This window comes from Rahnella sp. PCH160, from assembly GCF_047784855.1.
GTDB lineage: Bacteria > Pseudomonadota > Gammaproteobacteria > Enterobacterales > Enterobacteriaceae > Rahnella.
In genome coordinates, this window is sequence record NZ_JBLOGT010000002.1 from 230,687 (window position 1) to 283,504 (window position 52,818).

The window sequence follows — 52,818 nt, forward strand, 5'->3', positions numbered from 1 at the left end:
CGCGAAATACCGTTTATCTTCACATTGCTGGACAGGCCCACCCCGATCCCCGTCGCCGGTGAAAATGCGTTATAGGTGGCAATTGCAGTATTGTTCGCGTCGTGAATGCCCAGCGCGTACAGCGCCACCATTTGCCCGTCCTTACTGTCCGGGTCTAAGTAGGCATCAGAGCCGTAAATTTGCTGAAAGTAGCCGGTTAATGTGGTGAGGATGGTCTGGTAATCAGGCGCGCTGATCCCCTGAGCTGTTACCGTTGCCGATAACCCCAGTGTGTCAAGATTGATAGCCATTATGCCCCGCTTGTTACTGTGGCAGTCCCGTAAATGGTGTCTATGGTCGCCGTGAAAGAAACGCGCCGTGTAGCGCTGTCAACGGACGTATCAAAGGAGGTAATTGAACTCACGCCCTGGGTTTGCAGGATGTGCTGGCGAATAGCCAGGTTATAAACATCGGGGCTTTGCTTCCCGAGCACTGACTGGATGTAAGGCGTTCCGGCCGTCGTGTCGAGAAACCATTGACCGCGCCAGAGCAGGAAGCGCGTTTTTACCGCCTGCGCCACCGTCTCCGGCGAATTTATCAGAAACGTGTTATCACCCTTTCCGAACGTGTAATCGCCGTCAGCGTCTTCGCGTCGATATCTCATATCAGTTCACCTTGTCGGTATTCCCGCTGCCCGTCTGAACGCCGCCATGCGTATGCTGGTCGCTGATGTCTTTGCTGTTGGAAGTCAGCGTGCCGATAAATCTGATGGCACCGGTAATCGTTGCCGCTGTGCCGGATGCAATGCTGCCGACCATGCCGCCCATCCACGTTAAAAGGCCATGAATAGTCACGGCCGCCGAGAACGTGGATTGCGGCGCTGTGACGTTGAATCCGCCAGGGGCGACGATATTGATCGTCTGTGTGGCTGGATTAAGTTCGAAATACGTTGAACCGTCGTCACTGCGCATCTGTGCCGTATTGGCGCTGATGCCGCTGATTTTCCGCGCCTGAGACTGTGGGCCGACAATAGCGAAAGCATCAGATAAATCATGCTGCCGAGGATCCACCGGTTCCTGAACGCCGCCGCTCTGCCACCAGAAGTCGATGCAGCTATCGGAAAACATTATCAGGCACTCATCGCCGGGCTCGACCGGGAACGTCATAGTGACCCCGCCGCCGCGCTGGAAAATCACCGGGACGTCGGTCAGCAGAGAAAGCGGGGCAGACTGCTCATTGCCCGCGTCATCAGTTTTAATGCCCATGATTGCGGGTTGGACGACACAGGTAACGGTTTCCGGGTCGAATGACTGGATGATCCCCGGCATATACACCCGCAATCCCGCTGAAATGGCTTTGGACAGTGCGGCATCGAGTTGCTCACGGTTACCGACTTGTGACCCAAGGGATACTGACATGCAATTCTCCAGGCAATAAAAAACCCGCACTTGGCGGGTTTCATTTAAATTTGGTGGCGGTTAAATATCAGTTTTCAATACAATCTCGCAGTCATCAGGCGTCAGTCCTAACACCTCTGCAGCCTCAGGATATTTGCATGAATTCTTGACCCTGCGAAAACCCAAAATGGCAAACTGATCACCCTTAATTTTCATCAACTCATCCTCATCGCCACCTTCGCGGCGAGCAAAGCCAGCAGCCTCAAAATTGGATGTTTTAGATATTGCTGTGTGGATTGCTATATTATTATCTAATTCTGGATGAAGCTTAAAGAAATCACGAATATTTCCAGCCTGCACTATTGCTGGAAATATAATCATTGCAAAAATCAATTTCTTCATCAATTCACCTTTACACAATCATATGTCCAGAACTCGCGTGGTTCGTCCATGTTTACGCGGACAACCTCTACGTTGAGAATGGCTTTTTTGTTACGCTTAACGTAGTCGAAGCCTAACCAGCGGCCAACGTTAGGATCAGGCAGCATCCATTGCATCATGACGTTATCAAAATCATCTTTTTGTTTGAGGAACGTCATTTTTTGTGTCTCAGGGGCTTGACCATTAATATGCATCAGGCCATCACTCTCACCTTTCAAAAAGAAAGGACCACACTGTGTTGCTGAATGTGCGGAGTAAGAAAGCAATGAAGCGAATGCCAATATTAATGTTTTAGTCTTCACTATCCCACCTTATTGATTGTACTAAGTGTCTGCAGTTCTTTCGCATCTTTAGCCAAACACAGCAAATCCATATACCATGCCTGCCCGCGAGTATCGCCAGTATAGTTGATGCTACCCACTTTGTAATCACCATCCATATTGATTGAAGCTAACTGTGAGTCGCCAGGGATACCGTTTACATAGAGGTTCCCATTATCTGCAGTTTCGCCCAGAACGCCAGGCGCAGTCCCAATCTGCTCATTCGACAGGCTGGCGCGGTATACCGATGCCTGATCCAAGCGAATAAGGCCACCCAGCTTGATGTTGGGATTGATTAGGCATTTCACGTTAACGCCCGCCCCCATGGTCTGCTGTGGCATGCCAATGAGACCGGTGTTTGCGTTGAGAACAACGATGGAATCGAGATATTTCGTTTCCGGAAGGATATGAACCTGGTTGTTTTCATACCACCAGTTAGCGCCGCATTTTTCAGCGATTTCGTTTATCACATCGGAGGTGTTTTTAACGATGACTTTTCCGCGAGGGAAAACGGTTTTAGGCATCTCAGGGATTGACCCCGCAGTGATGCCGAATGGCGCATACGTCTTCATCGCCTCATTGAAAAGCGTGTCGTACGACCAGCCCGCAGCAATCGTGGTCCGCATCCCCGCATACATGTGCCCATTCCAGCTATCAACAGACTGAATCAGTATCCATGTGTCGGTGATGTTATCTTTACCCGCCACGGTAAACCGGATTTCACCGTTAAAAATCATACCAATGTTCTGATCGGGGTAATTCCCTGTATCGTCCATATCGCCATCGTATCCGGCGATAACGCGAACGCGCCCGAATTCTTTATTTTGTATCCTGTTTTGCGTTTCCTGCGACAGGTTATAAATTTTGAAATTGCCGACAAAACCGTTAAAGATGGTGGCTGGCATTTTTTGAATATCGAACGTCACTTTTAAGTCAGAAAGCACGATCCCGTTGCCGGAATCATCCAAAAGCTGAACTTCAAAATGGCGCATCCAGTTCTTAGACATTATGACTCCGTAATCGCATAGAGGTGGCTCGTTGTCCCGAGTCCAGTTTGAGTGGGGTATTCGACCCCAGGCTCATCGCACGCGACGGCCAAGCTGAACCCGAGACCGAGATAGGCATACTGCGCCAGCAGGTCAGTGCCAGTCACCAGTGGGATACCGGCAATAAGGTCTTCATCGCTGCTATTTTGCAGATCCATAACCCACCCCATTGAATCGCGCCAGACGATCTGCACCGTCAATACGTTACCGTTTAGCGTGATGCTGAAAGTCTGGTTATCTGCCGTCAGCGGAATTTCTGTAACGACCATTTATCCCCCGAAAAGGCTGCTGAGAATGGACTGGTTTACTGTCTTTGGCGTTTTTACACCGGTGTTCTGCGTAGCGCTTGTGTTAACCCCCTGAGTCATATTTGCTTTGCCAGCGCTGGTGATCACCTGCGTTTGCGTAGTGATCACCTCCCTGAGGGTAAGTGTTGCCATCAGCACGTTCTCACTGGTCCGGTCAGTCGTAACATCCAGAACGCGGATCAGCATATTGGTGTACATCCGCTTACCCGTCACGACATCAAAGGGTTTGCGAGAACGCTGCAGCGCGAGAATAGCCTCATACATTTCCTTCGGGCTTTTCCCAAGCGTCAGGCCGAGCCCGGATGTGTCAGCGAAATCCAGTACCGAACCGCCACCGGAAAAACCTGTTTCCATTACCACTTCTGATGGTCTGCGGAATGCATGTTCGGCGATGAATCCAGCGCCGTCAGCGCTCGCGCCACCCGTTGTGGATGTCGGAACCTCCACAGGATGCTCTGTGATTTCCAGCGCATCGCTGTGTTTTTCCGTAATGACCACATCCGGAATGATTATCCCTATCTGGCGCGAGCGCTGGGAAAAAAGAACAGAGAGAAAATCCATCAGCCGTTAACCCTCTTGAGTTGTTGCGTGTTTCTGGAATTTACGGAATTTTGCTTATCAGCAATAATATTCCCAGCCTCACGCGGATCGCTTACGCCCGAGATGTAAATATTGGTTTCGTTTTGCTGGCTCATGCCATTATTTGGCATATTACTGCGAACCTTTGGAATATAATTTCGCGTCTCTGCTGGCAGTAAACTCATGCCATATTTACGGACGTTACCGATCCCAAAATTGTAGGAGGCTAAAGCCTTATCCAGATCACCACCGTTGAGTTTGAGCAGTTGCGCCAGATATTTAGCGGCTGCCTGTGCTGATTTGACTGGGTCAAAGGCATCATTACCGCGCAGCCCTAAATCTTTGGCCGTTCCGGGCATCAGTTGGAACAACCCCTGCGCTTGCCCGTATTTAGTTTGGGGGCCGACGGCATTGGGATTACCGCTGGATTCGGTGATGGCCACGCTTTTCAGCAACCCCTCAGGCAAATGATAAAGGGATTCCAGCTTATCCAGGGTTGGGTTTAACCAACCAAGCAATGCCGCTCCGCTTTTGGTGGGTTGGGGTTTTTTGACTGTCCCATAAGCATCATAAGACCCGGCCCCGCCGTCAGCGCCCGGAGTAAAGAAGCGATTCACGGCATCATTCGCCTGGAGATATTTATCCAGCAACCAGTTTCTATTTTGGGTCGCTACCGCTGTTACGCCGGGCAGCGCATCCGGCTGATCGCCGCCCTGACTCATCAGCTGTTTGGCGAGGCTTGCCGCGTCTGACCACCGGCCTTCGTTGATGGCATTAAGCAATGCACTGATGGTGTTAAGCATTTTGCTGAGTTCGCCAAACTGTTTAGTGAGGCTGCCAAACTCAAACTTGATGGACCACGTTTTAGGATCGATACCGAAGAGGTCAAGGATTTCATTCTTCAGACGATTAATGCCAGTCCATAATTTGTCTATACCATCCAGTGCAGAGTCTATATCGGGCTTCCATTTACCCCAGTCAATCAGGCTTTTACCGCCTTCCTCCCATGTTTTGTAATCGTCATACAACCCAATGATTGCTAAGCCGAGAGCTGTAATCAGACCGATTGGCGACATAAGAAAAGCACTATTAAGAATACGCCACGCAAGAACTAAGGCACCGAACACTTCAATGAGCTGCTGAGTTCCCTTATCGAGTTTATTCCACCACTCCCGGATATCACCTGCTGCCTGAATTAGCCGGAACACGACTCGTCCGATGGTGTCCGCCAGCCATAGCAGCCCGCGCACGCCGCGTGTAATGGTGTCTTCAATTTTCGGGAAATTATCGAGGATTTGTTTTCGCAGGTTATCGATAGAGCCCGCCAGTCCGTTAGCGAGATTAGAGCCGATTTTATCCCGCGCCATGCCCGCCATTTCCCCCAGCGAACGTAACGAGGTCATAAACCGGTTGGATGCAGCAGCAGCCTGGTCAGGATTAAACCCGATGGCACTTTTCATGGCGTTGTACTGGCCCATGTACTCGCCGATGCCTCGGCGCATTGCCATCAGTGTGTTTTCATCAATGCCCAGCATCTGCGCATATTGGTTTGCGCGCGGATAAGACATTTTGCTGAGCTGCTGGCCAACGCCGGTAAACACGGCTGACATGTCCCGCATATTGCCGCTGGCGTCCCGCGTCTGCACGCCCAGCCGGTTAAGAAAGCCCTCTGCACCAGGATTGTTACGAACAAACCGGGACAGGCTTTCCAGCGAGGAGCGTGCTCCGTCAACGCTCCCGCCCATCTGTGACGCGGCATAACCCAGCGCCCTTATCCCTGCGACGCTGGCGCCAGTGCGCTGCGATGCCCAGTAAAGATCATCCAGACCGGCGGCAATCTTGGTGGTAAACAGCAGTATGGTGCCAGCGGCAGCCTCAACGACAGCACCCATTTTCAGCACGTTGGCCGTTACGCCAGCGACAACCGAATCGAATTTTTTCGCCCCAGCATCATCGACATCGAAGCCCAGGGAGATCAGGAAATCCTTCAATGTTTCAGCGTTCATTATCTGCTCTCCACCTGGCTATCCGCGCCTCGTTATCGTTTTCCATCTGCAGGAAGTCATTCATCATTGCGATATCGCACAGATCAACCGCGCCCGATTTCAGGTCTTTCATATCGAGATGAAAAACCTTAGCCGGGCGCAGAATGTAATCCAGATTTTCAGGCAATGAACTGAGCGTTATTCCTCCGCCTCCTCTGGCGTCGGCGTTGTAGGGAGTCCTCGCAAAAAATTTCCCAACGAGTCGCCTACCACACGACCGACGATTTGGAGCATGTCCATCATATCCATATCATCGAACGCCAGAACATCACCCTGCATCACCGGCGCCCAACTTTTCATGTGCTTTCGCGCGGCCACTGCCAGACAGGGGAAGATCACCGCATTGGCGTCTTCATCACTCAAATCTGAAAGAGACTGAGCAATTTTCGGCAGCACCCTTTCCATGATGCTGGCCGAATCTTTTTTGGCTGCCAGCGCCTTAATAGCCTGAAAATCGGAAAGCATCCCGGAGAGAACCGGCAGCAGCTTGCGGGAGACTTTGAACTGATCGAACACGCTCAGTTTGGCGATACGGTAGGTTTCGCCTTTAATTTCAAATTCCATCGGTTAAAACTCCCCGAGAACTTCATCGATTTTGCCGCAGTCGAATACCCACGTAACGGTATTGCCGACTTTAGCGTTTGAGTGGTCTGGTTGCTTCTGGAACGCCACTGAACGTGCCGTACCCAAATCACCGGACGCTTTGTTACGGACAACAATCACGTTATTGCCCCACGCGGCTGACGACAGGCTTTGAGCGTTGTACACCAACGACAGTTTTTTATTTACTGGAGATGTTTTCAGCAGGACGACGCTGATCGTGCCGCTTTTTCCTGCGTGAAGGCTGTGCATCACTTCGCCATCGGCACCCACCGTCATGGTGTTTTTCGCTTCACCCATCGTGATAGTGATACCTTCATCAGCGTTCGCAGAGCCGTAACCCAGATCCACAATGCCGGTCACGCCGGACAAGGACGCCGAAACGTCCATAAAAGAATAAGTAGACATGCTCTCTCCTTAGCGGACCACAGTGATGGCGACAGATGAGTAATGAACGGCGCCAGCTAACTTGCCCGCCACCTGAATTGGCATAGCCTGGCGTTTTTCACGATCCGCCTGCAGCTGGTTATCAACGCTGTCGGCGTACAGGTAGTACCCCTTGGTCAGATAGTCATTGGTACTGATCTGACCGATCGGACCGCCTGTCCATTTGCCCGGAGCAAAGAGGCCGTTATTCACTGCCTGAGAAAGCGCCAGTTCAATGGCTGCCATGCGGGTGGTGGTACCAGCATCGATTTGAGGGATTTTGGTCGGCGAGGTGTACAGAGTGTTGTAGTCCGCCGTCTGTACGGTGTTTTGCAGCCAGTCGAGGCCATGGCGTTCGTCAAAGAAGTCGCCGTTTGCCATCACACCCTGTTCGAGGATTGCCGTGTCGTTGTCGTATAGAACAAACACATTGCAGTTCTTCGCTTCCAGCGCATCCGCCTGTGACGCCGTGAGCGTTTCATAGGTGATACCGGGCTCCTGTTTAAACTTCAGGGTAATGGTGGTGTTATTACCGGTGAAATCGACAGTGAACGCGCGCCCAAACGCTGACAAAGCGGCGAAACGGCTTGAGGATGAATACTGGACGTATGTACGCCCGTAGCTTGCAGCCTTCAGCAGATAGGCAATATCGGTCGTTGACGCGGCGTCCATAACCTCGGCATCTTGCGTGGTATACGCCAGAATGCGGGAAACGGTCGCAGCCTGCAGCGCCGACGCCACGCTGACCATATCAGCAGTTGCCGGGTCAACAGAGTCAGCCAGATGCAGCCCATACCACGAGTTATAATTCAGCAGCGCATTCACGGCCTGCAACAATGTTTCGACCGTGCCGGACTCGCCAGTTTCGAGAGTTTTCACCCAGCGGCCGACGTAGACCTGAGTCGGTTGCGGTGACTGAGAGAACCAGACCACGGCGGCTTTGTATTCTTCACTGGTAACGCCAAAATCAGTGCCAATATCATCAGCGCTTTCGTACACGCGAAGACGCTCAGAGATTGGAATGACGGTGGAGGTGCCGAGGATCAGCATGGAGCCAAAATTGCGCCCCTGCGCTGCCTTGGCGGATAGGGTCACGGTCACATTTGAAATGCGACTGACGGATAATCCAGGCATGAGAGTTAATCTCCGGTGGTGATTGGGTTGTCTGTTTCGATAACGGTTTTGATGTCGTACGTGCGGATAACTTTTCGGCGTAGCTGCACGCTGAGGTCATACCGGCGTACCCACTGGTTATTAATGAGTTCGGGGAGATTCAGCACGCGGCCACACTGCATAAAGCTCATGCCTGCCCGGTTTAGTTCGTCGTTATTCTGTGAAACGAAAATGCCAGACCTGAACTGTTTTGCGGTCGCCATGCCCTGAGGGCCATAAAAACACGTTAGAATATCAACGGTTTCGTGTGACCACTGTTCAGCGCCGGCATCGGTTTGGACGTAAGCAGGGTTATCATCTTCCGGTATGGTTGTGATACCGAACGCGCACCAGGTTGTTCCGTTTTTTGGTATCTGGATTTGCGGGTCAGTCCAGCGCGGATAGACCAGATTTTTATCCAGCCCGGTCAAACCACGGATCCAACGGCTGATTTCACGTTCAAGCTCTTGGTCGTAAGCCGGCACGTCGCCAACCGGCGTCAGGTATCCCGCAGTAGTGGAGTCGTTACTCAACTGGCGTCCCTCCGTCAAAGTCCATCAGCTCGCAGTGGGCCTGAACAAATCCGGCGCCGTACGCGGTATAGGGATCAACAAATGTCACCCGATATTCACGCCCGCGATAAGTCACGCCATCAGCATCTAAACCAGGTTGCCCCTGCGTTAGCCTGAACTGAGTAATGATGAGAATGGCACCGTTGATATTCTGCCCGGCGGCCATACGTTTGGCTTCGAGAGAGCGGTCAACGGTGACGACCCCAATAAATGGAATATCAGTGGGTGTGTTTATCGGGAAATTATCTTCGTCAGTCGTCTGGGTATTGCGATGACATACCAGCGTGTCATCAGCAAAGTCCGGATCCATGAGCAGTTCAGACACATCAAGATTGGGCATTTTTATCCCTCACGATATAAGTGATGGAACGGAGCAGTTCTCCGGTGTCGTAAAGCGGCTTTTCACCAACGCGCCCGCGCGCGCGCCGATTCCTTTTGGTGGCTTCCGACAGTGGGGTAAGTTTATCGCCGGCCTGAATGATGCCTTTCGCCCCATCAGCCGCAATGATGCCTGCGCGGTTAAGGGAAACATCAGCCGCGTGCGGATCCCCGGAAAGTATTGCGGACGCAGCCTGTTTAAACTGGCTGACAATCTCATTACGCTTTTCATCAATCCCCAAATCCAGAAACGGCCGGGGCGGCAACGTGACCGCGTGCGCCTTGACGGTATGGATAGTGGAAAAATTACTTTTCTTTGCCTTAACAAATTGGCCGTTATTTGCGAATGAGCCATCAGGGTTTACCTTTCGGTTGATCGTGACGCTGTGCTCAGGGATTTCTATCGTGCCGCCGTAAGAATGCAGATAACCCAACTCGGCATTGTTGATGCTTTCGCCGTCGCCTCGCGATGCCCGATCAGATGGAATCCCCACCAGCACATCCTTGTTGCCGATGGTCTTAAGCGCGTCGAGTACTGATTGCGCGTTATCTATTCTGATGGTTAATCCGCTTTTCATCATGGTGCCCCTAACTGAACACCGCCTGCGCCGAACAGCATTAAATACTCCCAAAATTCCGAACCATACCGACTGTTATTCCAGAACCCAGCGTTCGGATCCATGGTCATGCTGGCGTCATAGCTCATGGACACTTTGTCTACTGATTTGGAAGTCAATGCGCCGCTATTGGCACCACCGGCACCGCCAAAAGCCGCAGAACGGTTATCAATGGCATCCAGATATAAATAATGCGCAACGAACAGACCGCAGAAATATGGGAATAAATCTGTGCCAGTTACGTTTTCATTAAGCAATCTGTCTGCTATTGCAAGCCGGGCTGAAATGCGGAGATCGGGGTATTTAGTCGCGTCAGCGAATTGTGGGAAAAGCGTACGGAAATCACTTGGCGTCGGAAGACTTTGATTTACCGCCATTGTTATCACCACCCGATAATGAAGCAACCTGCGCCGCAAGCGTAGCTAACTGACCTTCCAGCTCGGTGATTTTGGTATCACGCTCAGCTAACTGACCTTCCAGCTCGGTGATGCGCGAATCGGTTTGCGTCGCTGGCGCCTTACCGTCTGGAGAAAGGTGCGCTTTTACGAACCAGTGTTCAGCGACATCATCTTCGACTTCATGAAAACCCGGATCAAAAGTCACCGGCTTCCCGGAACCGTCATTGAAAATAAACGTTTTCAAAACATAAATTGTCTTCATCACTGCCTCACAAAGAGCCCCGCGAAGGGGCTTTTAATTAAACGTCAAAACTCACACGTCAAACCCTAAATGCCGTCCATATAAGCAAGAGTTTCGGTGTATACCGGTTCAACAGCACCCAGCTTCCCGTAGTAGGTCACCAGCTGATACAGGCCACGGTATTGAACCGGAACGCTCATCAGTGGAACCATCGGGAAGCGAACGAATTTTTTATCATTCGTATAGGCAACCATGCGATCGGTGCCGCCGGTGCCAATGCCTTTCGCCCATTTTACAGGGCGGATATTCAGCGGACGGCCGTTCTGGTGATATGCGATGGTGTTGGTTTCGAGGTAGGTCAGCAGTGACTGATTACCCGCGGTTGAAACGATGGTGCTCGCCAGCAGCCCATACTGTTCCGGCGGGATCAGCAGGTCAGTCGGAACCATCGAATACGCAGAGTTTGCCCACGCCAGACTTAATACGGTGTTGATTGCTGCGCGCATTTCGTCAGGCGTTGAGGTGGCAAAGGTTTTCGCCGCGTTCGTCGGGGTGATCTGCGTCAGATTGAGCAGCCCTTTGATATTCAGACCGGAATCACCGATATAAACCTGCTCATCAGTGTCCATGTTCCACTTGAGCTGCATGCCCTCGTATTTCTGAGAGTCAATCGGACGGCCAACCTGTGCGGCTGCCTGTAGTTCTGGCAGAGTCCAGCCGAGTTCCATACCCCAGAGCGTCAGCGGGAAGCCCTGTTTGGAGATATCGACGTTTACACCGGCAATCGCGGTTGCCGTTTTGCTCAGCCAGTTTTTACCGTTGGATGCCGGCGAGCCGGACGCGGAGAAACCAGACTGGGTGAATGAACTGATTTCGTCAGCGATTGAAACGTCTTCACGCAACTGAACGTCTCGGCCCCACGTATAGGAGACCAGCGGCATATTCAGCGTTTGATCAAGGCGCTCAAGTTCGTGGATTAAAAAGGTGCCAGTACCGTCTACTGTCGCCTGATCGAAGGTTTGCATTACCATGTCCGCTTTTCCTTAAAGGTTGAAGGCGATTTCGATGTTGCCGCTGGTGTCGCCAGCGCCGGTGAAGTAGGCATTGCTGATCAGCACAGTGTTAGTGCTGTCGGCCGCCGCCACGAAAGTACCGATTGCAGACGTAGCAACACGCATATACACAGCGCCACCCAGAGTAACGCTGCTGGCATCCCCGCCAATATTGACGTTGACATAGCCGCGCTTGAGGTTGTCACCAGTGAAGTTCTTACCGGAGCCAATCTGCTGCACCACATCAGGCTGAGATGCTGTAGGGAACGGGCGAACAAAAATACCCGCCAGCACCGCCGCCGTATCGCCGGAAGCAATTGGGACAAATTTTCCGCCGGAGTATTTACCGCCTACGCCGTAAGCAGCGAAAAGGTTGGTTGAATCCAGAATGACGGGTTCAATCGTGAGATCCTGAGGGCGTGAGATAGCCCCGGCAATGCCCGCAGGCATCCGTTTTAAATATGAAGTCATTGGGGTTTAACCTCGTTTAGCCCAGAAATCCTGGTTGGCTTGGTTCAGGCCAGCGATGGTGGAGCGCGTTGCATCACCCATTGCGCGGGCGCTGTCGTTGGTTTTGGTATTACGGGTTTTGGCAATTTCAGAAACTGCATTGAACGCCATATCCACGGTGCGTTTTGGCAACTTCGAAATATCAGCATCGCCCACAACAGCACGTACGATTTTCTGGTCTGCAGCAGCCAGAACGGTACGTTTGAACGGGGTGATTTTGGCCTTTTCGGGCAACTGAATACCAGGCTGGATGAGGTCGGCACGATAAGCGGCATCGCCGGTGATTTTTTCTTCCTTTTCTTCTTTTTCTTCCTTGTCCTCATCACCCGTTTTTTCTGCAGGGCCAGTCCCTTCCAGCTTATCCAGACGTGCCATGAGTGCTTTCGCCCAGGCTGGCATATCTTCGCCTTCATCAGCAGTAGAGCCAGGTAATTGCGGGCCCGGTAATGGTTGTTGCGGTGCGAGGTGGATATTCACTACCCCGCCCGGAGTGGTTGTATTGGTAACATCGTCATCACCCGTCATGGTGTCTGGCGGGTTGTCGATGAGTTCTGCCATAGTGGCCGCATCATTGGTTTTCTTGGCTTTAACAAGCCGTTCAAACCAGCTTTTCTTTGTAGTTGGCATACTATCTCCGAGTGCACAACGGGATCCGGCCCGCCCGTTAGGGACGAGTGCCAGGTGATTACCGGTGATGTCAAACTGACTGGCAACACCGGGGGAAATTTGCTTATAGTCGGCATCGTAGCCACAACTGACCTCGTCAGAGCCCCGCTGAATTGCTTCAATGCCGGTTTTGTCTTTAACGATGACATCGGCGATCAGAAGGTCGCTTTTATCACCATCGCCGCGCCGGACGTTTTGCAAATGCCCGACCGACAAGGCGCGCCAGTTATCCGGAGAGACGAAAAGGATGTTTCCTGCGAAATCCATCGGGTGACCGATCGTCACTGCCATACCTTCAAACGAAGCAATAGTCTTTTCGCTAAAAACCTCTTCCGGCGTCCGGTGAACGGTGATCAGCCCATCGGTTCCCGCCTCAAGTTCCGGTAACTCTTCGGCGCCATAAACCTGCGTACCGATACGTGCTATGGGGACGTCTTTGCAAAGCAGTGACCCATCGGAAAGCATGAATCGCGTGTTGCCTAAGCGCGTTTTGAAGAAATATTTCATTTTTCACCTGCTGGATCGCGGGCATAAAAAAAGCCGCATAAGCGACTTGTTAATTTTCAGGTATCACGACTTCGGCATAACATCGGCAATTCGGCAGTGCACCGGCATGCCCGGTCATACCGTCGAGCGTTGGCGGTGCATCCCATCGGACGAATTTACCCTCCATCATCTGATGTGAGTGCCTTACGTCGCCATCATCTGCTGTACGCCAGATATACCCATCTGACCCGACATATTGCGCTCTGGCCTGCGTAAGCGCGGAGTTTGCTCGCCCCACTTCCGTTCGTGCGATTAATTTAGCTCGGGATTCAGCGACATCACCGCTACGCATGATTTCCGCCGCCAGTTCGGTAGAACGTCCACCACTGGAAACAAGCTCAATAGCCTTGTTCTGTATGTCGTAAACCCGGTCAGCGGCCTCAAGCGGCAGGCTCTTGATGTACTGGACTTGCTCCCTGACCAGAGACTGCATGACGTGGCCGGTTGGGGTGTTGTTGATGACGTTCCGAAGCTCCTGACTGATGAGCTGGCTACGCTGGCGCCACACCTTCTCATCCTGCCAATTCACCGCCGTCACCATATTGGTGGCAACAGTTTCAGCCCAGCCGTCAATTATCTCGCTGTACTGATCGAGCCGGTCCATGATTTCCAGAACGGAATCATTTGAACCATCGTAACCATCGTGGATTATCTTTCCCACTTCGCGCGCTATCGCCCGTAGGCTTGTCTGGTACCGTCTCTCTATCGTCTTCGGATGCGCCGCCAGTTCCGATGTCTTTTGCTGTTGGCGGCGGGGCGTCTTCGGCATTTTTAATATCCTCATCAGTGATAGAAGCGCCAATGCCTGTCACATCTGCTAGCTCACGGATATCGTTCATCGCAGCTTTTACCGACAATAAATTGCGGTCATTAAGTGTCGCGATGGCCGTCGCCATGTTGGTGGCCACAGTAGACCGGTCAACGTCGCTCATCTGCCACAGCGGGTTGAACTCGAATGTGAAGTCATCAGGAAGTGGCTTACCGAATTGTGAACGGTGGATGATGTCGAACAGCATGCGTACCGGCTGCCGCATTCGGCGCTCCTGCTGAGTTCCGACCGAATCATAATAATTCGATAGTGAGGAATCCCCGTTTGAAAATCCCTTCGGCGATTGCCCGAAGAGTCGCTCTAACGGAATACCAGTTGCCCCTGAGATTTCCTCCTTGAACTCAGACAGCAGATCGGCCAGGCCTGCAAACGAGTACGAATGGGTTTCGAATTCATCTTCACCATCAATCAGCGTCAGTCCCTCATTGGTCTGAAACTGCCGCACCATCTCCATATTTTTGGTGAGAGCTTCAAATGGCTTGCCGCCCATCGCAATGATTTCGCGTAGCTTTTTGATTTTCATTGTGCGCAAATGGGCTTTATACGCTAACTGGGCAGCGCCTACGCTGGTGCTGTCGTAGGAGGTAAGACGGTCAAAAATGCGTTCAACGATGGACATTCCCCAGCCGTTTTCTGTCATCGCCTGCTGATATGGCAGCGTCACGCCATCGAATCTAATCAGGCGACTGTGGTGTACTGTCCACGCAGGTAGACCTTGAGCCGTGGTGACGATGTCGTAAAACTCAGGCTTACCCAAATCGGGGCCGAGTACTTTGATGCGGCGGCCGAAATTTGGGTTGAGCATCCAGCGGTCGAGGACGAGAAGGCCTTTGAAGCTATCCTTCCCGACCTTCTCCATGTTCAGTGGGGTCAATGGAGCCTGTCCGTCAATCAGGATGAGTGCCACCGCGCCGCCGTAGAGCCGCGACCATTTCAGTGTGTCGTTCAGGGAATCCCAGATTCGCAACTCTTCGAATTCAGCCTCGAGTATTCCCCGGTGTTTCGGGTCAATCTCAGACGTAATGCGCACGCCTTTTTTTGTCATATCGTCGGCTATTGCATCCACTGCTGCGCCGATGATCCATGATGAGCGATAAGCCCATTCAATCAGAAGGCGGTTGCGACTGGTAAAGTTGGCGCGGTAAGTTGACGCCGAATGCTGGTTCTGCTGCTGCATCCCCACTTTGGCGATGAAATTGTCATACGAGTCTGCTGTTGCGACCCGTGGTATTTTTTTCGCCACGGTTAACCCCCGAGTTTTTCCCAGACATCCATGGCGGTGTCAGTAGGTGCGAACGCCATAATGAATGCGTCAGCGATGTTTGGTGATGGCACGTCACGCTTGGCTAAGTCTTTTTTGCTCTCCACCTTCACGCGACCGTTGTTGTCGAAGTCACGCTTCGGGGTAGAAAGCTCATATTTAAGCTTGTCCAGAAAAGGGCATTCGCTGTCTATGCTAAGCAACTGGTCAACAGGGTGTTTTTCGCCATTCTTCACGGCGTTATAAGTATTACGAAGCCTGTCAGCCACCAGCCACCATGACTGAGCCTTCAAGTCAGCAAAGAAGTCTTTATTGGTGATGCCTGGCTGATAATCCTCATCAGGCTCATGTACACCGGCACCCGCATTGAATTTCGTGTAGGAGACGGTTTGAGCGTTATGCGGGTTCTCTTTCTGCCTCTCCTCGTTGATCTCGGCAAACTTAGAACCAGATGAAGCACCAACGCCGATTGAGTCGTAAACCACCTCTGCACCACGTTCAATCGCAGCCTGATAGGTGCGTTTACAGCTCTTCATCAACTCGTCTTCTTTTGCTTTCCATTCTTCAGCCCAGAAAGCTACAGAGCCATAACGGTAAACGTTGGCGCACTTATCCGCCCCGCTATCTGCCACATCGAAACCAATGCGTTTTCGTCCGCTTGGGTCGAACCCCAGCTTCTTATGCGCATCAATCGCAGCTTCAACCCATGAGAGCTTAATGATCGCCTGATCATCATCGGTGCGCGGAACGCCAAGATATACGTGCTCGAAAACTTCCGGATCACGCTGTTTCGCCACGGCAATGACGGTTTTCATGGTATTGCTCAGGAATGGGTTTTCTTCGAAATTAATCTTCCTGACGATGGTGTTTTCTGGTGGATTAACGACAAAATTCCGCCAAACAAAGTCCGTAACGAGCGTTGGGTTGAATATGAACCAGCATTCCGATCCTTCTTTACGAATTGTCGGCTCAAGGATTTCCCACTGCGCCTCGGTAATGCTGTGCGCCTCTTCATTCCAGAGCACGTCAATGCTCTCCAGTGACTTAATTTCACTGACGTGTCGCCACAGTCCGTAAAACATGAATTCACTGCCAGTAAAGCGGTTAATAATTTTGTTATCGAGAATGCGGAAGCGATGGCGAAGGCCAAAACGTTCAATCTGTATTTTCAGCAGGGCATAAACAGACTCATCGATTTTATTCTGGATCTGACGAGTGCAGAGGAAACGCAGCCTGTACTTATCTGCGAGATAAATTGCGAATCCGGCGGCATCCCACGACTTACTGGAGGCGCGTCCACCGTAAAGAACCTTATTCCTCGCCTTGGTTGTCCAGAACGGCCTGAGTGCCGGATTCAGGGACGGGCGTTGGGTTGTCAGCATAGAAATCATCCAGACCGCCAGAGGCGTCATTATTCGGATCACCGAGTTCAAGTTTGAGGCGATCGACTTCGAGTCCTACTTTCTCCGCCGCGATGACACGATAATTTGTATCGGCAAATACTTTTTTGATTGTTGCGGTGGTGCCCTCTATCGATTCAATTCTAACGGTATTGCGCATCATGGCTTTGTCAGCTGAGCTGATTTTTTCCAGCAACCCTTTTATCTTGTCGGGCTCCGCGTCTTCCAGCTGAGTTTTCCAGCGTCCGATATTCTCCGCAGCGACCAAGTTGCTGGCGCGCAGGCGAAAGAGTTCGTCGTTGAGTGTCAGCGCCTTTGCATCCTCGGTCACTTCATCGCTCAGCAATAGGCGGCGGGCGTAGCCACCATGCTTTAGCGCGACAGTGTTGCTCTCAGTGAATTGATTAAGTGGCGACGGATTTCCACTCCGGCTGTTCCGTTTCGTATTTTCAAGAGACTGACTTTTCCCCGCTGCGTTCTTTTGCGAGTCGTCAGAAGTGGCGCGCTTTTCCGTGGTACGCACACTTTTTTTTTGCGTACCGTTTTTGCGTACCTGCGTACCTTTTTGCGTACCGTTTTTTTCGCTGCGTACCCATCCGTGTTTTTTGGCGCGCTTTCTTATCGCACCCTCAGTGATGCCGTAAATAGCAGCCAAATCACGAAGGGAAAGTTGTCCGGCGCAGAAATCACGTTCAAGGCCGCTTTCCTCGGGATTTGTCATACCCCCTCCGGAGTTTATTTAACGAACGTCACTTTAGTGGTTATCAGCCGGCGAATAAGTCTCGCAGCATCACGCTCCATATCAGCGATGGTTTCTGACGTTGCCACCTTGCCGCGATATTTGCGCTCAATTTCTGCCAGAACAGCGTTTACGTCAGCGTTGCGGGGTTCAATGATTTGTACGTTGAGACGTGCCATTTAGAATATCCTGCTGGTTGTTTAACTATGATCCCCGGCAAACTCGATAATGCAGGCTGTGGATTCATTACGTTTATTCTGTCAAAGGCACTCAGTGAATGCCTTTTGCAGAATTTTATAAAAGGAATTTATTTTTCAGAGCAACCAGATCGGCTTCTGCGTCTTTACCCAGCACTTCGATACCGTGCTCGATGAATGCAACCACTTTGTCGAAATCAGCCTTCATGGTGGCCAGTGGAGATAGTGCTGATTCATCGGCACTGTCTTGAGGTGAAATTAAAGCGCTGGTGTTCGTCCCAACTGAGGATTGTGCTGCATCAAGAATGGCTGTTGTCGTTGTGAGAACTGCGACAAAATAAACCTGAATGCTTTCCGTGGTGCCGTCGGCTGCCGTTGCTGTCAGTGTTGCTGGACCAACAGTTGAACTGACCAGACTTACTGTGATCTGACCGTTCGCGTCAGTCAGTGCGCTGGTGGGGGTGACGGTGGCGCCATTATCCGCCGTGAAATTCACCACTGCACTCGGCAAGATAGCGCCAGTAGCATCGGTGAGGGTTGCCTGAACTTTATTTGCATATACGCCATTTGCCAGCGCGCTGGTGATGATAGAAACGAGTGCTAATTTCACGGTGTTTTCCTTCGGTTGGGATTCAGTCGCTACGACTGGTGTGTAGAAAAAGGCTTTAATGCTTGCCCATAGGCGCTTAATCATTTCTGTCGAGCCTCTTCGAGGTTACTTTTCATCTGGATTGAATATGCCTCTTCCATAGTCGCGTCTCGCCAGATGTTTAACTCCCTATCGACTGCCGGGCAGCCGGTCGATGGTCGCCGCCAGTGTCGCTGAACGACCTGTACCTGCAATATCGCGACGCCCGTTAATGGCTGCCGTCGGAATTTAAATTTTCCGGAAAGGCTTATTTCATCTATATGCATTGGCATCGGATGTATCATTTCTGCCGGGTCCCCTCAGTCTGTTTAATACCGTCGAGCTGATTATTTAGCTGGTCAATCGCCGTAAGCAAAGGGTCAATCCAGTAAACAGCCTGCCCGTACGTCAATCTGCAGCCGGTGGAAGTGGCGGCGCTACTTTTTGCAGCAGGCTGGCCGGTATCGGTGTGCATTGCGCTGGCACGTAGACTGTTCGTGTACTCGAGCAGGCGGTCAGCAACAGCAGAATCAACACACTTGCCGCTGGCCGGATCACGCTTGATAATTGTTCGGTATTCAATTTCTCTCTCCTGGCTCTTCCCGACGATTTGCACCGCATACAGCTGCGCGGCGCCGGCAATCTGATTTGCACGCTGGAAATTAAGCGCCTGGGTTGAAATGGTTTCAGACTGGAGCGCGTTATCAGACTGAAGCTGACTCACCTGCCCTTTTGCCTCTACGGATTTTCCGTAAAAATGAAATGCCAAAAATATCATCAGCGAGATAAAACCGGCTGCGAATGCAGTCAAGGCAACTCGGAGCCAGTTCATTGTCCGATCCCCCAGCATGTCAGTTCGCTTTCCTGATCACGCCTAATGACCTGACCCGCACAGTTATTCGAGCGAATTCGGCAGTCTTTCCCGCCGTCCCAGATCCAGCGTTTAATCTCTGCACACGCACCGAGGCGATCACCGGCATTAATTTTGCGGTAGAACATCGAGGGGAAGCATTTAGCCGGCCCGATGTTCCATGGGCAGAATGACGCTATACCGACTTTCTGGGGTGTGGTCAGCGGGATATGAATATTTTTCTCAACCCACGCCAGCGCTTTGGCCTGCTCGGCTGTGTCGATGGCATCGCACTGTGCCCGCGTCAATTTCATGCCTTGGAGTACAGGCTTGCCGTTCACGTACGTCACGCCGCCACAGATTGTCCAGACACCGCCCCGATCCTGGTAAGCAATCAGGCTGGTTCCCTCTTTTTCTTTCTGGAACTGAGCCATCATCACCGGAGCTGAGGCGCCAGCGGTAATCAGCGCCAGCACGGCAGCACTGAGTTTTGTTTTCAGGTTTGCCATACTCAGTCCTCGTCGCGACGCACCATGTTGTGTTTTCGATCCCAGATTTTGAATCCGACATTAACCAGACACGTGATTAGGGCGAAGAATAACCCTCCCAATACGCCTATAGCCGTCCACTGCTCGGGGCTGAATGAATTCAACAGGCTATACAACCAGAAGCCTGTATTGGAACCAGCCGCCCCGTAGGCAATTCCGGTCGTGATTTTATCCATTCTCATAGTCTCCACCTCCGGTCGTCCGGTTGGGTGCGTAGTCGTAGAAAATAAAAAAAGGCCACGCAAATGCGCAGCCCTAAAATTTTTGCCACTTTTCGCAGTGGCCGCGCTCATGCCCTTGAGTCACGCATCTGGCTGTAACCGTTTTGCGATTGGCTCTCGCAAGCTCTAACGGTGCCTCTTTTTTATTTACCCTGACCAGGTGCAAAGCTGGCCCCATTATTGGTCTCGGGGCAGCATCATTACTGCTGCATTGGCTTACGCCTGCGGTCTAACCGTTTACTGGTGCATTTTACTACCCTCCAGAAACGACAAAACCCGCACATAGGCGGGTTCATACAATTTTGACAAAATATCAAATTAGCCTTAAATATCGCTCAATTTGTTCGGTTTTGCAAGAACTACTCTATAACTTCTTCGAAAATGCTTCTTTCTTTAATGCTTATTACTTGAATTAATGAATCGTTATCCAACTCCGAAACAGCCATTTTAAGCACTTTCCAGTGCGGGCTATAGACCTCACACCATGTTGAGCGGGAGATCTCCATCAGAGTTGCCAGCGCCGCGCCAGCGTACTCTTTATAAGACTCGTTTTTATTCTTTGCTGCCACATCCTGAACCGCCAGCCAGACGAGGGAGATCAGGCGTTTCTTTGTCTTATCCAGCAGCCCGACGGGCAGGTTTTTCTGATACGAGAGCCACACGGCCTCGCAGATATTTTTCTGGTGATCGAATTTCAGGTCAAACCCATAGCAATAGCGGATCCATGAGTTCTGATGAACAGGTAGAGTGTTGACAGCGCGGCGCCAGGCGCATGAGGCAAATTCAAATTCCTTCATTGGCGGCGATGGCCGGATGCGGCTGCGAGTTTCGAGGATGTACGTCGGCCCGCGCTCTGAGCGAACCTGCTTATTCCCTTCCAGTTGCACTTTATGGATATGCTGGCGAGGGTAGTGATTTTTATCGGCCGGTGGGTGTTCACTGAATGCCTCGAGCTGCCCTTTTGTTCCTCCGGAGAGATCCATTAATGCCGTGGTCAGTTCGATTCGCGCATATTGCAGCAGCTGCGTATTCATTTAATGATCCCCTCATCTCTCAAAATCTGCTGTGTACGCATTACGCCCTCGGCGTGCCAGAGCCGCAAAGTATCGTAATCCCACTCTGATTTTTTTCGCCCGTCGCAGATGTCGTGGCATGCACTGCACGCCCACGCGGCCTGTTCATCGTGTGGCTTGCAGCCCGTACCGCATGTTCCCGCCAGACGGTAATGCGCCAGCACCGTGGTTTCGGAGTTTCCGTTACATACGCCAACAATCCGGATTTGGCATTCGCGCCCGCGCGCTGCTTTGGTTAATTTGCTCATGCGGCATAGCTCATTAGCTGGCTTGCAGCATTCTCGGCGGCTTCAGGGGTGCTGAAGGTTTTATTGAGGATCCACGTCCAGAGGGTATTTAGCGTGGCTTTGTACAGTTCTGCGAATTCAGTCTCATCCATTTTTGCGAATGAAATGGATACGGGCTCTTTCGCAATAACGCCGTTTGGCATGACCAGTTCGGTGTAGAAACCCGATTCAATCGTGGTCCAGCGGCGGAACGCGTCGAACGACTTGATCAACGTCACCCGGTCTGCACGCTGAGCACGCACTTTGTTGAGGTATCCGATCGCCAGCGAATTGAGCGTTTCGCCATGCCCGGCGAATTCAGCCAGATGATTAACGTAGCCTCGAATGAGGAATTTTTCTTCCGGCGATATCGCGCCGCCTGTCGGTGTCCAGTATTCAAAACCCAGATTTAGGAGGGAGAAGTAAAGGCGGTGGAATTTCGGGTTACGTGATTTTTTAAACTCAGACGTGATCACATCGCCGAGCTTGATTTTTGAATGCACGAAATCTCTGGTATCCGGGTCGGCGGGTATCAGAGTGTCGTTGGGTGCTTTGATAAATGCTAATTGCGCCATTTCTCACCTCTTCGCGAGTAATGGCACAGCAGAAAACGGGGTGTCAGTTGTTCAGGCTGACCATAGAATTATACCGTGACTTATTGATTTTGGTTAATCATTTTCAGGAGGAATTACCTTGTATCCTGCAAACTCGGCAATCTCTAAAAATGCCTGGAGGGATTGGACGTGCTGGTCATCTCTGAGTATTTCTGCGTCTGCTATGTCACCACCGGTCATCTGAAGAAGCACTCGCCCACTTTCGGGGAGCGTAAATTTAACCCCATTGATTATTAAGTGATTTATCATTGCTACCTCTTTTTAAGACATTTCGGATCCCGAGGTAGCCATATCTGCGCAGGATGTAACCAACACGGATCGGCTTTCTGAGTGTCAGGGCCAGTAATCGGTACTGTATATAAACACAGTAATTTTTAAGGGCGGTTTTTTCAAGTTCAATTTGGGTTTTGTTACAAACGGAGTGGCAAAAATAAGAAAAAGGCCACCTAATTGATGGCCTTAAAATGGTTGCTTACTGCTGATTAGAGTGATGCGGATAAGGCTGCTCGGCTTTGCGCTCTGCTGCGGATTTAGCCATTGTTCACCTCAGCCTTAATTTTGTAGTAGGCCTGTTCGAATCCTCTCCAGTATTTCCAGTACTGGAACCGCTGCTGTAGCCAGTTCGGGGCCATATCACGCACCATCCTTCACGATGCCGCCAGAGGCCTCGATTGCTGCGTTCCATCCGGCTGCATATGCACCATAGGCACCTTTTAATCCTAGCCTTTCAACTTGCGCAGAAATCTCCGCTACTTCTGGTGCATCGGATTGGGTAATCTTATTTAGCAACACGACCGGCTTTTGCGGGGCGGTGAATAGCTCCGTTCCTGCCGGTAGGTGTTGTATTTTTTCAAGGTAGTAATCGATAACCTTGCGACCTACGTCCGGCCAGTTCTTCGATATCACTATCTGGGCCACCGGCACCTGATCGCCTTTCAGCTCACGAATGGAGATTAGCTCGTCGAGTGCTTCTGCCATTGCGTGATTTTCTACGTTTTCCTGTAAATCACGCATCAGTTTCAGTTCTTCAATGCTCAGTTTGTTCATGGTTTTACCTCTGCGTATTTTTCGAACCAGAAAACTATCGGTGATGCAGTCAGCTGTACTTGCCCAAACCTTTCTGCTGTGCGGAAATTGACGCTATACAAACGCGCTCTTTCTGCCTGCTGAGCGATCTGCTCCCTGAAGCATTCGAGGTCGAACGATGCTTTAAATAGATTGCATGGGGCGCATGCAGGGAATAGATTTTCATGCGTGTCATTTTCAGGCCTAAAGTGCTCGCCGGTGGCTACAATTTTCCGCATTCCATTTGGCTGCCTACCGCTAAATTCCAGTTTTCTGATGACAGCCTGAACATGGTCGGCGTGCCAGCCCCTCTCCGGTAATTCACATCCGCAATATGCGCATTTTCCACCGAACTTTTCCCGCAACTGAGCACGCTGTTTTTTGGTCAAGGCCATCACTCCCCCTTAACCGTAAATCCGGAATTTTGGATTTTCACACTGAGTTCAAGGCGTGCAGTGTTGTAAATTGCAGCCAGATCCGCATTGGTAAATTCTTCGTCAACGTAGTAACTGGCATTTTTACGCGGCGGCAGCACCACTGGATTAGCCAGCTTGGCTTTCAGCGCTGCGAGTTCTGCCTCCGCTGTGACCGCCCGCAGTTTCCATTCTCGCCATGATTCCGCAGTTTCGATGTGTGCATCACATTCAAACTGCATATCAGTCTGAGCCTTATCAGCCCGCTGGCGTTCTGCTTCGAGCACCCCGATCACGGTGAGAATGTTCGTAGGTGTGCAAAGCTTCTCAAACTCAAGGTAGTAATTTGGGTCTGGGTGGCACGACGCCTCACCGGCGTAAAACTTCAAATTGCCAAGCAGCGCCTTGATATCTGTTGTATCAGTCATACAGCCTCCTTGTTGCGCTGGTTGCTTGATTTTGCAAGAGCCTCGGCAGTCCACGTGCGCTCTACATCTTCCTGTCTAGCCTGACATTCAACGTTGCAATATACTTGAGAGCCAGTATCGTTCCAGACTCTATCCGGTTCATCATTGGATACACGGCGGCAGCAATATGGGCATTCTTGAGACCAATCATGCTCTTCGACCAAAACCTTCCACGGCACGCCACCTTTTATGCCTGCATATTTATCAAGCGCTGGTACGCGGCGGCAGGATTCGATCATGCTGAATTCTGTATCCAGCTCATTCGCACCTTGGCGGCGAGCAACAATTCCAGACTTAGCGAAAACAATGCAGCCGTACTCGTCAGCCTGAACGGAAAACGCTTTTAACTCTTGTTTGGTTGTATCAGTCATGAGGTTGCTCCTTCATAGCCAAGTGCTTTTTCTTCACTTCCCCGATCAGCGCTTTAATTCTCTTCTCACCGTGGAAAACGCTTCTGTACAAACTTTTGCGCATATCATCGAACTTGATTACTTTTTCGTAATCCCAGTACGGATAAATGCAGCCTTCGTATGTGTCTCTTAAAGCCTGGAATTCTGATTTGCTAACGGATGCAGAGCTGAAGACGTAGCATTTCTTCAGTGAGTCAACGTCACCAACGGCGATGTCGATCTGGTCTTTCTTCGTTCCGTGCCACCAATGGTCTTTGATTTTTTGCACCGAGCCATCCTTCATGTTCAGTGTCAACTCGCTACCAGCGAAGGCCTTGAAATATCCACCTGCTCTTTCGAAGTAAAGGTAATTGGTGAGGGGGCCATCAGTACCGACGTAATCTTTCCCGGCAAGCTCATACGTGAAGCTAACCGGACGGTTGAAAACCAGAGCCTCTTCTTTGTTGAATTGCACGACCGCAACCACTTTGAGCTCTTGCAGTAGCCTGCTCATCCCTTCCTCCCAGCGCGCAGATGTTCGAATTCGATCACCCAGACCCACGGGTTGATGAACCAGTTTTTTTCCCCATAAATTGATTGCCAAAGCGCAGCGAAAGATTCTGTCGCATCAGGCTTAGGAGAAGAGCAAACGCATGGTTCTGGCTCGCCGCAATTTAGGCATCCACCATCGATGATCCCTTCAGCTCTCGCGTCCTGCTCGCTAATATCATTAAGACGCTCAACGCGAACGCCGGTGATCAGCAGGTCAATACGTGATGCCGCGCGAGGCATGTGGATAGATGGCCGCCAGCGCGCACCGGTATCGTTATCGTCCCAACCGGGATCCGTAGCACGGTAAAAATAACCCACATCTGATTCGCCAAAATCAGCGCCTGAGGCGAATGCCTCACGCACCCAAAGCTGATCGCCAGGCTGACCAAGTGGGCATTTTGCATGCCATTCACCACCTGAACTTTTGCTATATGCGAGTAACCCGTCAATCTCATCACCGAGATCAGCACGACCTGACACGATTTCAATCTGATGGTCATGGCGATACTGGCTTCTATCGAATGGCTGATCACGAATTACGCGACGAGTCTGCGTCTTGCGACCGCTGAGAATGGCCTTAACCATTTCAGCGTTGAATAAAATTGGACGTTCTTTCATAAATTACCGCCGTAAATCAATTTGATATTCTGAGCAGAAATCCAGTACGAACTGGCATTCTGCTGGGCTCTCTGTTTCGTTCACAACGTCGCAGCCGCCGGAGTGCAGGCAGGTGCAGTTCTGGCACCCGAGGCGGTTATCGAAACAGGTTTTCGCCATGTGGTAGCCGTTGCACCGGCCACCGCTGAACCGGTGCGGAAATTCATAAGCTGGGCAACGGCAGGTAACCTGCCGACCATCCCAGTACTCTTTTCCGCTGGCCATTACTAACTGGCCTTAACGGAAATAGTTAACGGCACCACGTTTTCAACGGACAGTTGGATCACATCGTTTTGTCTGAGTGGGTGGAGTTTTTCGGCTTCGCGTTGCAGATGCAGGGTTGTGCTGTCTCCGTGGCGGGTGATGTACCGGACACGGAAATAGTCATTACCGACAGGTACGACGTCATTCAGGGAAACGTCTTTGAAAGGCTTCTGAATAGTGTCAGGTACCGCGTTTGGGTGTAGTTCCCTAATTCCCTCGGCCACATCGAAAAGGATGCTTGAATACTCCCTGTCTGCGTCATTGCTGAATTCAAAAGAGCCGGTGTCGGGATCGAATTGCCCGCTCTCGCACTCAAACGCTTCCCGCGACTGATCAACCCAATTTGCGGCGGCAATTATCCCGTCACGGTAGAAAGAAACTGTCTGTACCGGTGGTGTGCTGTATAGATAAAAAGGCCAGCACCCAATCCAATGCATAACTTTTTGAACTTGAACTTCACGGTTATCAAAAAAGCAAATAGCCGAACCGTCTTCGCACATTGCACCGAGCGGCTTTGCCGCCAAGACCATTACCGCCAGTTCCATCGCCTGCAGGTAGTTTTCCTGCGACATCGTTATGTCGCCGTCAGCGGCTTTACCTTTCAAGAATTCGAGTAGTTCCTGTGCTTTTTCGAGGGTTAGATTTTTCATGCTTTGCTCTCCGCCGCCAGGTGACGCATGATTTCTGATTCGGTCGGCAAAGGCGCGGCTGCGCACTTCATGTAGAGAGATTTACGGGCCGGTGTTCCGCGCTTGAGCAGGTGGTTTACTGAATCCTCTGACATGCAAAGTGCCCGAGCAATTTCCCTGTCCGTTTTTCCTGACAGGTGGAGCTGATAGATCCCCATCGTGACGCGCTTGCCGTATGAAATTCGGTTGCCAATTTTCACAACCACGCCACTTGCCTTTGCGGCTTCGGTCACCGGCATTGGTTTTACTGCCGGTGTTGCCGGTACACGGCTGCGTGCCCTCGCTGCGCTGTTCCAGCCATCGATGAAGGTTGCTGTGTAATCACAACCGTCATCCTGCAGGGGCCGAACCTCACGGATATAATTATTTGTTTCAGGAGTGGTTCTCATTGGTCATTCCTCGCTATTTAACATTTTTGACTTCGCTAACATCTGGCGCCCGGCTGGCGTTTGCAGCAGTTGGCATTCCAGGTCTTCATCCAGCTCGACTGGCCGTGAGGCGTCATCGTCTGGTTCGTACTCATTCGACATAGCGTTTCCCCGCCGCCATCTGCATGGCCGGTGTCGGGCCCGCTGGCGTTTTCGGTGCGGCAATTTGTCGGCGAATTGGTGGTACCGAAAATCCTGAGGCTAATTTTTTCTCCCAGCGCGCCAGCTTCACCGCGGCTAGTTTGTCCATTTCAGGCTGAGTCAGTCGGCGTTCTACGCCTTCGCGGCGCATTTCGACGCAGATGTGATACAAAACAGGGTGGCGCCAAGGGAATTGCTCGGATGTGCCATATCGCCATGATTCGGATTTCCAGCGCTTGTACTCGGCGATAACATCGCGAACCGTAAGCCCGACCAGTCCGCCGCCTACCTCAGCGACCAGCGCGATAAACTCAGCGAAGTCTGGGGGCCACGTACTGCCAGCTTCACAGCGCTCAATGCAGGCGTTACAGACTCGAGTGATCTGGTCACTCTTCATAGCCCCGATCTGTTTCTCCCAGAGATCCGAGGGACGATTGCCATTCTTCGCTATCCATCGGGTACTGTAGATTTTGATCATCAGCTCCCACAGGCGCCACGCCGGTGAGTCCACGCTCTCTGGCCCATTGTTCGCGACCAGATCGTAATTGCCGCTCGGCAATTGATTCGCCGCTGTTGCCGATGGTGCTTGCGATGTTTTTTGCATGATTCAATCCCCCGGTGTTTACCTGCCAGTCGTTTTCAAAGGCACGCTCTTTGCCGTAAAACCGCTGTGCCTGCATCACGTATTCGGTACCGGCCTGACCGCGCATTTCGCAGTACTGCCGATATCGCTGCGTCCCTTCGAGCATTGCCTCCTCGCTCACCCCTTCCAGCTTTCGGGCTTTCCAGCAGGAGTGGGCTTTGTTTTTCGGATTTGCACCTTCGCGTTTCGGGTATTCGCCCCAGAGGGTTTCAAATTCTTCAGGGTAAGAACCCGCCGCGTTTTTCTTCGTAGGGGGCTGGTCTTTTCCAGCACCCGACAAAAGGGTTTTATCTTTTAGTTCTTTATCTGTATCTGTATCTGTATCTGTATCTGTATCTATATTCGTTGAACGGTCGCTGGAATCCCGTTGAACGGTCGTTGAACGGTCGTTAAATTCACTTTGATTTTTAAGTGATTTTTTTGCAGCCCTAACCTCTGCCGATTTTTTCCCTGCCGTGCTTCTTTGTGATTGAGCGCCTTTTACAGCCTGCAAATCGCGCTCAATTCGCTCATGAACCCACTCAGAACCGGTATCCAAAAAGAACTCGTTCAACGTCCGTTCAACGTCCGTCCAACGCTCGTTACTTAACTTGGCAATACCCGCCAGCCGAGATTTTGGTAATGGCCTCCCCGTCTGCCAGTAGTTGAACATTAGGAGCAGGTAAGCACCGTGCTCCTCAGTAGTCAGATGCGGCGTGTCAGCAAGGTAATCAGCGACATAAAGCTGCATGTACGGGAGTGCAGCCATATCTACCAACCCAGCTGTTTAGCAACTATTCCAAAGGCTTTACTCAGGCGCTCAGACTGTATTTCTTCGCGTTCTTTTGCGATTTGACGCACCAGCACCCGCATGAATGGCTTAGTGACCGGCATCGCTCCGTAATGAAACCGCTTATTCGCGTACGATAATTTTTTCATCGGCGCGCCCTCCCCTGATTACGTTTGATATCCGGCGCGCCTTTGATCCGCTTGGTGGACTTCAGGAACGTTTTTGCATGCGCGATGCTGCTGACTACTGTCGCGTTCGCTGAATCGCAATAGTGATCAGCGCCACGCATTGCCAGCGTCATGGCAACACCCTTCTCGACACCCTCACGAACGAAATGCGCGTTAATCTGCTGCTGGATCTGTTCTCTTGAAAATTTGGCCATTGGTCATACCTCGTCTTTAATGCAATAAACCGCGTACGCTCTGTTGCAGCGACGCATACGCCCTCTCCCAGGCATCACAATCCGAATCAAAATCAGAAAGCGGAGCCCGCAGCAGAACCGAACTGATCAGCTTCTGGTTGGCTTTCATGGCCTGCGTAGCCAGATACTCGACTGAGTTACCGGCAATGAGGCTTGCACGCAGCTCAGCAGGCAGCGCGACAAGGATCGCCGCTAGTAGCTGCTGAATGTTCTGAACTGCGCGCGGGCGGTCGCTATCAAGCCAACGGAAGATCTGCTGCTTGTTGTTGTGGAGTGCGGCGTAATCGACGGTGCCGTCGTCGTGTTCGACGAGCTGTAATGCAGGTGAATGCAGACCGAGATCGAAATACGCTTTCGTTATTTTTATTGCTACCTGGCTTTGCGAGACTTCACTTGCCCAGTTGCGAAGCGCGTCTCTGATGTGGTTGTGTTTGATTTCCATAAATCAGATACCCTCCTGTTTTAATGGAATAATCACCCCTTCTGGAATCCCACTTAATGGCGTTGGGTGAAGATCGGGGCGAAGCTCAAACGGTGTGATTTCCCAATTGAGCAATGTACAAAATGGAATTACTCGTTCGGCGGGGATTCTGCCATTCAGCCAACGGGAAACGTTCTGCTGCTTGGTTTTCATCTGGCTAGCAATTTCCTTCTGAGAAAGGCGATTTGCTATTTTCTTTTTAACGTTCTTGTTCATAGAAACCTCTTAAGTTGACGCCCTCAGTATACACATTTTCCGTGTTTGTAAAACTCATTTTTCGTGTGGAGAAAGTTACAACTATTTTGGGTAAAATGTTCACTATGAAAATGAAAACCCTTGAAGTGACCGCGTATAGAATTAAAAAACTCCTGGGTGATACCGGGTGGGGTCAGGCTGAGCTGGGGAGAAGATTGGGCGTTTCACAGCAAACCGTTCAACGCTGGGCGAGTGGTAAGGTGAGCCCAAACCCCGATAATTTAGACAAACTATCTGAAATTACAGGGCATCCTATTTACTGGTTTATGCTCCCACCAGAGGATAACGATCAAATCATAACGCCAGAAACAATGAAGATAAGCCCTAAGCAGCTGGATCTAATCAAGGTCTTTAGTGCTTTTCCTGAGGAAGATCAGGAGATAATGCTTAAGGAAATGAAGGACAAGAAAGAAACGATGGATAAGACAGTTGCACGTTGGTTAGAAGCCCAGAAAGGGCATAAAGCCTGATAGACTTTGAGGGAATTGATAGTGGATTCTGAAAATGTTAAAGGCCGGAGGGTGGTAATCCTCCGGCCTTAGGTACGTCATTGATTTATTTTAAATACAAACCAATCAATCGCATCACTGCGACGATGAAGTCTAATATCACAATTAAAGCTGATAAAAGATTAATCATCCGTTTGCCTCCCCAGAAGGAAGCGTGATATCAGCGCATTGCCTTTGAATTACCTATCCGCAACCGATCTCCAGCGTTAAGGGAAGTAAATCACGCCTCGAGCCAAGGCACTGAAGGTACCAGCCTCAGCTAGGATTTTAAGTGCCGCGAGGAATGACCAATGTTCCCAATATTTAAGTTGTTAACTAAATATTAAGCACTCAGGCTGATTTGTGACTTTTACTTCTTCCTTAACGCGCGTGATTATTATGCAAATTAAAAAAATATTCAATAAAACAATTTGACTTTTCCCTATTGTAAAATTTGCCCCCTTGAGTAACATGAGAAACGTTAAGGGAAGTAAATCACATTGAGTAACGCCAAGGCGAGACCACCAATCAAGCCAGAGGTGTGCAGCACTAAAAGGCCCGTACATTTTTGCGGGTTTTTTTATGTCAAAATTTACACATTTAACGTGTTGACTTACACTTTTAGTGAGTTTATAGTCATTCCATCGACGGCACAGCAGCCTCGGGGTAAAAGTTCTGACGGCGGGAAAGAACGCGAGGTATGACCGATGGCAGTTTCAAAAACCAGAGAAGAGGTAGCAATGACAATCACTGAAATGCTGGATAAGAAGAGAAGCCTGATCGAAGTGTGTAAGAAAGTTGAGCGCGTAATGGAAGAGGCGGATGCGGGCCGGGCGCTTTATATCTATGAATACGATCGCACGGAAATTCGAATTCAACTCCCTCGAGACAAATTGTATCCGTTGCTTCAGGAAGAATTTGAAAGGCTTCAAGCTCAGTTGAAAATCATCATTGATGCAGAACAAACGGCTGAGCGCGTTATTGCTGGTCTGCTTCCAAAGTAACTGCCGCGTGCCCTGCGAATCAGGGCACAACATGCAAGAGCATTGTTGTTGAACGGACGATGTGCGCGGAGTAACTCGCGTAGATCTTAAAGTCGCAGTGCTCTTTCAGTTGTGGTGGCAAGTGGTTGGATGGGTTTGCCTCGTGAAAAGAACGGTCGTAAAAACGACGCCGGAGCGTAACCGGCTAAAAGCCACCACAACAATTAATCACACCGGAGGATATATGAGCTATCGCGGAAAGGTATTAATTTTGGTTGTTGCGGCCTGTGTTTTATTCTGGGTGGGGGTGTTCTATTCAGCATCCCTTATTTAAGGCTTTAATTACTTAGGTTTTAAATATGCAAATAAAAGTAATCCTAACCCGCTCTGAATTGCAAGAATCCGAACTCGATGAGGATGATTTAAAAGAAGCCATTAAAGACTTAATAGATTCTGGTATTTATTTCAGTGAAATTAACGTTGATTTGGAAATGTCAGGAATCAGACACATTTAACGCGTCTGTTCTAGATGGATTTAGGCAAGTAAAAAACATTTATAAACTATGCGAGGAATGACCAATGATTATCGAAGCACATATTACAGCCACGGAAATTTTCAACGGGATTAGAGTCCTGTCTACTAAAGAAAAAGTTATCGGGTATTTAGTCGAGGCTTTTTCTAAAGAATATGCACCATCTATCGTGACAGCTGATGGCAAAACTCTTGGTGAATATTGCTGTGAGGAACATGCGGTAAAGGCGGCATTTGCGCATGCCCATGGTTTGCCTGAAGAGCCGGTATTTGACCGCAGCACAAGAATCTCAATTGCTGATTTATTGCTGGCATCACTTTTGCGCAGTATGGCTCGGCGCTGATAGCTGGCCTTATTGCGATGCGCCTTGCCTTCGTGGCGTTGGTAGGGCTCATCTCAATAACTGGGGCTCGTGAGGTCTGAAGTAGTGGCCCGCCATCCGGCGATAAGGGCAGTCTCCAGACGTAAAAAAGCCCGCACGTGGCGGGCAGTTCTACCAGCTTTACACCCTGGAGGTGGCGAGTTCGGCGACCAAACCGAACTCAGCGAGGTATGACCAATGGCTTCCACCACTGGACGCCGCAATTATAGAGCTTAATGGGGCTTTTATGCAAACCAAACTGCCGCTAATGGCTACGCGGACGATCTTTATCATGGCTTATAAAGAAGAATGGAATGATGAATATTCAATTTTGTTCTCGGGTTCTGATTTATCGTCAATAGGCAGTGAATATACGTTAGTTGGTACAAAGGAAGTCACTCTAGACATCCCACAAATTGATTTAGAAAATGGAGAGGTGGCAGAACTTAGTAAAACGAAAAGCAAAATCCTTTCCGATGCTAATTTAAAAGTTAAAGGCATCGAAGAGAAAATGAAATCATTAATTTATACCGAAAATAAGTAAGCGAGGTTAGACCAATGCCATTCTATGTATGTGCCTTTTATCCAAAAAAATCAGCTGCCGCAAATGGCGCTGTTCCTATTGCAACTTGCATTGATGTTAAAAATGCAAAGATTGCAGAAATGAAAGCTACCATGTTGCTTGAAGAATCATTCCCCGACGGCAGTGATAGTTTTTTCAAACCCAAAATATGCGAGCTGACCGACGACATCACCGGGCGCCCTTCTGCCGATGAGTTTGATAATACCTGGCTCGAGTCCAACATCTGGAACGATGAAACCAAGACTTTCGGTCACGTTCCAACAGCGCCTAAAGACGATCTATCAGATCCGCTGGCCGGCGCGCGGGTTATTTTCGACCTGCCAATCCGCGAGCGCATTGCCTATGTGCTGATGTACGGCGCGGCGCCCGCAGAGCTGGACTCGGAGCAGCTCTCTAACGCGGTAGATATTTTAGCGGATGATGAAGCGCCAGAAGAAACCCGCGCCATCATTGATGGCCTGGCCGTGGTTACGGCCATAAAGGCAATGTATCCCGAAAAAGTAGCCCTCCTGATTGATACAATCCGCGCCAAAATGCCCCCATTTGAATTTGCAGAGGACGTTGAGAAATTTGCTGAGAAATGGGTAGCTAAACCTGACGAGCGCGAACCGGTTAAAACGGGTGCTGACCTGCCACGCACCTATGACACATTGAATTTGGAAGTTGCCCTGCATGTGATGGGTGTCAATCCTGATGAAGCAAAAGCCGCTGACATTCGGAGCGCCAAAGAAATCCAACAAACCCGTGATCCAGCGTGGCGTGGCTGGGCAACATCATTACGTGTTGTGCCGGGTATCCTCGATATTCCCCGTGGCGAACTGTGGGCGTTAATGGCTGATGGCCACAAAGATTTGAAACTCATTCAGGATGCCGATGCGCGCCGGGATTACGTGAGCAGTAAGCTCCATGGTCACCCGTTGTTACCTGACTACCAGCCGGAAGCCGCAAGGGTTCAAAACCTTGGTGGTGGCAAGTTCTCCATTGAAAATCTGGCCGGCGGCGGCACCTCAAATGAAGTCGAAAAAACGGAAGTCGTCGAAGAACAGCTTACCGAGCTGCAGGCCCATATTCAGGATCTGGTGACAGGGAAAACCAACGTCGTTTCTCCAGATGAAATGGCGAAACTGCTGACCGAAAAAGGACTGGGTGCACGGTTGCTGGTGAACAAGTTGGCTAAGGATTACGAATTTTCCGGTAATGCCTTCGGCTTTCTTAAGGTAGATGAGATTCATCACCTGACGCTTGATGTCGTTGAGTCTTGGATCCCTGACCAGACCGACCGCATCGCCTTTATTACTGAGCGTGTGAAATTTTATATTGATGACCGCACCAACAAAGGCACAGTTGAAAAACCTGTGACTGAAACAAAACCGGCCGAAACCGCAACAATCGCCCCGAAAACTGAAACAGTTCAGGAAAAAACTGCATCAGAAACGGCAAAACCTGCATTGCCTGAAAATACTGTGGCCGCTGCTCAGGATGATTTCAAACAGCGTGCTGCTGCATTAGAAAAAGGTCTGTCGGAGAAGTCAGAAGAAGAGCTGGAAAACCTGCATATCTGGAAACAGGTTCAAAGTACCGATCCGCGTTACACCAAGCCGCTTGAAGGTGCTGGTTTCACAGGCACCAGTATTAATGCTGAATACATGTTCATGCGCGCAACAGAGATATTCGGGCCCGTCGGTACCGGATGGGGTTATGAGATTGTTGAAGATCGCATGATTAACGGCGCACCTCTTTCCGATGCCATTTACGAGAACAACAAATTCGTCAGGAGCGTTCTGCTGCGTGATGCCGACGGCACACTCCTTTTTGAGCAGAACCACGTTTTACGTATCAAGTTCTGGTACACGATTGAGTGTGACGTCCGCGGCGAGCTGGAAGCTTACGGATCCACGCCTTACTTGTACAAGACAAACAACAAAGGGATTAAGACTGACGGAGAGGCACATAAAAAGAGCCTGACAGATGCCATTAAAAAAGCACTGTCTATGCTCGGTTTCTCTGCTGATGTTTGGCTGGGCTGGCACGACATGCCTGAATACCTGGCTGATAACGCGATTGAGTACAGCATCAAAAATGCCAGCGATAAAGCTGAGGATACGGTCCGCGTGCGTAAAGAACTGGATGATAAATTTACTGCCAACACCGAAACAATGCGAACGGCCGTCACAGCCAACGAAGTGACCAAAATCGCCTCGTCCCTCACGCGAACAATTGGCGTTCACATCAAAAGCGCCAAAGGGATTAACGATACTGAATATGTCCGTTATCTCGAAAGCCGCTTGAAACGTCTGGAAGAAATCAAAACCGAGTGCTTGAACAAATTCATTGATAAAGGGGAAGCAGCATGAGCACACGCACCATCGATTTAGCCATCGAAATGAAAAAGCTTCAGGCACTGGCTGAAGACGGCGAGCTGACTCCGGAAATGATCGCCGATACCCTTGAAGGACTCGAGGGTATGCTGGGTGACAAGCTTGATGCGACCATGGCCGTTGTTCGTGACTTCCTCGGGAACGTTGAAAAATGCGACTCCGAGGCCAAGCGGCTGGCTGAACGTAAAAAGATGTGGACCAACCAGGCGGGGCTACTCAAGAAATACATTTTTGATTGCATGGTAACTGCTGGGGGCAAAAGCGTAAAAACGGCTACCAATACGTTCAGTGTCCGCAAAGGCTCACAGCAGCTCATTATTGATGATGAAGAGCAGTTGCCAGACGAATACGTTGAATCCTACACAGAGATCGTGAACAAAGTGAAGAGCGATGAACTGAAAAAAGCCCTGATCGCAGGTACCGAAGAAATTAAAGGAGCCCACTTGGAAACGGGCCCCAGCTCTCTTGCCGTCCGCTGATTATTGATTTCTAAAAATCAAAACCGCACCGGTCAGCATGCCAATATGTTGACCGGTCAACCTAATGAGGTATGACCGATGGCAAGAACAATGTTGATTATGGACTGGGCACGCGAAGAACTATCAGAACCGATCCCATGCCAGGCCACAATCATTAAAGACGCAAAATGCGGCCTAATTTCCCCCCCTCCGTTCAAATCCGGCAGGCGCTGGCGCATCGATCCTGCGGCGCGCTACATCGGAGAAAGAGAAAAACCGATCATTAAAAGCGACGACAACCCGCGCTTGAAGAGGATTTTAGAAGATGGGACGCCCCCGTAAATACAACATCACGGTCCCAGGATTGTCTTGCTACACGGACGCGCGGACTAAAAAAGTGTATTGGCGGTACAAACACCCTTCAACCGGAAAGTTTCACGGACTCGGGGACGATGCGGAGGAAGCACGAACCATCGCCATCGATGCCAATATGCGACTGGCAGAACAGCAGATGGTGAACCTGATTAAGATCCGCAATTCAATCAGCCGTGAGGTTAACCAGGGAATGACGGCGAACGCATGGATTGAGAAATACCGCGAGATTTTGTTGAGCAGGGTAAAGTCCGGGGAGCTAAAACTAAACACAATAAAAGACAGGGAGCCCGCATTGCGCGCTTTTGTCAGCCAATGCGGGATCCGCCCGCTGCCGGACGTCGGTGCGCGTGACATTGCCAGCATCATTGATGTTTATATCCAAAAAGGCCAGACCACAATGGCCCAATCTGTCCGCTCAACGCTGAGTGATGTGTTCAAGGAGGCGCAGCACGCCGGGGAGGTGCCGGTAGGATATAACCCTGCTTTAGCGACGAAGAAACCAAAAACGAAAGTGGCAAGGCTCCGCCTCTCGTCAAGCGAGTGGCAAACCATTTATTCAACGGCTGCTGTGCTACCTGCTGTTGCGCAGCGTTCTATGCTTCTTGCGATAGTCACCGGCCAACGAGTGGGCGATTTATCTTCCCTTAAATTTTCGGACGTTTGGGATGACAAGCTTCACATTGTTCAGGAAAAGACAGGGGCTAAAATCGCGATCCCACTTTCGCTACGTTGCAACGCATTGAACATATCACTACGGGAGGTCATTGCCGAATGCCGCGATACTATTTTGAGTAAGTGGATCCTGCACCACCACCGTTCACGAAGAAATTGTGAGAGAGGGGGTCAGGTGATGAAGGACACTCTTTCCCGATATTTTGCGGATGCGCGGGATAAATCAGGGCTGCAGTGGAATGGTGCATCCCCGCCGACGTTTCACGAACAGCGGTCTTTATCGGAAAGGTTGTATAGAGAACAGGGTGTTGATACCCAGGTGTTGCTCGGCCACAAGAGCAGCCAGATGACAGATAAGTATCATGACGATCGAGGGAAAGAATGGAAAGAGGTTGCTGTTTAATTCCCGTACAGTTTTGCAGAAGAATTTTGCAGGAGTTTTGCAGAAGATTTTTTTTCTTCACAATAACAGTCAATTAAGACCTGACGCGCCTGCCCTGCTCTCAGGCGCGTCAGGCGCTGGCCGAAAAAGATGCGGCGGACACATTGCGCAGAAGATCAGAACAAAAGGAAATCGACCGGGTCACCAAAAGTGCAAAAAGGCTGGCGGTCTGGGGCAGCGTTTACGACAACGAAGGGCTGGCGCGTAAGGCCAAGCAAATGGAAAAACAGGTCGACCGGATGAAGGAAGAGCAAACCGACGTGACCGCGGGTAATCAGTGGCAGTTGCGCCTGCGCGGCGAAGCTTTACCGGCGGATCGCGTGCTGGCGCTTTCTGCTTTGCAAGTCCGCCCCGCAACGGACGCGCCGGTATTATTTCAACTGGACGAACTGCGGGTGAAAAGCGGTGATCGTATCGCGCTGGTCGGTCATAACGGCTGCGGGAAATCATCGCTGCTGCACCATTTGTGGCTGGCTTACAGTCAGCCACAAATCCTCGCCGAAGGCGTGATGTTTCATCCCAAAGTTCGCACAGGGTATTACGACCAGAGCCTGCGACAGTTACAGGACGAGGATTCACTGTCGGATGCGCTGGCAGACTTTGCACCGCTGACGGAAGAACAACGGAAAATGGCGCTGATCGGTGCCGGTTTTCCGTATCTCCGCCATCAGCAAAAAGTCTGCACGCTAAGTGGCGGCGAACGTTCGAGGCTGCTGTTTATCGGGCTGACGCTGGCGAATTACTCGCTGTTACTGCTCGATGAGCCGACCAACCATCTGGACATAGAAGGTAAAGAAGAACTGGCGCAAACGCTGAAAACCTTCAGCGGCGCGGTGTTGCTGGTTTCTCATGACCGTATGCTGATTGAACAAAGCTGTAACCGCTTCTGGCTTATCCATCAGCAACGGCTGGAAGAATGGCACAGTCTCGCGCCGGTTTACGCGAAACTGGCAGATGTTACGGTGCCAGACTCCCCGGCGTCGGCAAAACCACAGACGGGCACCTCTGCGATTTCCGATAATGAAGAGGAGCACTGGCTGGCAGCCCTGCTGGAACTGGAAAGTAAACTGGAAGAAGATTTGGCGCGTAAGCCGGGGCATCAAAAACCGGAATTACAGCGCCAGTGGCAGCATAAAATCGCCGAACTCAATGCATTGCTGGGTCTGACGTAGCCCCCCTAACCCCCTCAAGGCCGCAGAAATGCGGCCTTTTTTCGTGCCAGACTGTCGCTTTTACCCGCGTCAGTTATGCTTAAAAAGCAGAAACACGTTTCCGGGGAACGCTGGATGAAAACCCGTATTAAAAAAAATCGGTATCCGCTACACGTTCAGATTACCGTACTGTTTACGCTTTTAATTGTCTCGATCGGCTGCATTATTATTCTTTTCAGCCACAGCCTATGCTCGAAAATCTGCCGTTCCCGCGCACCATTTCGAATGTGCCTGTGATTGCGGGCGGGCATCATGAGCGTGTCGACGGCAAAGGATATCCGTATCAGCTTAATGACACGCAGATGAGTATTCAGGTCAGGATGATGGCTATTGCTGATGTTTTCGAGGCGCTGACCGCCGCAGACCGGCCTTACAAACCGGGGAAACTGCTTTCGGAAGCCCTGAGTATCATTGTCAGCATGGTCAATGAACATAATCTGGATCGGGATTTGTTCATCCTGTTCCTGCAATCGGCGATCTGGTGCGAGTATGCCAGAACCTATTTAGAGCCGGAAAAAACCGACAGCGTTGATATCGCCGCCCTGCTGGCAAAAATCGGCCCGCAGCATATCGAGGATCTTCTTTGCGTGGAAAACCCGGCATGATTAACAAAAAGATCACGCCCGCTCCGCCGCCTTGGTAGACTGGCCAGAGCCCCAAAATTAGCTGCCGGAGAAAACATGTTTAACGTATTACGTGCTGAACCTAAAACGACTTTCGAATATGGCCCGTTCCGGATCCGCCGTATGCGCCCCGGGCAAATCTTGCCAGAGCGTGGTGACGATGCCTTCGGCCCGCTGAGTGTCATCGATCACGCGAATCTCGAACAGGGTACACAGGTGAAAATGCATGAGCATAATAACGACGAGATCCTCAGCTATCTGTGGCGCGGATCGATGGTACATGAAGATTCCACCGGTCACCGCGTTTCCCTGTCGCCAAAAAAACTGATGATGATGAATGCCGGGGAAAGCTTCTGGCATGAAGAATCCACGCCGCTGGTTTCGGCTGAAATGCTGCAAATTTTTATTCGCCCGCGCAAAGCGAATCTTGAAGGCCGTGTGCAGTTCATGGACAGACCGGATGGCGTGAAGGAAAACCAATGGACGCTGATTGCTGCGCCGGAAGGCATTGAGTCTCCGCTGGAAATCTGCCAGGCAATCTACATTTACGATACCCGCCTGGATGCGAACGCGACCGTTGAGATCCCTTCGCACAACGATTTTGCACAATGGTTGTATGTCATGGACGGCGAAATCACCCTCGGCGGTCACACACTGGCCAAAGGTGATGCTATCAGCGATGAAGTCAGCGCGCTGACCCCAGCAACGGCCACGAAAGACACCACGCTGGTCTGTTTTTTGGTGTATCTGGACGCGGAAGCGGTTCTGGAAGGTACCATCAGCGGTAAGTTTGGTAACGTGAAATAAGACTGCGGGTTAGCACTACGAATAATCCGAGTTATTACAGCCGGATAAATGAAAAAGCCCCAGCAAGTTATTGCCGGGCTTTTAAGGTACTATCAAGTTAGTATTTAACATTCATCAACTTAATTACAGATACTTACTTCTAAAGATGTACATCGTTTCACAGGATATATTTATGAAGCTGGTTAACGCTATCCTCCTATAATTTTATGGAATAACACCGTTATCCTGTTCATTTCATTCCCCTGATTTTTCAGGTCAGGATAAATGAGTACATCACCCTCGCGATATAGACTCTTTGATGCGTGGCCTTACTCTCTTCGCGATATTCTCGATTTCAGACTTACGTACCCAAATCGCGAACATTACTCTTAATTACAAGGCGTTACATCATCGCGTTTTCGTCCACATTATGCGATTGCACAGACTTACTGCGTGGCCTTAAAGCATCATCTCACAGACTTCAGAATGTCGCCTGATATTGAATCACCCAAACAAAAATACTTCGTGGCCTTTATCGCATCTCATTACTGACAAGTTTATCAACTTGTTAAATGCACCGGGAAATAAAATTTTACTTTCATTTCTCTGCGGGGCTGACTTCTAATCTACTCGTTATAAACAGTGTGTCAACACTGTATTTAAGCACAGGTTTTTAATCCCTTTTTTGATAAGGAGTAATAATGAAATCTGTGATCTGCACCCGATAAGTCGGTTAGAGGTTTAACCTTAAAAACCAACATTTTCATACTTTAGAAACATTTCAATGCGCCCTTGACCCGCTATCCGCATCAGCTCCTCATCTTGTACCAGCAAACTAGTTCAGCAGTGTACATCGGACGCGAGATGCACTATATTGCGGCGCGTAAGGCCAACAAGGCAGGATAAAAGAGTGTTTTATGGCCATTTCCCCTATCAATTCTTTTACAGCAATTCTTGAACGAATCGTGATAAAAGCCACGCGAGGAACCGCACTATGGCGACGCTTTCCATGACCACCCCACAACGCTCTGCGTTGGGTGGCGCAATGATTATCGGAGGAACCATTATTGGTGCCGGGATGTTCTCCCTGCCGGTGGTGATGTCCGGTGCCTGGTTTTTCTGGTCAGTCGCGGCACTGATTTTTACCTGGTTCTGCATGTTGCATTCCGGCCTGATGATTCTGGAAGCTAATCTGAATTACCCGGTGGGATCGAGCTTCAATACGGTGACCGGCGATTTGCTGGGCAAAAACTGGAACCGGCTGAACGGCGTAACCATCGCATTCGTGCTGTATATCCTGACGTATGCCTATATCTCAGCCAGCGGCTCCGTTATCACGCATACGATGCGCGAAATGTCGGTGAGCGTTTCACCACGTCTGGGCGGGCTGCTGACGGCGCTTGCCGTAGCGTTTATTGTCTGGCTGAGCACCCGCGCAGTGAGTCGCATGACGGCCATCGTGCTGGGCGCAAAAATCATCGCGTTCTTCCTGACGTTCGGCAGCCTGCTGTGGCACATCAAGCCGGTGAATTTACTCAACAGCGTCGAAATCAACCCGAGCTACGGGCCCTATGTGCTGGCGACGTTGCCCTTCTGTCTGGCGTCATTCGGCTACCACGGCAACGTGCCCAGCCTGATGAAGTATTACGGCAAGAACCCGCAAATCATAAAAAAATGCCTGCTTTTAGGCACGCTGATGGCGCTGGGGTTATACATGATCTGGATGCTGGGAACGATGGGGAATATTCCGCGTCCTGAGTTTATCGGCATTGCGGCCCGTGGTGGCAACATCGACGTGCTGGTGCAGTCACTGAGCCAGATTTTGCACAGCGAAGGCTTAGATCTTTTGCTGACCATCTTCTCAAACTTTGCCGTGGCCTGTTCATTCCTCGGTGTAACGCTTGGGCTGTTCGATTACCTGGCCGATCTCTTTGGGTTTGATGATAGCCGCACCGGACGCTTTAAAACGGCGCTGGTGACGTTTATCCCGCCGATTATCGGCGGCGTGATTTACCCGGATGGCTTTATCTACGCCATCGGCTTCGCGGGTCTTGCGGCCACCGTCTGGGCGGTGATTGTTCCGGCGCTGATGGCGCGCGCGTCGCGTCAGCGCTTCGGCAGCCCGCTGTACCGCGTGTGGGGCGGAAATAAAATGATTGTGCTGGTATTACTGTTTGGCGTGCTCAATGCGGGCGTACATATTCTGTCCAGCCTGAATCTGTTGCCGGTTTATCACTGAAAGGCATAAGTCCCGTTATGAGCCATGTCTTCCCGGCATGGCTTTTTTTGTTTTACATCACAAACTCCCGCCTTAAATAAATTCCCCCTACAGACAGTCATTTATTTGCCGATTATATATTGTAATAATCAATTCAGATGCAAAATATAACCCTTCGACCGTCTTCAAAATCAGGAAAAAAAATGCTGGAAATTTTCGATGTGAGTTACAACGACCTGACAGGCAAACGTTCGGATGATCTCTATAAACTGAGGAAAAAAACGTTCAAAGACCGTCTGGACTGGGCCGTTCAGTGTACCAATGGCATGGAATTTGATGAATTTGATAATGCCGACACACGCTACATGCTGGGTATTTACGACAATCAACTGGTGTGCAGCGTCCGTTTTGTTGATTTGCGCCTGCCCAATATGATCACCCATACTTTTAACCGGCTATTTGATGACGTGAAATTACCGCAAGGTGATTATATAGAATCGAGCCGATTTTTTGTGGATAAGAACCGCGCAAAAGAATTACTCGGCAGCCGATATCCCATCAGTTACGTTCTGTTCCTTTCGATGATTAATTATGCCCGCCATCACGGACACACCGGTATTTATACGATAGTCAGCCGGGCGATGCTGACCATCGCGAAACGTTCCGGCTGGGAGATAGAAGTGATTAAGGAAGGTTTTGTCAGTGAAAATGAGCCTATTTATCTGCTCCGCCTTCCGATTGATTTGCACAATCAGGGCATCCTTGCCAAACGTATCAGCGAGCAGTCTGAAGTATCGCTGGACGCGTTATGCGCATGGCCTATGACTTTGCCTGTGACATCAGTACAGGTTTGATAAGCTCCAGTTCAACGCCAAGCCGGATTGCCTGTTTGGCGTTGATAACCCCAGTTTTTTCACCACGTTCCCCATATGATATTTCACGGTACGCGTCGTGATATTGATGATTTTCGAAATTTCATCATAGGTTTTTCCCATACTCGCCCAGTGCAACACTTCATTTTCACGGGGTGAAAAAATGGGTTTATCACCGGTACTCAGCGACGGTGAAATGTGCGACGGGCGCGCTGCACTCTGATTAAGCATCAGCATCTTTTCATGGGTTTTGATCAGCAGACATTGCAGTTTATCCATATCCTGCGCCACCTTATTTTCCGGCCCTTTCTCCGCGCCCGTTTCCATTATCAGCGACAACATGCCCAGATTATTCATGTGGTCATGCAGCACGAAAGTGAAACCATTCACGATATTATATTTTTTCGAAAGTGAGAAAATTTTGGATGATTTTAAATCAGAAAGCACGGTAAGATTTTCATCCCACGCGAACGGCGAAACACGTTTGAGCGCGGTCAGAACAACCGGATCAATATGCTGGTAATTATGGGATTTATAGATATCGGCCCATTCGTCCGGATAGCTGGTGACCACAAAGATATCCACCGGATTTCTTTTATTGATCACCAGGTAGGTGTATTTCAGATTTCCGTAAGGAACCAGTTTCCTTTCGAGATAATCACGTAATGTATCGATAATTTTTTCATCATTTCTTACACGAGAATGCATTACCCTTCTCCCCCTGCTGACGCGGCTTCCCTTTTGATTTTCGTGGTCTTTCTGTCACAAAGTACAGGTCATTATTACACCTTAGTACAGCTATCGGGTTGCGTCGCCCTCCGTATAATCACCGCATAATAATTAATTAGCAAAAAAAAACCTGACCGTTAGAGTCAGGTAGCAACATTAGCCAACACCAGGGAAATTTTTAAAAGAAGTTAGACCTAAAATGCTACAGAAGAGGACAGGTTTCAACCCTTGTCGCTTCCGTAGCATTTATTATTTTCGTACATCAAAATAGTTTGGTTAATTATTCGCCAACCCAGTTCTCTTCGATAATATTCACGCGTTAATCCCCCATCGTTTCGCCAGTTGTTGACGTTTTCCGATGTCCATTCCCAGCGCTCTCACCGTCGCAGACCCGTTCATCTGATTTGCCTGCAAAGTTTTTGATATGAAGATCAGAGATGAATGGATCCAGCATGATGCGGATATAGCGCCAGCGCTGTGTCAGGTTTGAAAGAAGAATCTCGGAGGGAAATCAGGAGGGCATGACATCACGCAGCCTGCTTTGCATTTGAGACAACAGGCCGCGATCTTCGGTCAGGCGGTTAGCCTTTCGCTTTATTCACTGAAACAATTTCTTTGATGAAAGTGAAGTTTGAATCGCCGTGATCAGTTTTGATCGTCGGGTAAATTCTTTCGCCTTTCTTCACAAAGCCAGTGACTTCGTGGGTTGAGCCGTTCTTGACGGTAAAGCTGTCGCCAATACTCATCGAACTTTCGATTTCGCTCATAACAATCCTTAACGCTTCGTACAGGAAACTTCAAAAAACCAGGATACGTCTACAGCTTATGTTGCCGGTCGATGGTAGGCCTTTATGCGTCAGGTAGCCAGTCCCCTTTCTTATGGCGAAGAATACACTCCGTCAGAAAAATCAGTCCAGGTCGGTATTGGCGTTAAGCGCTTCGCCCGTCGCGTAGAACTGACCGCCTGCGATGTAATGCAAACTGCGCAGGGAAGGATCAGCCTCTTCGAAGTGCCAGTGGCCGTTGCTGAATACACGTGTATCCGCCCAGGCACCGACTATTTCGCCGATAAACAGGTCGTGTGCCTGCTGGTTGTGTGGCTCAGGAATTAACTTACAGGCCAGCCACGCGGTGCAACCGGCGACAAACGGCAGGTCGCCGTGCCCTTCCATTCGAAACAGCTCTGCGCCGCAGTGTTGCAATTTATCCGGGTCGTTTCGCAACGTCCTGTTACCCAGATCGTAGGTCATCTGCAACTGCGCCACCGTCGGTACCTGAATCACGAAATGACCACTTTGCTCAATCAGTTCACGGGTACGGGCGATTTTATCGATAACAACCGTCAGTTTTGCCGGTTTGAAATCCAGCCCGCACACCCAGGACGCCGACATCACATTATTCACGCCCGCATGATGGGCGGAAACCAGCGCAGTGGTTCCGTGGTTGATCAGACGGTAGGCTTTTTCCAGTTCGACGGGCGCAAATTGTGGGGTCATCAGAATCTCTCAGCAAAAATGTCAGAAAACAGCATGGCAAACTTGCCAGGTCAGCACTACGCAATCGGTGCGGACAGCCGCGGTTTTATGGATTTTCGCAGTAAATTAGCCGTCAGCGCCAGCAGGAAAAACAGCGCCTGAATCAGCACGATCGTCGGACCCGTGGCGGCATCAATATAAAAGCTGATAAACGTGCCTAACACCGCCGCAGAAAGTGACACCGTCACTGCAACCATTACCATTTTAGGCAACGTTTTACACAGCAGAAACGCGGTAATGCCCGGCGTGATCAGCATCGCGACCACCAGCACCACGCCGACAGCCTGAAGCGCCGCGACAATGGTCATCGCCAGCATGCACAACAACGCATAGTGGTAAAACCGCACCGGCAACCCGATGACTTTGGCCTGAACCGGGTCAAAGCAAAACAGCACCAGATCTTTAAATCTGAACAGGATAGCCAGCGTCACCACCGCCGCGATAATCAGCGTTTGCAGCATTTCGCTGTCCGTCACGCCAAGCACGTTACCAAACAAAATATGGCTGAGATGCTGTTCGGTATTCACCCGTGAGAAGAGCACCAGGCCGGCGGCGAACATCCCGGAAAATACAATCCCCATCACCGAATCTTCTTTTACGCGGCAGTGCTCCTTAATAAAACCGGTAGCAACGGCACAGAAAAGCCCCGAACCGAATGCGCCGATGGCCAGCGGGATACCCGCCAGATACGCCAGCACCACGCCGGGCAAGACGGCGTGGGAAATGGCGTCCCCCATCAGCGACCAGCCTTTCAGCACCAGAAAACAGGAAAAAATCGCGCAGACGATACTGGTCGCCGCCGCGGTCAGCAGCGCGCGCTGCATAAATTCGAAGCCCATCGGTTCGAGCAAAACATCCAGCCAGCTCATCATGCGCGGCTCCTGCGGATGCGGAAGTGATTAACCAGCCAGCCGTGTTTCGGTGCAAACAGAAACGCCAGCAGGAAGACGAAGGTTTGCAGGCAGACAATGACGCCGCCGGTCGCGCCATCCAGGTAATAACTCAGCCACGCACCGGCCGCGCTGGTCACCGCGCCGATAATCACCGAGATAATCAGTAAATGCGAGAAGCGGTCAGAAAGCAGATACGCCGTTGCGCCGGGGGTAATCACCATCGCGATGACAAGGATCGCGCCGACCGTTTGCAAAGCGGCCACACTGCACGCGCTGAAAATGGTGAAAAAGATGATTTTTAGCTTCAGTGGTGAAAGCCCGACTGACACGGCGTGCGCTTCATCGAAGAAGACTGCCAGCAAATCCCGCCAGATCACGCACAACACCACCAGCGAAACGCCGACGATAATCTGCACCTGCAAAATATCCGCGTCGTCTATACCTAAAATATTGCCGAACAGGATCGACTGAACATTAACCGACGTCGGGTTTAGCGAAACCAGCAGCAGGCCGAGCGCGAAGAACGTGGAGAACACGAAACCGATAATCGCGTCTTCGCGCAGTTTGGTGAAATGGCGCAACAGCGTCATTGAAAGCGCCGCCAGAATGCCGGTACCGAAAGCCCCGACAGCATACGGAAAGCCAAGCGCATACGCGCCCGCCACGCCGGGAACCACGGAATGTGATAAGGCATCGCCCATCAGCGACCAGCCTTTGAGCATCAGATACGCCGACAAAAATGCGCACACCGCGCCCACGCCCGCGCTGACCCAGATGGCTTTCACCATGTAATTGTACTGAAACGGCTCAAGAAGCAGTTCTGTCATACCACACGCCTTACCGCAGGCTCCGGCTCTTTCTGCACACTCTCTTTTTGTATGCTCTCTTTATGCACTAAATAACCGATATTGCGCAGTGCGCCGCCAAAGGTATTTTCCAGATTCTTATGCGTAAACGTGGCTGACAGCTCACCGGCGGCCATGACCGTCCGGTTAATTAACACCACGCGATCGCAGAAATCCGGCACGCTGGCGATATTGTGCGTGGACACCAGAATCAGATGCCCTTCCTCACGCAGCTGGCGCAGAAGTTCGACAATGGCGTTTTCAGTTTTGATATCCACGCCGGTAAAAGGCTCGTCGAGCAACAGCACACGCCCCTGCTGCGCCAGCGCCCGTGCCAGAAACACCCGTTTTTTCTGACCACCGGACAGCTCGCCAATCTGACGATGCGCCAGATCTGTCAGCCCGACACGCGCCAGCGCCGACGCAACCTGATTTTTATCTTCCTGCGAGGGAATACGCAGAAACGACATTTTGCCGTAACGCCCCATCATCACCACGTCACGAACCAGCACCGGGAAATTCCAGTCCACTTCTTCGGACTGCGGCACGTAGGCGATCAGATTTTGTTTCAGGGCTTTGGCGACGTTCAGGCCATCCAGCGTTACGCTGCCGTGCGTCGGGCGAATAATGCCCATAATGGATTTGAATAATGTGGATTTGCCGCTGCCGTTAACGCCCAGCAGCGCGCAAATCGAACCGCCGTGTAACATGAAACTCGCGTTTTCAATGGCGGTGTGGCCGTTGCTGTAAGTCACGGTGACATCGTCAACCTTCAGGTGAAGTCGTGATTCATTCATTGCCCGAATCCTTGCGCAATCGTGCCGACCGTCACTTTCAGCAAATCAATATACGTGGGCACCGGGCCGTCAGCGGCAGACAGTGAATCGACATACAACACGCCGCCGTATTTCGCGCCAGTTTCCTTGCTGACCTGTTTCGCCGGTTTATCCGAAATCGTGCTTTCACTGAACACCACCGGGATATTTTGCTGACGAACAAGGTCAATCAACTTTTTCACCTGCTGCGGCGTACCCTGCTCTTCGGCGTTGATTGGCCACAGATACGCTTCTTTCAAATCATAATCTTTCGCCAGATAACTGAACGCGCCCTCGCTGGTCACTAACCAGCGCTGACCGGCCGGAATTTTCGCCAGACGTTCACGCAACGGCGCATCGAGCTGCATAATTTTCTGTGAGTAATCTTTAGCATTGCGGTCGTAGGTCGCGGCATTTTCAGGATCGTATTTCACCAGCGCAACGCGGATATTCTCGACGTAAATCAGCGCATTTTTCGCCGACATCCAGGCGTGCGGATTCGGGTTGCCAACATACGGCCCTTCCTGAATAGGCATGGGCGTAATGCCGTCGGTGACCGTCGCTGACGGCACATCTTTGATATTGGCGAAGAAACGCCCGAACCAGCGTTCGAGGTTAAAACCGTTCCACAGGATCAGATCTGCAGATTGCGTTTTGACGATATCGCGCGGCGTCGGCTGATAATCGTGGATCTCCGCACCCGGTTTGGTAATCGACTCCACGGTCGCCGCATCACCGGCGACGTTCTGCGCGATGTCCTGGATCACCGTGAAAGTCGTCACCACTTTGAACTTTTTTTTGTCTTTCTCCGCCGCCGTCGCGTTACCGGTGATCAGCGCAACAATCATCCCCATCAGCATCAGACGTAAACGAAACGGCGACTGGCTGAATAATTTTAAGATGCTTTGTCCATTTCCCATCAACGTTCTCCTGTGAAACACCACAACAATCGGCGGTTTATTATTCAGGTATAGCACAGGCTATACTCCATAGCCAAGGCAAAGTTTTCAGAAATTGGTAGATGTGTGCACTTGGTTTACAATGCACGGATTGCTGCGGTGAGCGCGGCTGCGGTGGAAAACCGTTGAGCAAGAAAGAGGCAGGCGTAGTGAAAGAAGAAAAAAAAATAAATCCATTACTGGATGTGGAAGAACACGCTCAGGGTTTTTTACAGGTGCGCGAGGCGCATCGCCGGGAATTAATGGACGATTACGTTGAGCTGATTTCAGACTTAATCCATGAATTTGGTGAAGCACGACAGGTCGATCTGGCCGCACGTCTGGGCGTTTCACAGCCCACGGTGGCGAAAACGCTGAAACGTCTGGCCAACGCCGGGCTGGTTCATCAGTTGCCGTATCGCGGCACCTTCCTCACGCCGGAAGGTGAGAAACTGGCGGCTGAAAACCGCGAACGTCATAACGTCGTTGAAGCCTTTTTCATCGCGCTGGGCATCAGTGCGGAAACCGCGCGTCTCGATGCGGAAGGTGTGGAACATCATGTCAGCGACGAAACGCTGGCGGCATTCCGGCGCTTTACGGCGCAAAAAAACGCGCTGTAGAACCGGAATACCGCCGAAATCATCCGGCGGTATGTATGGCCCATTGATGTCAATGAATAAAACGGAGCGATTTTCGTCGAAGAGAAGTTTACTGCTCTTTGTTGTTTATTCATTACCGGCGCCCGCTACAGGCAGCCTCGCCAGTGCATCCGTCCAGCTCAATGCCAGTTCGTCCCGCCTGATAACAAACCGTTCAACCGTAAATTCATTGACCAGCGTCGATGTCAGCTTCATGGCGTCCCGGTGCGCAGGGCTTCCACCAAACGCATCGCGTGCTTGTGCGGAACGCCATACCGTCATCGTCCACTCCTGTGTGCCAAAAATTTCACGACGCAATGAATAAGTAATAAGTCCGGATTGGTTGTGGAGTGTCTTCACGACGCCGGATGCGACCTGATCAAAGGTCGAACGCATCTGCGGCTTAATATTAGCCCTCGTCACCACCACGTAAACCGGATCTTCGCCCTTCTCTCCCGCGGCCAGCGGTGGCAGCCGCTGCGGCGTGGAAATCGCACATCCCGAAATCAGGCTGCTCAAGGCCAAAAGTAAGATTCTGAAATAATTTGGACGAAGCGGTTTCATCGGATAATTCCATTTTTGAGAAAGAAGTCAATGCACTGACAGGCAGCGCAAAAGCGATCGGCTCGCCTTTGTTGTGTGCCTCACTATATGAAGGGACGATGGAACGAACTATAATTCATCGTTCATATTTCTTATTCATTCGTTCAATTCTATGGATCCGCTTTCTGAAATAATCAGGCTGTCCAGGCCACGCAGTTACCAGGTGGGTGCAACCGATGTCGGGGGCGATATCGCCATACGGTTTCCGGCTCACAGCGGTGCGTATTTCTATTCCGTTGCCTTCGGTGAGTGCTGGGTTCAGGTGGATGGTGAACCTGAACCGACGCTTCTGATGTCCGGCGATTGTGTGGTGCTGCCCAGCGGGCGCCCTTTCACGCTGGCGAGTGACCTTAAGCTTGACCCCATCGATGCGGCTCTGATGTTTAAAGGGCGTGAGAACGGTTCGATCGCCAGCTTCAACGGCGGGGGTAAATGCATGATGTTCGCTGCCCATTTTGAATTTGAAGTTGGCTTCTCACACTTTTTGGTCAGTGTGCTGGACGCAATTGTGCAAATACAGGATCCGGCCGCCAGAGCTTCGCTGCGCCGTGCCATTGAGGAGATGATTGAAGAACTCCAACAGGCCAGGCCTGGCTACGAATCGGTGGTAGAACATTTGGTGCAAATCACCTTGATCAAGGTTTTGCGATTCCACTTGTCCGAAATGGCATCGGGCCGGGTCGGCTGGCTATTCGCTTTGGCGGATCCAAAGATGACGTCTGCGATCGCCGCAATGCACGCGACTCCGGCCCGGCGCTGGACAGTGGCTACCCTGGCTGACGTCGCCGTGATGTCCCGTACCGCGTTCGCCACGCGATTCAGTGCAACGGTAGGAACGTCCCCGATGAACTACCTGACTGAACTGAGAATGCTGATGGCGGTAAAAAAACTGGCCGAAGCGGGCGCGCGCGTTTCGACGGTTGCGTTCAGCCTGGGCTATGAATCAGAAAGCGCTTTTTCTGCCGCATTCAAACGGGTCATGGGGGAGCCACCGCGTCAATACATTGATTCGCAGGTTCTTAAGAGGCGTGTCGCTTCGCTTCGTCAATAAACATATCCCCATGAATTCTTTATACACAATTACTGCCAATCTCTTGTCACATTCCCCCTCATCTGACGCCAACCTTTTACACCGTGAAAGCGTATCTTTACCCTCAGGAGGGGTGTTTTTGTGCCGCTCCGTGCATCCGGTCAATGTGCTTCGAGGTGGTTATGAAAAGGCTGTTGTTGTTGATGCTTACCGCTGGTGTGCTGATGTCGGCCAGCCCTGCGTCGTTTGCCAATGGGTATTACGGTCAAGGTTATTACGGTCATGGCTACGGTCATGGCTATTACGGCCGTGGCTGGTATGGCGGCCCGCGTGTTGTTATCGGTATTCCCTGGGGTCCGCCGCCGCCGGTATATTACGGGCCACCGCCGGTTGTCTATGTTGCGCCTGCGCAACCTCAGACTTACGTCGAGAAAACCCCTAATTATGCTTACTACTGCCAGAATCCGGCGGGATATTACCCGCAAGTGCAGCGCTGTGCGCGCGGCTGGATGAAGGTCGTAGTGGGTGATTCAGCTCCACGTTAACAGGCGATAATGTCATGAACAGGTTTACTCCGCTGGCGGTTATCGCCCTGGCCGCAGCGCTTTCCGGCTGCGTATCTCCCCCGACCCGCCCGGACGTGATGGTTTTGCCGGGCACGGGAAAGGACTATCAACAGTTTCAGATGGATGAAATGTCCTGCCGAAATGCGGCTTACAGCAGCGTGAACGGCGGCGCACAAACCGCCAATAATACGGCGGTGAATACGGCGGCGGCAGGCACGGCCGTAGGGGCAGCCGCCGGTGCGCTACTGGGCGCGGCGTCGCATCAGGCCGGTGCAGGCGCGCTGATCGGCGCAGGCAGCGGGCTGTTAATCGGCAGCGCGATGGGCAGTAACAGTGCCGGTGCCAGTGGCGGCGATTTGCAGGATCAGTACGATACGGTTTACACCCAATGCATGTACGCCAAAGGCAACAAAGTGCCGGTGGACGCCAGCTACAGCGACCGTCAGGACTCCGCGCCGCAAAGCCCGGTGCCGCCGGATTACTCCCCGGCTCAGCCGGGCGACAACGGCGTTCCGCCTGATTACGTACCGTAATGACGGCAAGACGCGCAATAAAAAAGGCTGCCGGAATCTGCGGCAGCCTTTTCGTGTTACCCGGTTTAATTCCGGTTAACGCCGGTCATGCGAACGGCGGTCGGCCGTTGAATACATCATCAATCACCTGCAACACGCCCTCTTTTTCGTGGGAAGGCGCGCGGTATTTCGCCGCCGCTTTTGCCGGTTCGGACGCATTCTCCATCGCAAAGCCGTAGCCCGCGTAACGCAGCATTTCCAGATCATTACCGCTGTCACCGAATGCCAGCACTTCATCATCGCGAATACCGTACATCTGCTGGATTTTACTCAGCCCGCTGGCTTTGTGATTCCCGGCAATAATCAGGTCGATGGATCCGTGACCACTGGTGACCGGCGCGACAATCCCGCCGAGCTGTTCTGTGATTTCCCCCATCAGCGGGTAAACGTCGTCTTCTACGTAGCTCAGCGCGAATTTAAAAATCGTATCGCTGATTTCTGCATAACTTTGCACTTTGGTCAGACGATGATAATAGCGACGCATCCGGCTGATGAACGCTTCGGGCGTGCCTTCCAGCACATACGCGCCCAGCCTGCCGCAGACGATAGTGTTAATCCCCGGCGTGCGGCTGATCCAGTCCAGAACCAACGTAACCTGTTCGGGTTCAAGTTTTCCGCAGTAAATTTCGCGTCTTTTGTCAACGACATAGCCGCCGCCTTCTGCCACGTAAGCGATCTCTTCGTCGATGTCATCGAAGAAGGATTTTAACTGGTAATACTGGTTGCCGCTGGCGACGACAAATTTGATTCCACGTAGCAGCATTTGATCGTACTGCCCGAGAAAACGGGCTTTATTAAATTCACCATCCTGATCCAGGAAAGTACCATCCATGTCGACGGCAATAAGTTTTACGGCCATTACAGCTCCTTACAGGGTCGGATTTAAAACAATCATCATAAACAAAAAAAGGCTGGCGGGGGTCTGCACACCAGCAGGCAAAATGCCACTCAGTTATAAACTTTTATTAATCAGCCTGATATTTTAATTTGTATGCACCGAACGTCACGATCAGGAATGCGGCGGCGACGGCGGAAAATGCCACGTACAAACTCGACAGGTGAGCGACAAAACCAATCAGCGCCGGTCCGCCCAATATCCCGAGGTAGCCGAGCGTCGCGACAAACGCCACCGACATGT

The 52,818-nt window shown here is 51.0% G+C and carries 74 protein-coding genes and 3 pseudogenes (2 of these 77 only partly in view); 18 read left to right on the forward strand and 59 right to left on the reverse strand.

Features of this window, described 5'->3' with window-relative positions:
• The 49 genes from ACM5QY_RS23770 to ACM5QY_RS24010 form a co-directional block, all read right to left on the reverse strand.
• Positions 1 to 290 carry the start of a baseplate J/gp47 family protein gene (locus ACM5QY_RS23770; protein ID WP_416123128.1) on the reverse strand. The gene continues 910 nt to the left of window position 1, outside the view, so 290 of the gene's 1,200 nt are visible here — the first part of the coding sequence; the start codon lies at positions 288 to 290; its stop codon lies off the left edge, out of view.
• On the reverse strand, positions 290 to 643 hold the full coding sequence (locus tag ACM5QY_RS23775) for a hypothetical protein (protein WP_416123129.1): 354 nt from the start codon (positions 641 to 643) through the stop codon (positions 290 to 292). The genes ACM5QY_RS23770 and ACM5QY_RS23775 overlap by 1 nt, the downstream gene beginning before the upstream one ends.
• Before the next feature lies 1 nt (position 644).
• Complete coding sequence (locus ACM5QY_RS23780; RefSeq protein ID WP_416123130.1) at positions 645 to 1,397, reverse strand: Gp138 family membrane-puncturing spike protein; 753 nt, start codon at positions 1,395 to 1,397, stop codon at positions 645 to 647.
• A 60-nt stretch (positions 1,398 to 1,457) separates the two neighbouring features.
• On the reverse strand, positions 1,458 to 1,778 hold the full coding sequence (locus ACM5QY_RS23785; RefSeq protein ID WP_416123131.1) for a hypothetical protein: 321 nt from the start codon (positions 1,776 to 1,778) through the stop codon (positions 1,458 to 1,460).
• Positions 1,778 to 2,119 (reverse strand): hypothetical protein, encoded by a 342-nt coding sequence (locus tag ACM5QY_RS23790; protein WP_416123132.1) that lies wholly within the window; start codon positions 2,117 to 2,119, stop codon positions 1,778 to 1,780. The genes ACM5QY_RS23785 and ACM5QY_RS23790 overlap by 1 nt, the downstream gene beginning before the upstream one ends.
• Positions 2,119 to 3,144, reverse strand: a complete 1,026-nt coding sequence (locus tag ACM5QY_RS23795) for a baseplate hub protein (RefSeq protein WP_416123133.1) — start codon at positions 3,142 to 3,144, stop codon at positions 2,119 to 2,121. The genes ACM5QY_RS23790 and ACM5QY_RS23795 overlap by 1 nt, the downstream gene beginning before the upstream one ends.
• Positions 3,144 to 3,452: a phage baseplate plug family protein gene (locus tag ACM5QY_RS23800; protein ID WP_416123134.1), complete on the reverse strand. Its 309-nt coding sequence runs from the start codon at positions 3,450 to 3,452 to the stop codon at positions 3,144 to 3,146. Before ACM5QY_RS23800 ends, ACM5QY_RS23795 begins: the two co-directional genes overlap by 1 nt.
• The gene (locus tag ACM5QY_RS23805; protein WP_416123135.1) at positions 3,453 to 4,052 is read right to left on the reverse strand and encodes a phage baseplate protein; all 600 of its coding nucleotides are present in this window, start codon (positions 4,050 to 4,052) and stop codon (positions 3,453 to 3,455) included.
• A complete protein-coding gene (locus tag ACM5QY_RS23810; RefSeq protein WP_416123136.1) occupies positions 4,052 to 6,076 on the reverse strand; it encodes a transglycosylase SLT domain-containing protein in 2,025 nt (674 codons plus the stop codon). The genes ACM5QY_RS23805 and ACM5QY_RS23810 overlap by 1 nt, the downstream gene beginning before the upstream one ends.
• Positions 6,066 to 6,188 carry a DUF6889 family protein gene (locus ACM5QY_RS23815; protein WP_416123415.1) on the reverse strand — a complete coding sequence of 41 codons (123 nt, stop codon included), beginning with the start codon at positions 6,186 to 6,188 and terminating at the stop codon, positions 6,066 to 6,068. The genes ACM5QY_RS23810 and ACM5QY_RS23815 overlap by 11 nt, the downstream gene beginning before the upstream one ends.
• 65 nt (positions 6,189 to 6,253) lie before the next feature.
• The gene (locus ACM5QY_RS23820) at positions 6,254 to 6,679 is read right to left on the reverse strand and encodes a phage tail assembly chaperone (protein ID WP_416123137.1); all 426 of its coding nucleotides are present in this window, start codon (positions 6,677 to 6,679) and stop codon (positions 6,254 to 6,256) included.
• Between the two features lie 3 nt (positions 6,680 to 6,682).
• Positions 6,683 to 7,123 carry a DUF3277 family protein gene (locus tag ACM5QY_RS23825; protein ID WP_416123138.1) on the reverse strand — a complete coding sequence of 147 codons (441 nt, stop codon included), beginning with the start codon at positions 7,121 to 7,123 and terminating at the stop codon, positions 6,683 to 6,685.
• A gap of 9 nt (positions 7,124 to 7,132) precedes the next feature.
• A complete protein-coding gene (locus ACM5QY_RS23830; protein WP_416123139.1) occupies positions 7,133 to 8,275 on the reverse strand; it encodes a DUF3383 family protein in 1,143 nt (380 codons plus the stop codon).
• 5 nt (positions 8,276 to 8,280) lie between these two features.
• Positions 8,281 to 8,826: a phage neck terminator protein gene (locus tag ACM5QY_RS23835; RefSeq protein ID WP_416123140.1), complete on the reverse strand. Its 546-nt coding sequence runs from the start codon at positions 8,824 to 8,826 to the stop codon at positions 8,281 to 8,283.
• Positions 8,819 to 9,205, reverse strand: a complete 387-nt coding sequence (locus tag ACM5QY_RS23840) for a head-tail adaptor (protein WP_416123141.1) — start codon at positions 9,203 to 9,205, stop codon at positions 8,819 to 8,821. Before ACM5QY_RS23840 ends, ACM5QY_RS23835 begins: the two co-directional genes overlap by 8 nt.
• A complete protein-coding gene (locus ACM5QY_RS23845) occupies positions 9,192 to 9,821 on the reverse strand; it encodes a hypothetical protein (protein WP_416123416.1) in 630 nt (209 codons plus the stop codon). Before ACM5QY_RS23845 ends, ACM5QY_RS23840 begins: the two co-directional genes overlap by 14 nt.
• On the reverse strand, positions 9,821 to 10,237 hold the full coding sequence (locus ACM5QY_RS23850) for a DUF4054 domain-containing protein (RefSeq protein ID WP_416123142.1): 417 nt from the start codon (positions 10,235 to 10,237) through the stop codon (positions 9,821 to 9,823). Before ACM5QY_RS23850 ends, ACM5QY_RS23845 begins: the two co-directional genes overlap by 1 nt.
• Positions 10,203 to 10,520: an STY1053 family phage-associated protein gene (locus ACM5QY_RS23855; protein ID WP_416123143.1), complete on the reverse strand. Its 318-nt coding sequence runs from the start codon at positions 10,518 to 10,520 to the stop codon at positions 10,203 to 10,205. Before ACM5QY_RS23855 ends, ACM5QY_RS23850 begins: the two co-directional genes overlap by 35 nt.
• Before the next feature lie 65 nt (positions 10,521 to 10,585).
• On the reverse strand, positions 10,586 to 11,524 hold the full coding sequence (locus ACM5QY_RS23860; RefSeq protein ID WP_416123417.1) for a DUF2184 domain-containing protein: 939 nt from the start codon (positions 11,522 to 11,524) through the stop codon (positions 10,586 to 10,588).
• 18 nt (positions 11,525 to 11,542) lie between these two features.
• Positions 11,543 to 12,022: a structural cement protein Gp24 gene (locus ACM5QY_RS23865; RefSeq protein ID WP_416123144.1), complete on the reverse strand. Its 480-nt coding sequence runs from the start codon at positions 12,020 to 12,022 to the stop codon at positions 11,543 to 11,545.
• Positions 12,023 to 12,028: 6 nt separating this feature from the next.
• Positions 12,029 to 13,234 carry a DUF2213 domain-containing protein gene (locus ACM5QY_RS23870; RefSeq protein ID WP_416123145.1) on the reverse strand — a complete coding sequence of 402 codons (1,206 nt, stop codon included), beginning with the start codon at positions 13,232 to 13,234 and terminating at the stop codon, positions 12,029 to 12,031.
• Positions 13,235 to 13,283: 49 nt separating this feature from the next.
• Positions 13,284 to 13,877 (reverse strand): phage head morphogenesis protein, encoded by a 594-nt coding sequence (locus ACM5QY_RS23875; RefSeq protein WP_416123146.1) that lies wholly within the window; start codon positions 13,875 to 13,877, stop codon positions 13,284 to 13,286.
• Between the two features lie 16 nt (positions 13,878 to 13,893).
• Positions 13,894 to 15,345 (reverse strand): DUF1073 domain-containing protein, encoded by a 1,452-nt coding sequence (locus tag ACM5QY_RS23880; protein ID WP_416123147.1) that lies wholly within the window; start codon positions 15,343 to 15,345, stop codon positions 13,894 to 13,896.
• 2 nt (positions 15,346 to 15,347) lie between these two features.
• Positions 15,348 to 16,745 (reverse strand): PBSX family phage terminase large subunit, encoded by a 1,398-nt coding sequence (locus ACM5QY_RS23885; protein WP_416123148.1) that lies wholly within the window; start codon positions 16,743 to 16,745, stop codon positions 15,348 to 15,350.
• Positions 16,675 to 17,484, reverse strand: a complete 810-nt coding sequence (locus ACM5QY_RS23890; RefSeq protein ID WP_416123149.1) for a hypothetical protein — start codon at positions 17,482 to 17,484, stop codon at positions 16,675 to 16,677. The genes ACM5QY_RS23885 and ACM5QY_RS23890 overlap by 71 nt, the downstream gene beginning before the upstream one ends.
• Before the next feature lie 14 nt (positions 17,485 to 17,498).
• The gene (locus tag ACM5QY_RS23895; protein ID WP_416123150.1) at positions 17,499 to 17,681 is read right to left on the reverse strand and encodes a hypothetical protein; all 183 of its coding nucleotides are present in this window, start codon (positions 17,679 to 17,681) and stop codon (positions 17,499 to 17,501) included.
• A 115-nt stretch (positions 17,682 to 17,796) separates the two neighbouring features.
• Entirely contained in the window at positions 17,797 to 18,309 is a 513-nt protein-coding gene (locus ACM5QY_RS23900) for an Ig-like domain-containing protein (protein WP_416123151.1), read from the reverse strand.
• A 319-nt stretch (positions 18,310 to 18,628) separates the two neighbouring features.
• Entirely contained in the window at positions 18,629 to 19,159 is a 531-nt protein-coding gene (locus ACM5QY_RS23905; protein ID WP_416123152.1) for a hypothetical protein, read from the reverse strand.
• On the reverse strand, positions 19,156 to 19,686 hold the full coding sequence (locus ACM5QY_RS23910) for a lysozyme (protein ID WP_416123153.1): 531 nt from the start codon (positions 19,684 to 19,686) through the stop codon (positions 19,156 to 19,158). The genes ACM5QY_RS23905 and ACM5QY_RS23910 overlap by 4 nt, the downstream gene beginning before the upstream one ends.
• 2 nt (positions 19,687 to 19,688) lie before the next feature.
• Entirely contained in the window at positions 19,689 to 19,907 is a 219-nt protein-coding gene (locus ACM5QY_RS23915; protein ID WP_416123154.1) for a class II holin family protein, read from the reverse strand.
• A gap of 398 nt (positions 19,908 to 20,305) precedes the next feature.
• Entirely contained in the window at positions 20,306 to 20,980 is a 675-nt protein-coding gene (locus tag ACM5QY_RS23920) for a bacteriophage antitermination protein Q (protein WP_416123155.1), read from the reverse strand.
• Positions 20,977 to 21,267, reverse strand: coding sequence for a DUF1364 domain-containing protein (locus tag ACM5QY_RS23925; RefSeq protein WP_416123156.1), 291 nt, complete (start codon positions 21,265 to 21,267; stop codon positions 20,977 to 20,979). Before ACM5QY_RS23925 ends, ACM5QY_RS23920 begins: the two co-directional genes overlap by 4 nt.
• Complete coding sequence (locus ACM5QY_RS23930; protein ID WP_416123157.1) at positions 21,264 to 21,860, reverse strand: DUF1367 family protein; 597 nt, start codon at positions 21,858 to 21,860, stop codon at positions 21,264 to 21,266. The genes ACM5QY_RS23925 and ACM5QY_RS23930 overlap by 4 nt, the downstream gene beginning before the upstream one ends.
• Positions 21,861 to 21,953: 93 nt before the next feature.
• Positions 21,954 to 22,148 (reverse strand): hypothetical protein, encoded by a 195-nt coding sequence (locus ACM5QY_RS23935; protein ID WP_217139204.1) that lies wholly within the window; start codon positions 22,146 to 22,148, stop codon positions 21,954 to 21,956.
• Positions 22,149 to 22,532: 384 nt separating this feature from the next.
• Positions 22,533 to 22,946, reverse strand: coding sequence for a hypothetical protein (locus ACM5QY_RS23940; protein ID WP_416123158.1), 414 nt, complete (start codon positions 22,944 to 22,946; stop codon positions 22,533 to 22,535).
• A complete protein-coding gene (locus tag ACM5QY_RS23945) occupies positions 22,943 to 23,359 on the reverse strand; it encodes an HNH endonuclease (protein WP_416123159.1) in 417 nt (138 codons plus the stop codon). The genes ACM5QY_RS23940 and ACM5QY_RS23945 overlap by 4 nt, the downstream gene beginning before the upstream one ends.
• A complete protein-coding gene (locus tag ACM5QY_RS23950) occupies positions 23,359 to 23,805 on the reverse strand; it encodes a hypothetical protein (protein WP_416123160.1) in 447 nt (148 codons plus the stop codon). The genes ACM5QY_RS23945 and ACM5QY_RS23950 overlap by 1 nt, the downstream gene beginning before the upstream one ends.
• Positions 23,802 to 24,215, reverse strand: a complete 414-nt coding sequence (locus ACM5QY_RS23955) for a hypothetical protein (protein WP_416123161.1) — start codon at positions 24,213 to 24,215, stop codon at positions 23,802 to 23,804. Before ACM5QY_RS23955 ends, ACM5QY_RS23950 begins: the two co-directional genes overlap by 4 nt.
• Positions 24,208 to 24,747: a hypothetical protein gene (locus ACM5QY_RS23960; protein ID WP_416123162.1), complete on the reverse strand. Its 540-nt coding sequence runs from the start codon at positions 24,745 to 24,747 to the stop codon at positions 24,208 to 24,210. The genes ACM5QY_RS23955 and ACM5QY_RS23960 overlap by 8 nt, the downstream gene beginning before the upstream one ends.
• Complete coding sequence (locus tag ACM5QY_RS23965; RefSeq protein WP_416123163.1) at positions 24,744 to 25,403, reverse strand: hypothetical protein; 660 nt, start codon at positions 25,401 to 25,403, stop codon at positions 24,744 to 24,746. Before ACM5QY_RS23965 ends, ACM5QY_RS23960 begins: the two co-directional genes overlap by 4 nt.
• Positions 25,404 to 25,669: 266 nt before the next feature.
• Positions 25,670 to 26,356, reverse strand: a complete 687-nt coding sequence (locus ACM5QY_RS23970; RefSeq protein ID WP_416123164.1) for a hypothetical protein — start codon at positions 26,354 to 26,356, stop codon at positions 25,670 to 25,672.
• Entirely contained in the window at positions 26,353 to 26,784 is a 432-nt protein-coding gene (locus ACM5QY_RS23975) for a hypothetical protein (RefSeq protein WP_416123165.1), read from the reverse strand. The genes ACM5QY_RS23970 and ACM5QY_RS23975 overlap by 4 nt, the downstream gene beginning before the upstream one ends.
• 3 nt (positions 26,785 to 26,787) lie before the next feature.
• Positions 26,788 to 26,925 (reverse strand): hypothetical protein, encoded by a 138-nt coding sequence (locus ACM5QY_RS23980; protein WP_416123166.1) that lies wholly within the window; start codon positions 26,923 to 26,925, stop codon positions 26,788 to 26,790.
• Positions 26,915 to 27,361, reverse strand: a complete 447-nt coding sequence (locus ACM5QY_RS23985; RefSeq protein ID WP_416123167.1) for a replication protein P — start codon at positions 27,359 to 27,361, stop codon at positions 26,915 to 26,917. Before ACM5QY_RS23985 ends, ACM5QY_RS23980 begins: the two co-directional genes overlap by 11 nt.
• Entirely contained in the window at positions 27,351 to 28,355 is a 1,005-nt protein-coding gene (locus ACM5QY_RS23990) for a YdaU family protein (protein ID WP_416123168.1), read from the reverse strand. Before ACM5QY_RS23990 ends, ACM5QY_RS23985 begins: the two co-directional genes overlap by 11 nt.
• A 2-nt stretch (positions 28,356 to 28,357) precedes the next feature.
• Positions 28,358 to 28,525, reverse strand: coding sequence for a hypothetical protein (locus tag ACM5QY_RS23995; protein WP_416123169.1), 168 nt, complete (start codon positions 28,523 to 28,525; stop codon positions 28,358 to 28,360).
• Entirely contained in the window at positions 28,522 to 28,758 is a 237-nt protein-coding gene (locus ACM5QY_RS24000) for a cell envelope biogenesis protein OmpA (RefSeq protein WP_416123170.1), read from the reverse strand. Before ACM5QY_RS24000 ends, ACM5QY_RS23995 begins: the two co-directional genes overlap by 4 nt.
• 16 nt (positions 28,759 to 28,774) lie before the next feature.
• On the reverse strand, positions 28,775 to 29,239 hold the full coding sequence (locus tag ACM5QY_RS24005) for a toxin YdaT family protein (protein ID WP_416123171.1): 465 nt from the start codon (positions 29,237 to 29,239) through the stop codon (positions 28,775 to 28,777).
• 3 nt (positions 29,240 to 29,242) lie between these two features.
• Complete coding sequence (locus ACM5QY_RS24010; RefSeq protein ID WP_416123172.1) at positions 29,243 to 29,494, reverse strand: transcriptional regulator; 252 nt, start codon at positions 29,492 to 29,494, stop codon at positions 29,243 to 29,245.
• A 110-nt stretch (positions 29,495 to 29,604) separates the two neighbouring features.
• Between ACM5QY_RS24010 and ACM5QY_RS24015 the strand changes: the two genes are divergently transcribed.
• The 14 genes and pseudogenes from ACM5QY_RS24015 to ACM5QY_RS24080 all read left to right on the forward strand — a co-directional run bounded on the left by ACM5QY_RS24015 (position 29,605) and on the right by ACM5QY_RS24080 (position 42,498).
• The gene (locus ACM5QY_RS24015; protein WP_416123418.1) at positions 29,605 to 30,003 is read left to right on the forward strand and encodes a helix-turn-helix domain-containing protein; all 399 of its coding nucleotides are present in this window, start codon (positions 29,605 to 29,607) and stop codon (positions 30,001 to 30,003) included.
• Between the two features lie 725 nt (positions 30,004 to 30,728).
• Positions 30,729 to 31,025 (forward strand): hypothetical protein, encoded by a 297-nt coding sequence (locus tag ACM5QY_RS24020; RefSeq protein ID WP_416123173.1) that lies wholly within the window; start codon positions 30,729 to 30,731, stop codon positions 31,023 to 31,025.
• Between the two features lie 338 nt (positions 31,026 to 31,363).
• Positions 31,364 to 31,519, forward strand: a complete 156-nt coding sequence (locus ACM5QY_RS24025) for a hypothetical protein (protein WP_416123174.1) — start codon at positions 31,364 to 31,366, stop codon at positions 31,517 to 31,519.
• Between the two features lie 64 nt (positions 31,520 to 31,583).
• Positions 31,584 to 31,880 (forward strand): hypothetical protein, encoded by a 297-nt coding sequence (locus tag ACM5QY_RS24030; RefSeq protein ID WP_416123175.1) that lies wholly within the window; start codon positions 31,584 to 31,586, stop codon positions 31,878 to 31,880.
• Positions 31,881 to 32,145: 265 nt separating this feature from the next.
• Positions 32,146 to 32,442, forward strand: coding sequence for a hypothetical protein (locus ACM5QY_RS24035; RefSeq protein ID WP_416123176.1), 297 nt, complete (start codon positions 32,146 to 32,148; stop codon positions 32,440 to 32,442).
• Between the two features lie 14 nt (positions 32,443 to 32,456).
• Positions 32,457 to 34,835 carry a hypothetical protein gene (locus ACM5QY_RS24040; RefSeq protein WP_416123177.1) on the forward strand — a complete coding sequence of 793 codons (2,379 nt, stop codon included), beginning with the start codon at positions 32,457 to 32,459 and terminating at the stop codon, positions 34,833 to 34,835.
• Positions 34,832 to 35,338: a siphovirus Gp157 family protein gene (locus tag ACM5QY_RS24045; RefSeq protein WP_416123178.1), complete on the forward strand. Its 507-nt coding sequence runs from the start codon at positions 34,832 to 34,834 to the stop codon at positions 35,336 to 35,338. Before ACM5QY_RS24040 ends, ACM5QY_RS24045 begins: the two co-directional genes overlap by 4 nt.
• 78 nt (positions 35,339 to 35,416) lie before the next feature.
• On the forward strand, positions 35,417 to 35,659 hold the full coding sequence (locus tag ACM5QY_RS24050; protein WP_416123179.1) for an excisionase: 243 nt from the start codon (positions 35,417 to 35,419) through the stop codon (positions 35,657 to 35,659).
• Positions 35,643 to 36,767, forward strand: a complete 1,125-nt coding sequence (locus ACM5QY_RS24055) for a phage integrase Arm DNA-binding domain-containing protein (RefSeq protein WP_416123180.1) — start codon at positions 35,643 to 35,645, stop codon at positions 36,765 to 36,767. The genes ACM5QY_RS24050 and ACM5QY_RS24055 overlap by 17 nt, the downstream gene beginning before the upstream one ends.
• 86 nt (positions 36,768 to 36,853) lie before the next feature.
• Positions 36,854 to 37,978 (forward strand): annotated as a pseudogene (locus tag ACM5QY_RS24060) (ATP-binding cassette domain-containing protein); the annotation flags it as partial.
• A 227-nt stretch (positions 37,979 to 38,205) separates the two neighbouring features.
• Positions 38,206 to 38,622: pseudogene (locus tag ACM5QY_RS24065) on the forward strand (HD-GYP domain-containing protein); the annotation flags it as partial.
• A 75-nt stretch (positions 38,623 to 38,697) separates the two neighbouring features.
• On the forward strand, positions 38,698 to 39,447 hold the full coding sequence (locus ACM5QY_RS24070) for a pirin family protein (RefSeq protein WP_416123181.1): 750 nt from the start codon (positions 38,698 to 38,700) through the stop codon (positions 39,445 to 39,447).
• Positions 39,448 to 40,420: 973 nt separating this feature from the next.
• A complete protein-coding gene (mtr, locus tag ACM5QY_RS24075; protein ID WP_416123182.1) occupies positions 40,421 to 41,665 on the forward strand; it encodes a tryptophan permease in 1,245 nt (414 codons plus the stop codon).
• A gap of 182 nt (positions 41,666 to 41,847) precedes the next feature.
• Positions 41,848 to 42,498, forward strand: a complete 651-nt coding sequence (locus tag ACM5QY_RS24080; protein ID WP_416123183.1) for an acyl-homoserine-lactone synthase — start codon at positions 41,848 to 41,850, stop codon at positions 42,496 to 42,498.
• Here the strand turns inward: ACM5QY_RS24080 and ACM5QY_RS24085 are convergent.
• The 7 genes and pseudogenes from ACM5QY_RS24085 to ACM5QY_RS24115 form a co-directional block, all read right to left on the reverse strand.
• Positions 42,464 to 43,224, reverse strand: a pseudogene (locus ACM5QY_RS24085) (helix-turn-helix transcriptional regulator). The gene ACM5QY_RS24080 and the pseudogene ACM5QY_RS24085 overlap by 35 nt on opposite strands.
• Before the next feature lie 602 nt (positions 43,225 to 43,826).
• The gene (locus ACM5QY_RS24090) at positions 43,827 to 44,012 is read right to left on the reverse strand and encodes a hypothetical protein (protein WP_104924994.1); all 186 of its coding nucleotides are present in this window, start codon (positions 44,010 to 44,012) and stop codon (positions 43,827 to 43,829) included.
• 141 nt (positions 44,013 to 44,153) lie between these two features.
• Complete coding sequence (locus ACM5QY_RS24095) at positions 44,154 to 44,741, reverse strand: flavin reductase family protein (RefSeq protein WP_416123184.1); 588 nt, start codon at positions 44,739 to 44,741, stop codon at positions 44,154 to 44,156.
• Positions 44,742 to 44,797: 56 nt separating this feature from the next.
• Positions 44,798 to 45,652, reverse strand: coding sequence for a metal ABC transporter permease (locus tag ACM5QY_RS24100; RefSeq protein ID WP_416123185.1), 855 nt, complete (start codon positions 45,650 to 45,652; stop codon positions 44,798 to 44,800).
• Positions 45,649 to 46,500: a metal ABC transporter permease gene (locus ACM5QY_RS24105; RefSeq protein ID WP_416123186.1), complete on the reverse strand. Its 852-nt coding sequence runs from the start codon at positions 46,498 to 46,500 to the stop codon at positions 45,649 to 45,651. The genes ACM5QY_RS24100 and ACM5QY_RS24105 overlap by 4 nt, the downstream gene beginning before the upstream one ends.
• Positions 46,497 to 47,315: an ATP-binding cassette domain-containing protein gene (locus tag ACM5QY_RS24110; protein WP_416123187.1), complete on the reverse strand. Its 819-nt coding sequence runs from the start codon at positions 47,313 to 47,315 to the stop codon at positions 46,497 to 46,499. Before ACM5QY_RS24110 ends, ACM5QY_RS24105 begins: the two co-directional genes overlap by 4 nt.
• On the reverse strand, positions 47,312 to 48,253 hold the full coding sequence (locus tag ACM5QY_RS24115) for a metal ABC transporter substrate-binding protein (RefSeq protein WP_416123188.1): 942 nt from the start codon (positions 48,251 to 48,253) through the stop codon (positions 47,312 to 47,314). The genes ACM5QY_RS24110 and ACM5QY_RS24115 overlap by 4 nt, the downstream gene beginning before the upstream one ends.
• A gap of 164 nt (positions 48,254 to 48,417) precedes the next feature.
• Here ACM5QY_RS24115 and mntR point away from each other — a divergent pair, with 164 nt between their 5' ends.
• Positions 48,418 to 48,891, forward strand: coding sequence for a manganese-binding transcriptional regulator MntR (gene mntR, locus ACM5QY_RS24120; RefSeq protein WP_416123189.1), 474 nt, complete (start codon positions 48,418 to 48,420; stop codon positions 48,889 to 48,891).
• A 105-nt stretch (positions 48,892 to 48,996) separates the two neighbouring features.
• Here mntR and ACM5QY_RS24125 read toward each other — a convergent pair whose 3' ends face one another.
• Positions 48,997 to 49,473: an antibiotic biosynthesis monooxygenase family protein gene (locus ACM5QY_RS24125; RefSeq protein ID WP_416123190.1), complete on the reverse strand. Its 477-nt coding sequence runs from the start codon at positions 49,471 to 49,473 to the stop codon at positions 48,997 to 48,999.
• 151 nt (positions 49,474 to 49,624) lie between these two features.
• Here ACM5QY_RS24125 and ACM5QY_RS24130 point away from each other — a divergent pair, with 151 nt between their 5' ends.
• The 3 genes from ACM5QY_RS24130 to ACM5QY_RS24140 all read left to right on the forward strand — a co-directional run bounded on the left by ACM5QY_RS24130 (position 49,625) and on the right by ACM5QY_RS24140 (position 51,641).
• On the forward strand, positions 49,625 to 50,563 hold the full coding sequence (locus tag ACM5QY_RS24130; protein ID WP_416123191.1) for an AraC family transcriptional regulator: 939 nt from the start codon (positions 49,625 to 49,627) through the stop codon (positions 50,561 to 50,563).
• Between the two features lie 161 nt (positions 50,564 to 50,724).
• On the forward strand, positions 50,725 to 51,087 hold the full coding sequence (locus ACM5QY_RS24135; protein WP_416123192.1) for a hypothetical protein: 363 nt from the start codon (positions 50,725 to 50,727) through the stop codon (positions 51,085 to 51,087).
• 14 nt (positions 51,088 to 51,101) lie between these two features.
• A complete protein-coding gene (locus ACM5QY_RS24140) occupies positions 51,102 to 51,641 on the forward strand; it encodes a glycine zipper family protein (protein WP_416123193.1) in 540 nt (179 codons plus the stop codon).
• 85 nt (positions 51,642 to 51,726) lie between these two features.
• Here the strand turns inward: ACM5QY_RS24140 and ACM5QY_RS24145 are convergent, their stop codons facing one another.
• A complete protein-coding gene (locus ACM5QY_RS24145; RefSeq protein ID WP_416123194.1) occupies positions 51,727 to 52,539 on the reverse strand; it encodes a Cof-type HAD-IIB family hydrolase in 813 nt (270 codons plus the stop codon).
• A gap of 106 nt (positions 52,540 to 52,645) precedes the next feature.
• Positions 52,646 to 52,818: the end of an MFS transporter gene (locus ACM5QY_RS24150; protein ID WP_416123195.1), read on the reverse strand. 1,009 nt of this gene lie beyond the right edge of the window; 173 of the gene's 1,182 nt are visible here — the last part of the coding sequence; its start codon lies off the right edge, out of view; its stop codon occupies positions 52,646 to 52,648.

Coding starts and splice junctions, on each gene's coding strand:
- ACM5QY_RS24055 (WP_416123180.1), top strand. CDS start 35,643: ATGGGACGCCCCCGTAAATACAACATCACGGTCCCAGGATTGTCTTGC.
- ACM5QY_RS23845 (WP_416123416.1), bottom strand. CDS start 9,821: ATGAAAAGCGGATTAACCATCAGAATAGATAACGCGCAATCAGTACTC.
- ACM5QY_RS23815 (WP_416123415.1), bottom strand. CDS start 6,188: ATGAAAGACCTGAAATCGGGCGCGGTTGATCTGTGCGATATCGCAATG.
- ACM5QY_RS24140 (WP_416123193.1), top strand. CDS start 51,102: ATGAACAGGTTTACTCCGCTGGCGGTTATCGCCCTGGCCGCAGCGCTT.
- ACM5QY_RS24110 (WP_416123187.1), bottom strand. CDS start 47,315: ATGAATGAATCACGACTTCACCTGAAGGTTGACGATGTCACCGTGACT.
- ACM5QY_RS23805 (WP_416123135.1), bottom strand. CDS start 4,052: ATGGATTTTCTCTCTGTTCTTTTTTCCCAGCGCTCGCGCCAGATAGGG.
- ACM5QY_RS23775 (WP_416123129.1), bottom strand. CDS start 643: ATGAGATATCGACGCGAAGACGCTGACGGCGATTACACGTTCGGAAAG.
- ACM5QY_RS23865 (WP_416123144.1), bottom strand. CDS start 12,022: ATGACTTCATATTTAAAACGGATGCCTGCGGGCATTGCCGGGGCTATC.
- ACM5QY_RS24100 (WP_416123185.1), bottom strand. CDS start 45,652: ATGATGAGCTGGCTGGATGTTTTGCTCGAACCGATGGGCTTCGAATTT.
- ACM5QY_RS23825 (WP_416123138.1), bottom strand. CDS start 7,123: ATGTCTACTTATTCTTTTATGGACGTTTCGGCGTCCTTGTCCGGCGTG.
- ACM5QY_RS24015 (WP_416123418.1), top strand. CDS start 29,605: ATGAAAACCCTTGAAGTGACCGCGTATAGAATTAAAAAACTCCTGGGT.
- ACM5QY_RS23795 (WP_416123133.1), bottom strand. CDS start 3,144: ATGTCTAAGAACTGGATGCGCCATTTTGAAGTTCAGCTTTTGGATGAT.
- ACM5QY_RS23925 (WP_416123156.1), bottom strand. CDS start 21,267: ATGAGCAAATTAACCAAAGCAGCGCGCGGGCGCGAATGCCAAATCCGG.
- ACM5QY_RS23965 (WP_416123163.1), bottom strand. CDS start 25,403: ATGAAAGAACGTCCAATTTTATTCAACGCTGAAATGGTTAAGGCCATT.
- ACM5QY_RS23935 (WP_217139204.1), bottom strand. CDS start 22,148: ATGATAAATCACTTAATAATCAATGGGGTTAAATTTACGCTCCCCGAA.
- ACM5QY_RS23920 (WP_416123155.1), bottom strand. CDS start 20,980: ATGAATACGCAGCTGCTGCAATATGCGCGAATCGAACTGACCACGGCA.
- ACM5QY_RS24005 (WP_416123171.1), bottom strand. CDS start 29,239: ATGGAAATCAAACACAACCACATCAGAGACGCGCTTCGCAACTGGGCA.
- ACM5QY_RS23970 (WP_416123164.1), bottom strand. CDS start 26,356: ATGAAAAATCTAACCCTCGAAAAAGCACAGGAACTACTCGAATTCTTG.
- ACM5QY_RS23950 (WP_416123160.1), bottom strand. CDS start 23,805: ATGACTGATACAACAGATATCAAGGCGCTGCTTGGCAATTTGAAGTTT.
- ACM5QY_RS23820 (WP_416123137.1), bottom strand. CDS start 6,679: ATGGAATTTGAAATTAAAGGCGAAACCTACCGTATCGCCAAACTGAGC.
- ACM5QY_RS23940 (WP_416123158.1), bottom strand. CDS start 22,946: ATGAACAAACTGAGCATTGAAGAACTGAAACTGATGCGTGATTTACAG.
- ACM5QY_RS23955 (WP_416123161.1), bottom strand. CDS start 24,215: ATGACTGATACAACCAAACAAGAGTTAAAAGCGTTTTCCGTTCAGGCT.
- ACM5QY_RS23785 (WP_416123131.1), bottom strand. CDS start 1,778: ATGAAGAAATTGATTTTTGCAATGATTATATTTCCAGCAATAGTGCAG.
- ACM5QY_RS24020 (WP_416123173.1), top strand. CDS start 30,729: ATGGCAGTTTCAAAAACCAGAGAAGAGGTAGCAATGACAATCACTGAA.
- ACM5QY_RS23890 (WP_416123149.1), bottom strand. CDS start 17,484: ATGACAAATCCCGAGGAAAGCGGCCTTGAACGTGATTTCTGCGCCGGA.
- ACM5QY_RS23915 (WP_416123154.1), bottom strand. CDS start 19,907: ATGAGAATGGATAAAATCACGACCGGAATTGCCTACGGGGCGGCTGGT.
- ACM5QY_RS23800 (WP_416123134.1), bottom strand. CDS start 3,452: ATGGTCGTTACAGAAATTCCGCTGACGGCAGATAACCAGACTTTCAGC.
- ACM5QY_RS24130 (WP_416123191.1), top strand. CDS start 49,625: ATGGATCCGCTTTCTGAAATAATCAGGCTGTCCAGGCCACGCAGTTAC.
- ACM5QY_RS24045 (WP_416123178.1), top strand. CDS start 34,832: ATGAGCACACGCACCATCGATTTAGCCATCGAAATGAAAAAGCTTCAG.
- ACM5QY_RS23840 (WP_416123141.1), bottom strand. CDS start 9,205: ATGCCCAATCTTGATGTGTCTGAACTGCTCATGGATCCGGACTTTGCT.
- ACM5QY_RS24105 (WP_416123186.1), bottom strand. CDS start 46,500: ATGACAGAACTGCTTCTTGAGCCGTTTCAGTACAATTACATGGTGAAA.
- ACM5QY_RS23810 (WP_416123136.1), bottom strand. CDS start 6,076: ATGAACGCTGAAACATTGAAGGATTTCCTGATCTCCCTGGGCTTCGAT.
- mtr (WP_416123182.1), top strand. CDS start 40,421: ATGGCGACGCTTTCCATGACCACCCCACAACGCTCTGCGTTGGGTGGC.
- ACM5QY_RS23945 (WP_416123159.1), bottom strand. CDS start 23,359: ATGGCCTTGACCAAAAAACAGCGTGCTCAGTTGCGGGAAAAGTTCGGT.
- ACM5QY_RS23905 (WP_416123152.1), bottom strand. CDS start 19,159: ATGAACTGGCTCCGAGTTGCCTTGACTGCATTCGCAGCCGGTTTTATC.
- ACM5QY_RS23960 (WP_416123162.1), bottom strand. CDS start 24,747: ATGAGCAGGCTACTGCAAGAGCTCAAAGTGGTTGCGGTCGTGCAATTC.
- ACM5QY_RS24115 (WP_416123188.1), bottom strand. CDS start 48,253: ATGGGAAATGGACAAAGCATCTTAAAATTATTCAGCCAGTCGCCGTTT.
- ACM5QY_RS23830 (WP_416123139.1), bottom strand. CDS start 8,275: ATGCCTGGATTATCCGTCAGTCGCATTTCAAATGTGACCGTGACCCTA.
- ACM5QY_RS23860 (WP_416123417.1), bottom strand. CDS start 11,524: ATGCAAACCTTCGATCAGGCGACAGTAGACGGTACTGGCACCTTTTTA.
- ACM5QY_RS23875 (WP_416123146.1), bottom strand. CDS start 13,877: ATGGACCGGCTCGATCAGTACAGCGAGATAATTGACGGCTGGGCTGAA.
- ACM5QY_RS23985 (WP_416123167.1), bottom strand. CDS start 27,361: ATGAAGAGTGACCAGATCACTCGAGTCTGTAACGCCTGCATTGAGCGC.
- ACM5QY_RS24135 (WP_416123192.1), top strand. CDS start 50,725: ATGAAAAGGCTGTTGTTGTTGATGCTTACCGCTGGTGTGCTGATGTCG.
- ACM5QY_RS23895 (WP_416123150.1), bottom strand. CDS start 17,681: ATGGCACGTCTCAACGTACAAATCATTGAACCCCGCAACGCTGACGTA.
- ACM5QY_RS23975 (WP_416123165.1), bottom strand. CDS start 26,784: ATGAGAACCACTCCTGAAACAAATAATTATATCCGTGAGGTTCGGCCC.
- ACM5QY_RS23930 (WP_416123157.1), bottom strand. CDS start 21,860: ATGGCGCAATTAGCATTTATCAAAGCACCCAACGACACTCTGATACCC.
- ACM5QY_RS24040 (WP_416123177.1), top strand. CDS start 32,457: ATGCCATTCTATGTATGTGCCTTTTATCCAAAAAAATCAGCTGCCGCA.
- ACM5QY_RS23885 (WP_416123148.1), bottom strand. CDS start 16,745: ATGCTGACAACCCAACGCCCGTCCCTGAATCCGGCACTCAGGCCGTTC.
- ACM5QY_RS24035 (WP_416123176.1), top strand. CDS start 32,146: ATGCAAACCAAACTGCCGCTAATGGCTACGCGGACGATCTTTATCATG.
- ACM5QY_RS24145 (WP_416123194.1), bottom strand. CDS start 52,539: ATGGCCGTAAAACTTATTGCCGTCGACATGGATGGTACTTTCCTGGAT.
- ACM5QY_RS24080 (WP_416123183.1), top strand. CDS start 41,848: ATGCTGGAAATTTTCGATGTGAGTTACAACGACCTGACAGGCAAACGT.
- ACM5QY_RS24010 (WP_416123172.1), bottom strand. CDS start 29,494: ATGAACAAGAACGTTAAAAAGAAAATAGCAAATCGCCTTTCTCAGAAG.
- ACM5QY_RS23990 (WP_416123168.1), bottom strand. CDS start 28,355: ATGGCTGCACTCCCGTACATGCAGCTTTATGTCGCTGATTACCTTGCT.
- ACM5QY_RS23980 (WP_416123166.1), bottom strand. CDS start 26,925: ATGTCGAATGAGTACGAACCAGACGATGACGCCTCACGGCCAGTCGAG.
- ACM5QY_RS24070 (WP_416123181.1), top strand. CDS start 38,698: ATGTTTAACGTATTACGTGCTGAACCTAAAACGACTTTCGAATATGGC.
- ACM5QY_RS23850 (WP_416123142.1), bottom strand. CDS start 10,237: ATGGCGGTAAATCAAAGTCTTCCGACGCCAAGTGATTTCCGTACGCTT.
- ACM5QY_RS24050 (WP_416123179.1), top strand. CDS start 35,417: ATGGCAAGAACAATGTTGATTATGGACTGGGCACGCGAAGAACTATCA.
- ACM5QY_RS23870 (WP_416123145.1), bottom strand. CDS start 13,234: ATGAAATATTTCTTCAAAACGCGCTTAGGCAACACGCGATTCATGCTT.
- ACM5QY_RS23855 (WP_416123143.1), bottom strand. CDS start 10,520: ATGAAGACAATTTATGTTTTGAAAACGTTTATTTTCAATGACGGTTCC.
- ACM5QY_RS23910 (WP_416123153.1), bottom strand. CDS start 19,686: ATGGCAAACCTGAAAACAAAACTCAGTGCTGCCGTGCTGGCGCTGATT.
- ACM5QY_RS24090 (WP_104924994.1), bottom strand. CDS start 44,012: ATGAGCGAAATCGAAAGTTCGATGAGTATTGGCGACAGCTTTACCGTC.
- ACM5QY_RS24025 (WP_416123174.1), top strand. CDS start 31,364: ATGCAAATAAAAGTAATCCTAACCCGCTCTGAATTGCAAGAATCCGAA.
- ACM5QY_RS23780 (WP_416123130.1), bottom strand. CDS start 1,397: ATGTCAGTATCCCTTGGGTCACAAGTCGGTAACCGTGAGCAACTCGAT.
- ACM5QY_RS24125 (WP_416123190.1), bottom strand. CDS start 49,473: ATGAAACCGCTTCGTCCAAATTATTTCAGAATCTTACTTTTGGCCTTG.
- ACM5QY_RS24030 (WP_416123175.1), top strand. CDS start 31,584: ATGATTATCGAAGCACATATTACAGCCACGGAAATTTTCAACGGGATT.
- ACM5QY_RS23995 (WP_416123169.1), bottom strand. CDS start 28,525: ATGAAAAAATTATCGTACGCGAATAAGCGGTTTCATTACGGAGCGATG.
- ACM5QY_RS24000 (WP_416123170.1), bottom strand. CDS start 28,758: ATGGCCAAATTTTCAAGAGAACAGATCCAGCAGCAGATTAACGCGCAT.
- ACM5QY_RS24095 (WP_416123184.1), bottom strand. CDS start 44,741: ATGACCCCACAATTTGCGCCCGTCGAACTGGAAAAAGCCTACCGTCTG.